The sequence below is a fragment of the Clostridium sp. genome (assembly GCF_036646415.1).
In the GTDB taxonomy this organism is placed as follows: Bacteria; Bacillota; Clostridia; order Clostridiales; family Clostridiaceae; genus Clostridium_J.
Genome location: NZ_JAVXMF010000005.1, coordinates 115,343 through 173,013 on the forward strand (window position 1 = coordinate 115,343; position 57,671 = coordinate 173,013).

Sequence of the window (57,671 nt, forward strand, 5' to 3'; positions counted from 1 at the left end):
GTATATATTTTTCAACCTTTATAGTGAATTTTTTTTATTTAGTGTATAATAATTGCTATTAAACAATAAATAGATATAGTTTTTTAATATAATTTATAATTGTATCAATGTTAGGAGGTAAATTAAATGAAGGTATCTGGAATTATCGTAGAATATAATCCTCTTCATAATGGACATCTATTTCATATAAATAAAACAAAAGAACTTACTGATAGCGATTTAGTCATAGGGGTTATGAGTGGAAACTTTAATCAACGAGGTATTCCTTCTATAATAGATAAGTGGAGTAAAACTAGAATGGCTTTGAATAATGGTGTTGATATAGTCTTAGAGCTTCCTGCAGTATATAGCTTATCCTCAGCTGAATTTTTCTCATTTGGAGCTGTAAGCCTTCTTAATAGTTTGGGTATAGTGGATTCTATCTGTTTTGGAAGTGAGATTGGAGATATTGATTTGCTTGATCAAGTGTCTACATTACTTGTAGATGAACCAAGTACATTTCAAGATATGTTAAAACTAGAGCTTAGCAAAGGTCTTCTCTTTCCTAAGGCACGTTCCACTGCATTAATTCATTACCTAACTGATAAAACTTCCTACAGTGAAGAAGACTTAGCTCATTACTTAAACTCTTCTAATAACATTCTTGGTATTGAATATATTAAAAGTTTAAAAAAGCTTAATAGCAATATAACCCCATATACGCTAAAACGAGAGGGTGGTTTATATAATAGCACAAACCTTGATAATATTTTTTCAAGTGCTACATCAATAAGAAAATCTTTAAAATCCGCCACTTCTATTGAAAGCTTAATAAATCATATTCCACAAACCGTATATGAGGAATTTATAAATTTAAAGAGAAATAATTATAATTTCCCATTTGATGACATGATATATCCCTATATAAAGTATAAAGCTTCAACCAGTTCTAAGAATTATTTCGAACTTATACCAGATGCCTCTGAAGGTCTTCATAATAAAATACTTAGGAGCCTTGAAAACTCCACAAGCTATGGAGAATGCATCTCAATGATAAAAAGCAAGCGTTATACCTACACTAGAATTAGTAGGATACTCTGCCAGTATTTCTTAGGATTTTATGAGTACGATACCTTAGCCATGCGCAATTCCCCCTGTCCTTATGCTCGCATCTTAGGATTTACTAACCATGGAGCCTCGGCTCTTAAATCAATGAAGAACAATGCTAATATACCTTTATACTCTAAACTCCCTAAAGAGCTAAATCCATGGTTAAAACTTGATTTACAGTGTACTAAAGGATATAGCATTCTTAATCCATCTATTAGACCAAATGAAGACTTCCTTACAAGCCCTATTATCCTTTAATTGCTCTTCGAGATTATTTTATGTTTTCTGCAGATAATCTCGAGGATTTTATTTAAAATAATTTTATTATCATATATTCATGAAATAAAAAATATATTTAAGTATATCACTTAAGAAGGAATGTATTAATGAGAATCTTATTATTAATTGTATTTGCACTAATTGTTATATTGATATATTTTTTATTTAAAAAAACATCAAAAAGTTTCCTATTCACTGCCATTCTTTCACTTTTAATTTTTTATATCATACTTAATCCTAAAAACTGTATTGCTTTTACTATATCTGGAACCAAACTATTTTTTTACTCTGTATTTCCTTCATTGTTCCCATTTTTAGTTATTGTTAACTTGATTTTTGCCTTTGGTGGCATAGAAATATACTCTAAATTTCTTGGAAAAATTATTTGTACCCCTTTAGGTCTTCCTAAAGAATGCAGTGTAGTTCTTCTAGCTAGCATATTTTGTGGCTATCCTTTAGGTGCTAGATATGCTTCCGAATTATACGAATTAAAAAGAATTGATAAACCAACCTTCCAACGACTTATAAATATTGCAACTAACGGAAGTCCATTATTTATAATCGGTACTGTTGGTACAGCCATGCTTCATAGTACTTTTTTAGGTTACATTCTTCTTATATCAAATTTATTATCCTGCATTATCATGGGACTAATACTTCCTGGCAGAACAAAATTCAAACCATATTCTACCTCGAAATCTTTAGTAGCTGCTACAAAACTCGAAAATAATTCTATTAACTTTGGAGTAGTTCTTAAAGATTCTCTTGAGGATGCCACTAAATCTTGTCTTTCAATTGGTAGCTTTGTAGTTATTTTTTCGCTATTAATAAATATAATAAAAAGCAGTGCTTTATATCGCACTGCTCTTGCAACCTTATGTATATCTGGACTCATACCATATGATCTTATAGATGGACTTTTCCTAGGGTTCCTAGAAATCACCAACGGATGCAACATTCTCTCTGTAAGTACACTTAGTATAAACACTAAGGTTGTTCTATGTAGCTTCTTGATAGGATTTAGCGGATTATCTATAACTTCACAGGTATACTCATTTCTATATAAATATAAAATTTCTATGAAAAAATATATATCAATTAAAATTATTCAAGGAGCTATCTGTTCTTTCATAACCTTTATATTCTTAAAGCTCCCCTTTACAATGATAGAACAAGAGACCTTTTTAAACAAGTATAGTATATTATCATCCAAAACAAGCTTTTTAGTAATACTTATATTTCTATTCGCCTTGCCAGTCCTGTTAAAAAAGTTAAAGGAAATCTTCTTAAATATCTCCTAATTCCTTAATATTATCTCTCACCTTTGCTGTAGTGGAAGAGATTTGTTTGTACATTTTTACAAGCATTTCTTCCATTTCATTTTGCATAGTTTTCAATGATTCTTCACCTATAATATCGATATCCTTTTGCAAATTACTTAAAGTGCTATCTGCATAATTCATAACGCCAAACTTTAATTCTTTTGCTTGTTTAGTAGCCTCAGCTTTAATCTTCTTAGCCTCGCTATTTGCATTATCTAATATTTCTTGTGCTTCTTTTCTAGCTTCTAATAAGATATCACAATTATCATATTCATCCTGGGCTCTTTTTCTGCTACTTTCTATAATGCTTTCTTCTTCTCTCTTTGCTTCACCCAAAATAGAATCTTTACGTTTCATTATGTTTTTAGCTTCTTCAAACTCATCTGGTAGTAACCTTCTCATTTCATTCAACATCTTTGTAACTTCTTTTTTATTTATAGATACCTTTCCAACTAAATTTTTTGGTGACATATCTATGGTTTGTTGTAAATAATCTAATAACTCTAATACCTTCACTTACTATTCCCCCTTGAACTTTTTAGCTCTTTCTCTTATTTCTTCTTCTAATTCGCTAGGTATTAAACCCTCTAAATGGCCTTTAAATAAAGCTACTTGCTTTATAGCTGTTGAACTAAGATATGAATATTTTGAGTTAGTCATCATAAACATGGTTTCTTTTGTTTTATTCAGCTTTTTGTTCATTAATGCCATTTGAAATTCATAGTCGAAGTCTGACATAGATCTTAATCCTTTTACAATAACCTCAATATTTTCCTCTTCCATAAAGTCTACTAGAAGCCCAGTAAATCTTTTAACTTTTACGTTCTGTAGAGGCTTAATTACCCTTTCTATTTGTTCAACCCTCTCTTCAGGACTAAACCATCCATTCTTATCAGGGTTAACTAATACTGCTACTATTACTTCATCAAAAACAAATGAGCACCTCTTTATTATATCTAAGTGTCCATTTGTAATTGGGTCAAAACTTCCTGGATAAACTGCCTTAATCATCTTTTACTCCTTAAACTCATAAAAACACACTGTAGTGTTTCCATATTTTCTTTGGTCTATCAATACAATATCCTCATGTCCCTGACAAATTTCTTCTCCTGAATCAATTTTTGTAACAATTAATCCATCTCTTTGAAGCAATTTATTCCTTTTTATAAGATCTAATGCTGGTGGTATCATATCTTTTGCATAAGGTGGGTCAATGAATATAAGATCAAATACCTTACCCATTCTTCCGAATTCCTCTAGATATTTATAACAATCACCTTTATAAGATTTGCAAATGTCTTGAAACTTTAAATCAATAATATTTTGCTTTAGACATTTATAAGTAACATCCCCCATGTCTATAAGATGACATTCCGTTGCTCCTCTACTAGCTGCTTCAAGTCCTAAACTTCCTGTTCCCGCAAACTGATCTAGAACTATACTTCCTCTAATCTTATTTTGTATTATACTAAAAATTGATTCTTTTACTCTATCAAGGGTAGGTCTTGTTCCCATGCCCTCTGGTGATAGTATCTTTTTACCTCTAGCTTTTCCTGAAATTATTCTCATTGTAAGTCTCCTTATTTTCTTAGTTAAAGCAAATATATTTTGTGCTTTTCTCTAAGTTCATCATTATTTCTTCAAGTATTCTTTTATTTTCTTCATCCTTCTTATTAAGGAACTTCTTAGCTTCATCATTTGCAATTTTAAATAATGGAAAATCCTCATTGAAATCGCTAAGAATCAATCCATTTTCACCTGATTGTCTTAATCCAAACATTTCTCCACTACCCCTTAACTTAAGGTCTTGTTCTGCAATATAAAAACCGTCACTGCTATTTTTCATTATTTCCATTCTCTTTTTTGTAGTTTCGCTTTTTATATTAGCTACAAGTACACAGTAAGATTTGTGTGCTCCTCTACCAACTCTTCCCCTTAACTGATGTAGTTGGGATAATCCAAACCTCTCAGCATTTTCTATAATCATCATTGTTGCATTAGGTACATTTACTCCTACCTCAATAACTGTAGTTGATATTAACACTTTAATATTATCTTGCTTAAATTCATTCATAATTAAATTTTTGTCTTTATTACTCATTTTACCATGAAGAATAGCGATTTCCACACTTTTAAAGTAAGTTTTTTTAAGTTCTTCGTATAAATTTGTCACAGAACTTAATTTCATGTCTTCATTTTCCTCTACCAGAGGGCAAACTATATAAACTTGCCTTCCCTTTGCTATCTCCTCTAGTGCAAAGCTATACACTCTTTGTTTTTCTTGAGTGGATAAATAATAGGTATCTATAGGTTTTCGTCCTGGTGGTAGTGTGTCAATTATAGATACATCTAGGTCTCCATAAAGGTATAGACATAAAGTCCTTGGAATAGGTGTAGCACTCATAACTAAAACATCAATATCTTCTCTTTTGTTTCCAAACTTAGTTCTTTGCCCAACTCCAAATCTATGCTGCTCATCAGTTACTATTAGTCCTAGATTATTAAACTGAACATTATCTTCTATTAATGCATGAGTTCCAATTATTAAATCTATTTCTCCTCTAAAAAGCTTTTCCTTTATAATACTTTTATTTTTTTCTGTAGTACTTCCTGTTAGAAGCTCTACACGTATATTAAAACTATCATAAAGCTTCTCGGCTTCATAATAGTGTTGCTTTGCTAGAATTTCTGTAGGAGCCATCATAGCACACTGGTAGCCATTCATTACCACATTAAAAAGTGCTATAAGTGCAACTATTGTCTTACCACTGCCAACATCTCCTTGAACTAATCTATTCATAGGAGTTGTCATTTTTTGATCTCTAAGTATTTCTCGCACTGTCCTTGTTTGAGCATCAGTTAACTGAAATGGCAATTTCTCTTTAAAAGAAGTTAATTCCTTAGATATCTTAAAAGAAATCCCCTTTGAACTTATATTTCTATTTTTAAGAGCCATTATTTTTAATGAATATGTAAATAGCTCTTGAAATTTTAATCTCTTTCTTGCAGCCTCTAACTCTTTCAAACTTTTAGGATTATGTATATTCCTTATAGCTTCATCTAGTGACATAAATTTATAATTATCCATTAGCCAGCTTGGTAAATTTTCTTGAATCTTAACCAAATTTAAAGCCTCTGTGATTATCTTATTTAAAAAGGTATTTGAGATATCATCCCTTAATGGGTACCTTGCCATAATATCAGTACTGTCCGTAGTTGTATTTCTCATTATAGTTGCATTTTTTATTATAAATTCCTTACCCTGCTTTTCTACAGTTCCATTTATAACATATTTGCTACCAACTTTAAATCCAATTTTAATGTAGGGTTGATTAAACCATATACCCTTTACTCGAACACCTTTATGAATGAATCTAATAGTTGTAAGGATCTTTCCCGTTTTAGTTCTAATATCCGGTAGAATCCTTTCAACATCTACTTCTAATATTATCTTTCCTTTAGAATCTATATCCTGTAAATCATCAACTATGAAAATACTTTCGTAGTCCCTTGGGAAATATAATAGTAGATCTAATATGCTATATATACCACATTTACTTAATTTATCAGCCATTTTAGGCCCAACACCTTTTATTGTCGTAACGCTACTGTAAATATTCACTTTATCACTCCACATTTTCAATATAGAAAAAAAGCCCTAAGGCTTTTATTCTACTGATGTAATGAAATAGTATAGTGGTTGTTCTCCACTAAAACATTGAACATCCATATCTGGGTATGCTTCCTCTAAATCTGCTACTAACTGATCAACCTTATCACCTTCGCAGTCTTCACCATAGAATATAGTAATAAGCTCGCTATCTTCATTTACCATATTCCCAATGAGAGTTTTGCAAACATCATATACATCGCTACCAATTTCATTAATTTTTCCTTCTAATAAGCCTAAAATATTTCCTTCTTTAATAACCCTACCATCATCTTCAGTATCCTTCACTGCATAGGTTACTGATCCAGAAGTAACATTCTCAATAACTTCATTCATTAATTCTTCATTTTCTTCTGAAGAGCCATTTTGATTAAACATAGTTATAGCAGTAATTCCTTGTGGAATTGTTTTTGTTGGGACAACTATAACCTTTTTATCTTCAACTAAATCTATAGCCTGAGTTGCTGACATTATTATGTTTTTATTATTTGGAAGTACAAAAACAACTTCTGCATTTACATTGTTAATACTCCTAACAATATCTTCAGTACTAGGATTCATGGTTTGACCACCTTCAATAACCTCATCTACTCCAAGATCCTTAAATATTGAAGATATTCCATTTCCTCTAGCTACTGTTACAAATCCATAAGGCTTTGCCTCTTCTTTAACTTTTTCAATTGAAGCATTATTCTTAGCTTCATCTATTTCTATTAAAGATCTATGTTGTTCTCTCATATTATCAATCTTAATTTTAGAAAGAGGTCCAAATGTTACTGCTTTAGATAGAACTGCACCAGGATCATTTGTATGAACATGAACCTTTGTTATATCTTCTAGACCTACAAGAACTAGAGAATCTCCATGTCCTTCTAAAAATTCTTTAAATGAAGCCGTATCTTTTACTTCGTTTAATATTATAAATTCAGTACAATACCCAAATTTAATATCTGATGGATCTATATTTACCTCTGGAGAATCATACTGATTTTCTACTTCTTCTGCTTCTCCATCTTTAAGAAGAGATATATGGCCTTCTTGCTTCAAGGCTTCCATCATTCCTTTTAATATGATTAACAGACCCATTCCTCCTGCATCCACTACCTTTGCTTGTTTTAACTGTGGTAACATATCTGGAGTTTTATCAAGCATTATTTTACTTTCTTCACAAACTTCCTTAAATAACTCAATCATATCCTCAGCCTCGCTACATATAGCCCCTTCTCCTGCTGCTCTTATGATTGTAAGTATAGTTCCCTCTGTTGGTCTCATTACTGCCTTATAAGCAAAATTTGAGCCTTCTACAAAAGAGTTCTTAACCTCATCTACATTTGCCTCTTCTCTATTCTCAAGTCCCTTTGCAATTCCTCTAAGAATTTGAGAAAGTATAACTCCAGAATTTCCTCTAGCTCCCATTAAAGCACCTTTTGCTAATCTTTTTGAAACTTCACCTATTGATTTATTCTCAAGTCCTTCAATTTCTTTAGCTGCTGCCTTAAATGTTAGCGACATATTAGTTCCTGTATCTCCATCTGGAACTGGAAAAACATTTAATGAGTTTACATATTCCTTTTGCTTTTCCAGTGCATTTGAAGCACTTCTAATCATATTAGAAAAATCACGTCCGTTTATTGTTGTATACGTCACTTTATGTTCCCCCTTAGACTCTAATGCCTTGAATATTAACTGTAACTTGTGAAATCTTAACACCTGTAAGATTTTCTAAATTGTATCTAACTGTTTGTATTATATTATTAGCTATTACAGCGATTTTAGTTCCATATTCTACAATTATATATAATTCAATAGCTACAGAGTTTTCTTTTTGAACTATTTTAACACCTTTTGCTAAGTTTTCAGCTTTTAATAATTCCCATAATCCATCCTTAGCATTTTTCAAAGCCATGCCAACAACTCCATAACATTCCATTGTTGATACTCCTGCTATATTAGCTACTACATCTTCAGAATAATACACATTTCCTATTTCAGTTGTTATATTAGCTTTCATAATCAATTCCTCCTTAATTATACCTTATAAATATTTTATATTAACTTAAGCTTTAATTCAACTAATATAATAACATATATTATTGAATTTTATCAGAATTATATGTATAATAATAGAGGTATGTGTTTATTTTTCTTAATACTTGCAACAATCATAGTAATTGTGTTAAAATAACTTATGTTTGATTCATAGCAGTATGTTGGAATTTTGAGGAGGTGTAATATATGTCAAGAAGATGTGAAATATGTGATAAAGGTGTAGTTTCAGGAGTACAATTCTCTCACTCTCACCGTCAATCTAAAAGAAAATGGGCTCCAAACTTAAAAAAAGTTAAAGCTATCGTTAACGGTTCACCTAAAACCGTACACGCTTGTACTAGATGCTTACGTTCTGGTAAGGTACAACGTGCCGTTTAGATCGTAAAAAAAATGCAACTATAATGGTTGCATTTTTTTATGTGTAAAATTAGTATTTATGTTTTTTTCTCATGAATATTTTAACTATCTTAGATAAAAACTTTGGTAACTTAATTACTCTTATTGTCACACTTCAGCCTCCTTTACCTATTCACTAACAAAATTTCTCCATTATAAACCATCCTAAAGCTATAACTGCACATCCAACGACTATCATCCATCCCCAAAATGGAATTAACATAGATAATACTATTCCCACCCCTATAGAACTAACAATAAGTCCGAGCTTCTTTGTTGTCCTATTTCTCATATTCACTATCCCCCCCATAAGCCTTTTAGTATTATTATATGTACCAATCTTAAAATTGGTACATATAGAATACCTTAATAACAAACTAGAACTAAATAAAAATAGAGGAATGCTATAATGCATTCCTCTATTTTTATTTAGTTCTTCTTATGCAATACTAAAATATTCTAATTATTAAAAGACATCCCTTTGTAAACTTTATCTCAACTATCTCATTTTGAAATTCATTTGAAACAGTTAAATTATCCACCTGACATAGTTTATAGTTCTCTACTAAATACTTCGCTCCCTTTATAGTTAAGTTCATAGTATCCTCACCATAACTAAATAAAGAAAATACTTCACCTACTTTACCTGTAATAGTTGTAGGTTTATCAATTAAAAATATTTCATTAATATCATCTACAATATAGCATGGTATAGATTTTTTTAACCCCTCATAAAGAATACAAAGATTTGCAATGAAGTGGTCAATTCGCTTACCAGTACATCCTAGAAATACTACTTCATTAGCTCCAAGTTCTACGGCTTTATTAAAAGCTATAGAACTATCTGTAAAATCTTTTTCCCTTGGAAATCTTTTAGTTTCAGTATTGTTACTTAATTTCTCATAGATTTCCTCATCAATGGAATCAAAATCTCCTAGAAGATATGTAGGAAATATTCCATATTCATATAAAATATTAGCTCCTCCATCTGCTGCGATAATTATGAAGGCATCCTTCATATATTTCTCTACAAGTTCTTTACTTGGAGAGTCACCTCCACCAACTATAATAGCCCTCATATTAAAATCCTTTTTTTAAACTTGCTATATTTTTCTCTATTTCATTATTCTTAAACACTGCAGAACCTGCTACTATAGAATTTGCTCCACACTCCACAACCTTGTGAATATTGTTTGCATCTATACCGCCATCTACTTGAATATATAAGTCTTTATTATACTTATCTTTAAGCTCTTTAACTCTTGCTATTTTCTCACCACAGTATCCTATGTATTTTTGACCACCAAAGCCTGGATTTACAGACATAATAAGCACCATATCTAAATCTGGAATTAAATTTTCAATAACTGAAACTGGAGTTCCTGGATTCAATGCTATACCCGCCTTCGCTCCCAAACTTTTGATATACTTTATAGTTCTATCAATATGTCTGTCAGCCTCATAATGAACTGTTATAATATCTGCCCCTGCATCTACAAAATCTTTAACATACCTTGATGGATCTTCAATCATTAGATGCACATCAAAAACTAAAGATGTTAAACCTCTTATAGCCTTAATTACAGGTACACCAAAGGATATGTTGGGTACAAACATTCCATCCATAACATCTATATGGACCCAGTCTGCTCCATACTTCTCTATTTCTAATACATGCTCCCCTAATCTTGAAAAATCTGCTGATAGTATTGATGGTGACAATTTAATCATTTTCTATTCCCCCTGCTTATAATTTCTTCTATGGTTTTTATGTAAAATTCATATCTACTTTTATTTATTTCCCCTGATTCAACTTTTTCTTTTATAGCACATCCTGGTTCCTTATAATGAACACAGTTATTAAATTTACATTGACCATTGTATTCTGTAAATTCTGGAAATAATTCCTGCAATTCCTCTTTCTCTATAAAATCTAGCTCTAAAGACGAGAATCCTGGTGTATCTACTAAAAATCCACCTTGAACTCTTACCAACTCACTATGTCTTGTAGTGTGTTTTCCTCTTTTAAGTCTCTCACTAATATCTCCCGTTTTCATAGCTTCTCTACCAAGTATTTTATTTAGTATAGTAGATTTACCTACTCCTGAAGGTCCACAAAACACTGTAATATTATCTGTTATTTTTTCTTTTAAACCTTCCATTCCTATTCCATGTTTTCCTTGTATATATAGTACTTCATACCCTACTACTTTAAGCATTTCTCCAACATTCATACTATTTTCACTCTCTATATCCATTTTGTTAAAGCATACTATTGGTAATACTTTGTTATACTCACAAAGAAGTAAAAATTTATAAAGCAAGTTTAAGTTTAAATCTGGATTTTTACTACTTACTACCACAAAAGCCTGAGTAACATTTGAAACTGCTGGTCTTAGTAGTTCATTTCTTCTTTCAAGTATTTCTGTTATAATACCATTTTCATTATCCTCTTCTTCAACGATAACCTCATCGCCAATCATTGGTGTAAGACCTTTATGTCTGAACTTTCCTCTCGCTTTACACTTAACAACTTTTTCATCAATATCTACATAGTATAATCCACCAATGCCTTTAACTATTACTCCCTGCATATATTCCTCCTAAATAATTTTAACTAATCCTTAAGTCATAGACTGACCCAAGGATTAGTTTACTTAATTTGTTAAGGTTGTTCTTTATCTCCATCTGGTTCTTCTGGTTTTTCAGATTGAGATGTTATATCAATAATAGTACCTTTTTCTACCTTTTGACCAGCAGGTACTCCCTGAGTTATTACTATTCCATTTTTGTCTCCATTAATTCTTATACTTAATTCAGCTGTTTTAGCATCAGCTTCAGCTTGCTTCACAGTATTTCCTATAAAATTAGGAACCTCTACTTTACCTGCATCTGGATCTTGATATTGATAATAATTAATATTTATTGCTTCATTTTCTTGAACCTTTGTACCCTCATTTATACTTTGATTAAATATCTTGCCATCCTTAGATTTATCATCTGTTATTACCGCATTAGTAGTTCCTAGTTTAAGGTTTGAAACCGCTAACACTTGCTCTGCTTCTTTCACAGTAATATTTATAAGATTTGGAACCTTAGCATACTTTATTTTAGATCCCTTGCTAATTACAATATCAACTACGTCACCTTTTTTAACTTTTGTACCACCTATTGGATTTGTTTTCATTACTGCTCCTTCTGCTATTTCTTCAGAATACTCTTCAGTAATTGCACCAACCTTAAGTCCTAAGTTAACTATATAGTCTTGAGCTACACTCTTACCAAGCTTAACTACATCCGGCACTCCTAATTCTTTAGGTCCTAAGCTTACCCTTACCCTTACTTCACTTTTCTTCTTCACCACGGTATCCTCAGCTGGGAATACATCAATTATAGTTCCTGCCGGCTTATCACTTTCCTCTTCACCTAATACCACAAAGGATAATTCTAACTTTTCTACAGCTGACTTTGCCTCTTCTACAGTAAGTCCAGTGATTTTAGGTACCTTTAATTCATCTTTAATTGAATTTTCATCGCCCCTATTATATATAAGATTTCCTGCAGATATTCCTAACAGAATTACCAATAATACTGCTCCTGCTATTATTAAAACCTTTTTCCATGTGCTAGTTTTCTCATTATCATTATCATCATCTTCTTCTTCATCATCTTCTTCATAATCTTCAGCTTCATAGTCATCTTCATCAACAAGTTTTTTTTCATTTTTAGTATTTTTTATGTTATTTTGTATTTGTGTTACATCCATTATAGTTGTAAACTCATTATCCATATTTGCTGGTGTAATGTTATATGAATTATTATTTTCTATTCTTATCAAATCTATTAACATTTCTGTAATGTTATTATATCTTTTTACAACTTCCTTTTGAGTAGCCTTTATAATCAGATTGTTTAAACTCTCTGGAATGGTTGCAACTAAAGTTTTAGGTGAAATAATAGGATCTTGAATATGTTTAAGGGCTACTGCTACAGCACTATCACCATCAAAAGGAACTGTGCCTGTTACCATTTCATATATTACTATCCCAAAAGAATATATATCTGTTCTATTATCTACAATTTTACCCTTTGCTTGTTCTGGAGAAAAGTAATGTGCAGAACCAATTACCTTGTTAGTGTGAGTAATTGTATCCGAAGAAGTTGCCTTTGCAATACCAAAATCAGTGACCTTAATAACATTCTCCTCCGTAATTAAAATATTATGAGGTTTTATATCTCTATGAATAATTCTATTCTTATGTGCACATTCTAAAGCTTTAGCTATCTGTATAGCAATTTTTAAAGTTGTATCTGTCGGAAGAGGTGTATTTTCTCTTATGTACTCTTTAAGAGTTTTCCCATTAACCAGCTCCATAACAATATAATTAATATTTTCTTCGCTTCCTACATCATAGATACCAACTATATTATTATGAGAAAAACTTGCTGTAGCTAATGCTTCACGCTTAAACTTATCCATAAAATCTGCATTATGAGAATACTCTGGCTTAAGTATTTTAACTGCTACAAATCTATTTAAAATAGCGCACTTTGCTTTATATACTACAGCCATTCCGCCTTCACCTATTTTTTCTACTAACTGATATCTATTACCTAATATCCTACCTATCATTTGCACTCCCACTCTCCCTTAAAAATGATAATAGAAATATTATCTCTTCCACCATTTTCCTTACTCATATTTATTAGCTGTAAACACGGTTCCTTATTATCCTCTTTCAATACTTTAAGAATTTCTCTTTCACTTACCTCATTAGTAAGTCCATCACTGCAAAGGAGCACCTTAGATAGTTCTCTTATATCTAAGGTATAATAATCTGCTTTTACTACCGGATTAGTTCCTACAGCCCTTGTTATCACATTTTTATTAGGATGCTCTTTTGCTTCTTCCTTAGTAATTGTTCCATTATCTAAAAGCTCTTGTACCAAAGAATGATCCTTTGTTACTTTAATAAGTTCTTTTCCTTTTAATACGTAACCTCTACTATCTCCTACATTCACCATGGTAAGCTGATTACCTCTCAAGAATGCCCCAGTTATAGTGGTTCCCATACCATTACAATCTTCATTTAAGAGACCTTCCCTATATATCTTTCTATTTGCATTTAATATAGCATCATTTAATATTTCTTCTTGTGTTTCTTCATCTTTATGGTTAATTACATATTCAATTATAATATCTTTAGCAAGTTTACTTGCAACTTCTCCTGCATTATGTCCACCCATTCCATCAGCTACTATATATATTCCAAAATCATCATCTTCATAGTAACCAACCGAATCTTCATTAAAGGTTCGCCTATTACCAACATCAGTTGCTATTCCCACTAATCTCCCCATATAAAATTACAACTCCCTTTTTTCAATATAACTTTTTCTTAACTGTCCACAAGCTGCATTTATATCTAGTCCCATTTCTTTCCTTACTGTAGTCTCAATTCCGTTTTTCATTAATATATCTTTAAATGACTTAACCTCATCTGAACTAGATTTTTTTAGATCATTTCCACTTATTTCATTAATTGGAATTAAATTCACATGACATAACATGTTCTTTATTAATTTAGCAAGTTTTTCTCCATGTTCCCTGGAGTCATTAATTCCTTTAACTAGAGCATATTCAAATGTAATTCTCCTACCTGTTTTATTTATATAGTAATTACAGCTCTTCATTAATTCATCTATAGAGTACACCTTAGCAATTGGCATAGTTTGAACACGTAATTCATCAGTTGGCGCATGTAGAGATATGGCTAAAGTTATTTGAAGATTCAAATCTGCAAGACTTATAATCTTAGGTACAATTCCGCAAGTTGAAAGAGTTATATGCCTTTGACCTATATTAAGTCCATAGTCTGAATTTACATCCTTAATAAATTTTATCACATTATCATAATTATCTAAAGGTTCCCCACTTCCCATAAGTACAATATTAGATATTCTTTCATTAAGTTCCTTTTGCGAAGCCATAACCTGACCAAGAATTTCACCACTAGTTAAACTTCTAACAGCACCACCAATTGTAGATGCACAGAACTTGCATCCCATGTTGCATCCTACCTGTGTTGAAACACAGATAGAGTTCCCATGGCTATATTGCATTACTACACCTTCAACTACATTTCCATCGGCTAAAAGAAACAAATGCTTTCTTGTGTCACTGTTTTTAGAACTATATGTTTCAACGATTCTAGGTATTCCTATATAAAAATTTTTTTCTAATTTTTCTAATGTAGACTTAGGTATATTCTTCATATCATTAAAATTCCAAACATCTTTATAAATCCATGAAAACACCTGTTTTGCTCTAAATTCTTTATCTCCATTTTCCTTCATCCATTTTTTTAATTGTTCTATGTCTAAGTCTAGTATATTATTCATTTTTTCTCCTATTTATTTCTACGAATTTTAGCGATAAAAAATCCATCCATATTTTCATTTGGCAAAACACTTACACATCCATTATCATGATAAATAATGTTATCAACCTTACCAAAATTTAAAGGTTCAACTTTAAACTCCTTAAAGTTTTTCAGAAACCACTTAATATTTCCTTCATTCTCATCTTTGTTAAGTGTACAAGTTGAGTATAGCAAAATTCCATTATCATTAACGTACTTTGCTGCATTCTTCATTATCTCTCTCTGAATTGAAATCAAAGATTTTAATTCCTTTTCTCTCTTAGTATATTTTATTTCTGGTTTCTTTCTTATTATTCCAAGGCCAGAACATGGTACGTCAATTAATACCCTATCACCAAGTTCTATAAGTCTTTCATTTTCTATAGTTGCATCTAATAGTTCTAGTTCTATATTATCTAATCCTAATCTTTCACTATTGCTCTTAATTAATTCTAGTTTATGATCATATATATCAAAACCTATTACTCTTCCTGTGTTATTCATTATTTCTGCTATATGAGTAGTTTTCCCCCCTGGTGCACTACATAGGTCAAGAACAGTCATATTCTCTTCCAAGTCCATACTTGGAGCAACCAACATAGCACTCTCATCTTGAACCGTAATAACTCCCTTTCTAAACATAGGGTTATCCTCAACACTCTTACCTCTAATAATTCTTATAGCTTCAGGACATATTACTCCCTCTTCTATATTATAACCATTATCTTCAAGTTCCTGTGAAACGCTCTCGAAGTCACCCTTGGTGGTATTAACCCTAACTGTAACTGAAGGTCGTTTATTAAGGCCTTCTAATATTTTTACGCCTTGTTCCTTACCATACTGGGCAATAAATAATTTTACCATCCATTGTGGATAAGAATATGTAAAGGCTAATTCTTCATTAACATTTTTTTCATCATAATACTTTTTATCTCTGTTTCTTAAATAATTTCTCAAAACTCCATTAACTAATTTTGAAGCTCCCACAGATACATTTTCTTTAGCTAAATTCACCCCTTCATTTACTGCTGCAAACTCAGGAATTTTATCTAAATATATAAGCTGATATATACATACTCTTAAAAGATTTAATATATATTTATCTGTATTATCAAATTTCTTCTCAAGAAATGTCTTAAGAATTTTGTCAATAGTATATTTATATTTAATAGTTCCATATACAAGTTCTGTAACTAAAGCTTTATCCTTATCTATGAGATTACATTCATTAAGATTTTTGTTTAAGGCAATGTTGGAATACGCCTTATTTTCAAATACTTGCATTATGGTATTTATTGCTACTTCTCTAGCACTTGTCATTTATATCATCCTATCTTATATATATCTCGCATAGCATAGGCTAAACGGATTGTAATTTATTTATTGCGAACTTTAATGTAGCCCATTTTTAGTTTTTAACTATTATTTCTATCTCTAATAGCTAAAAGTCTTAAAAGTTGTGCTATAGCTGTAACTGCTGCTGCTACATAAGTTAAAGCCGCAGATGTTAATACATTTTTAGCACCCTTTATTTCATCTTCATAAAGTATACTTTTAGCTTGTAATATTACTATAGCTCTACTCGATGCATTAAATTCTACAGGTAATGTAACCAATTGAAAAAGTACAGCTGCTAAGAATAGTATAATTCCAAAGTTAATTAAAGGGGTAAATGAAAATACTATTCCAAGAAAAAACAATATCCAAGATCCTTGAGATCCAATATTTGCAATGGGAACTAAAGCAGTTCTTATCTTAATTGGTACATATCCTTCTTTATGTTGAATGGCATGGCCTATTTCATGTGCAGCTACTCCAATAGAAGCTAATGATGTACTATTATATACATCACTTGATAACTTAACTACTCTTTTGGTAGGATCATAATGATCAGTTAGGTTTCCACTTATAACTAATACAGGTATATCAAAAAGTCCATAGCTATCTAATATCATTCTTGCTACTTGCCCACCAGTATATCCATTCCTACTATAAACCTTTGAATACTTAGCATAGCTACTTTTTATCTTCATCTGTGCCCAAACTGAAATTATTAATGCTGGTATAAGAATTATCATTGTTGGATCATAATACATTCCATAAAATCCCATATAAATTTCTCCTTTACTTTATAATTTAAAGCACTTACTATCATTATCTTTTAAGCAACACATTCTCTTCTATTGAATTTCCTCTTATATATTCTTCCACTCTTAGTGGTTTCTTATTTGGAAATTGCACTTTAGTTATTAGAATATTATTATCCTTTGTTGAAACTAGAATTCCCTCTTTATTTACTCTTACAATAGTACCCGGCTTCTTTGTAGATTTGTCTGATGTCAGCCTTGTTTCAATAACCTTCATTGAAGCTTCATTGTAGTAAGTGTATGCCATTGGGAATGGATTTAACCCTCTTACAAAGTTGTGAATATCCTGTGCTCCTTGATTCCATTCAATTCTTGCCATATCTTTATTTAACATACTTGCATAGCAGCTTTCACTTTCACCTTGCTTTATTGGGGTTATTTCTTCGTTACAAAGACTATCAATAGTTTCAATTAAAAGTTCTGCACCACTATCCATCAATATATCATGTAGCTCTCCAGTATTCATATTTTCTGTTATTTCAAACTTATTTTTTAAAAGCATATCTCCTGTATCAAGTCCAACATCCATTAGCATTGTTGTATTTCCACTTTCTTTTTCACCTTTCATAATTGCATAATGTATTGGTGCTGCTCCTCTATACTTAGGTAATAAAGATCCATGAAGATTAATACAACCATATTTAGGTATGTCTAGTACCTCTTTAGATAAAATCTGTCCAAAAGCCACCACAATTATAAAATCTAAATTCATAGATTTTAATTCTTCTATTAGCTGCCTTTCATTTCTTAATTTCTCTGGTTGATATACTTTTATATCATGTTTAAGTGCCACCTGCTTAACTGGTGACATAGTAACAGATTTTCCTCTTCCCTTAGGTCTATCTGGTTGTGTTAATACCGCCTTAACTCCATATTTTTCAATTATAGCTTCTAAGGATGGTACTGCAAAATCCGGTGTTCCCATAAATACTATATTCATTTTAAACCCACTCCTTACCTTACTATTTTATCCGTATATAATATTCCATCTAAGTGATCTATCTCATGACAAAGAGCTCTTGCTAATAAATCTTCTCCTTCTATTTCTATAGACTCACCTTTTCTATTTTGTGCTTTAACCTTTACATATTTAGGTCTTATAACATTTCCATCTTGACCAGGCACACTTAGGCACCCCTCTTTATCATTAACCTGTCCTCTGGTTTTAATAACCTCAGGATTTATAAGTATTATTGGTCCATCCCCAATATCTATAATTGCTATTCTTTTTAGAATACCAACTTGAGATGCAGCAAGGCCAACTCCATTTGCTTTATACATAGTATCTAACATATCATCAATTAAAGTTTGAGTTCTATCATCCAGCTTAGTAACAACCTTACTTATTTTCCTTAGTACTGAGTCTTCTTGTGTCCTTATATTTCTTATTGCCATTTTTCTTCTCCTTTATAATAAACTATTAGGATTTATATCAATCCCTATTCTTATATTCTTATAATTCAATCCCTCATAAATTATATTCTTAATTTCCATTGCAAATGCATCACTAAATTTACCTTTAATTATTATTTGCCATCTATATAGGTTTTTCATCTTAGAAACACCGCATGGACAGGGTCCTAATAATTCAATTTTATCACTTTTATCTATTTTCATCCTTATTTTATCGGCTAAAGTTTGTATACTTTTTATTAAATTTTCTTCATTTTCACTACTTAAATTAATACATAATATCTTTGTAAAGGGTGGATAATCTCTAAGTTTTCTTATAGCTATTTCCTCTTCATAAAAGCCTTTGTAATTATTTTCTGATGCATAAATAATACTATAGTTTTCCGGACTATATGTTTGCAGTATTACCTTTCCCTCTTTACTTCCTCTTCCAGCTCTTCCTGCCACCTGAGTAATAAGCTGAAAGGTTTTCTCTCCAGCTCTATAATCAGGCAAATTTAAAGATAAATCTGCTGCTATAATTCCAACTAAGGTTACATCTTTAAAATCTAACCCCTTTGCAATCATTTGGGTTCCTATTAAAACATTATATCGTTTTGAAGCAAAATCGTTATAAATTTGTTCATAGGAGTTCTTTCCACGAGTTGTATCAAAGTCCATTCTTAGTGGTTTGCTATCTAAAAAGGTTTTCCTTACACTATGCTCTAACTGCTCAGTTCCTACTCCAAAGTATTTCACATATTTGCTTTTACATTTAGGACAAGTATTCATGGCCTTTTGCTGCATGCCACAATAATGACATGTAAGATTATTATCCTTGTGATATGTCAAAGAAATATCGCAGTTACTACATTTAAAAACATAACCACATTCTCTACAAGATACAAAGGTTGAAAACCCTCTTCTATTTAAAAACATTATTGCTTGTTCTTTTCTTTGTAATGTTCCACACATTTCTTCCTGAAGTCTTCTACTAAACATAGATTTATTTCCTTGTTTAAGTTCTTCCCTCATATCTATAACTTCTATAGTTGGAAGCTTTGCTCCATCCGCTCTGCTATCTAAAGTTATAATATCATATTCTCCCTGTGTTGCCTTATAATAAGTTTCAACAGAGGGGGTAGCTGACCCAAGTACAGCTTTACAACCCTCAATATCAGCCTTTAAAACTGCTATTTCCCGGGCATTATATTTAGGGTCGCTGTCGGATTTATAACTTGTTTCATGTTCTTCATCTATGACAATAAGTCCTAAATTTGAGAATGGTAAAAATATTGCAGATCTTGCTCCTATAGCAACTTTAACATTACCCATCTTAACTCTCATCCATTCGTCAAATCTTTCTCCATTAGAAAGTCTACTATGAAATATAGCTACATTACGTCCAAATCTTCCTTTAAACCTCTCTACCATTTGAGGTGTAAGGGCTATCTCTGGTATTAATATTATAGAATCCTTATTGTTTTTCATCATATTTTTAACTAAATTCATATATATTTCAGTTTTTCCACTACCTGTTATTCCATGTATAAGAAATTTATTGTTGATGCTATGTATTAATATTTTGTCAACACACTTTTGTTGAACTGAATTTAATACCTTTTCCTCATAGTCTTTATATATAGTCTCATTATATCTGTTAACTATAGATTTTTCCACAGCTAGAAACTCATATTTAATTAGAGTATTTATCATAGACAAAGACATATTAAACTCATTTACTAGTTCTGCTTTATTGTAAGTACCACTGTACTCTTTTATAAAGTTTATAATATTTATATAATTTTCTTTATTGTATTTTTCCGTTATAGGTTTTCCTATAACTATAGTATTTTTAGTTTTAAAGGTTGCCCCCTTAGTAATTCCATTGGGAATCATAACTTTTATGCACTCTAGATATGTGCATAAATACTTCTCCCTCATCACTTTTATAAGCTTTATATTTTCCTCTGTAAGAAACTCAATTTTGTCATCTATATCTAAAATCTCTTTTAATTTAGTATTGTCATCTATGTTATAAAATATATCTACTATAAATCCATATATTTTCTTATTTCCATTACCAAAGGGTACTGTAACCATTCTGCCCTTTTTAACCTTATCATATAATTTCTCCGGCACCTTGTATGTAAATATTCTATCCACCTTTACAGCTTCATTATTTACAATAATTCCAAGATACATATCCATAAGTTTCTCACCTCACAATGATAAATGAATAATAAAAAAAGCGACTTAGTCGCTTTTTTATTATTTATATCCTAAAATCATATTAAAAAGCTCATAACCAACTAATCTTTTACTCATATTATCAAGAGATATTTCTTTTCCATCTCTTTTTATAATTGTAACCTTATTAGTATCAGCTCCAAAGCCTGCATTACTTTCAGTTATATCATTAGCCACAATATAATCAAGATTTTTACCTTCTAATTTTTTATGAGCATTTTTTATTACATTATTGCTCTCAGCTGCAAAACCCACTAAAATCTGATGTTGCTTTAAAGTTCCCAACGTTTTAAGTATATCATTATCTCTTACTAATTCTAAATTTAAATCTTCAGGACCTTTTTTTATTTTTTCATTTGAATAATCTTTAGGTTTATAATCAGCTACTGCCGCAGATTTAACTACTATATCACTAGTCTGAAATTCTGCCATTACTGCACTTAGCATCTCTTCATTAGTTTCAATGTTAACTACCTTTATACCACTTGGTGGTTTTATATTAGTTGGTCCACTAACTAGTACTACCTGAGCTCCTCTATCCCTTGCTTCTTTAGCAATAGCATATCCCATCTTACCTGTAGATTTATTTGTTATGAATCTTACAGGATCTAGATTTGCTCTAGTTGGACCTGCAGTTACAAGTACCTTTTTACCTAATAAATCCTTTGGCTCATGAAGCTGTGACATAATTACTTCTACAATTTCTTCTGTATCTGCAAGCTTTCCATCACCAACATCACCACAAGCAAGTCTACCACTACCAGGATTAATAAACTCATATCCATGATCCTTTAACTTGCTAATGTTTTCTTGAACCATAGGATTATTATACATATTAGTATTCATAGCTGGAGCAAAAATAACCTTTGCTCTCGTTGCCATAATAGTAGTAGATAACATATCATCTGCTATACCATTTGCAACCTTACCAATAATGTTTGCAGTAGCTGGAACTACCACTAATAAATCTGCCTTCTTAGCTAAGGATATATGTTGAATCTCAAAAGCCTTTGGTTCATCAAACATATCCTTCACAACCATATTTTGACTCAAAGATTGAAAACTTAAGGTAGTAACAAATTCACATGCAGACTTAGTCATAATAACATGAACATTTACATTTTCTTTTTTTAACTTACTTATTACATCTAACGCCTTATAGACTGCAATTCCACCAGTTACTCCTATTACTACATTCTTCTCATTCATCTTAGTTAGATCCTTCTTCCGCCTCTTGTGAATCTGTTATTTCAGTTTCCTCAGCGCTATTAATTATATCTGATTTTTCTCGAACTTTAATAATGCCTTCTTCAACTTCCTGGATAGCAATTGTTAAAGGTTTGCCTTCAGTACCAGGTATTAATGGCTCTGCTCCCTCAATTAGTTGTCTTGCTCTTCTTGAAGTAGCTACCACTAGTGAATATCTGTTATCCACTTTCTCTAATAACTTTATAATAGATGGGTTTATCATTGAATCATTCATATTGTTAGAACCTCCCTAATAGTTCATTTTTGATCTTAAATACTCTACATTTTTCTGCAATTATTATGCTTTCGATTTTCTTTACGGCATATTCAACTTCATCATTTACAACAGCATAGTCATATTTAGATGCAAAACTTATTTCATCATAAGCAGCTTCCATCCTAGTTTTTAATGACTCAGGAGTTTCACTTCCTCTGTTTGTAATTCTATTTCGTAATTCTTCCATAGATGGTGGCATAATAAATATAAATATACCTTCAGGATACGCTGACTTAATCTTAAGTGCTCCTTGTATGTCTATTTCAAGTATTACATCTTTACCTTCATCTAACATTCTTAAAACTTCTGATCTAGGTGTGCCATAAAAATTACCGTACACCTCAGCATACTCTAAAAAGTCATCTTTATCAATTCTTTTTAAAAAATCTTCTCTTTCAGTAAAAAAGTAATTTAAGCCTTCAACTTCTCCGTCTCTAGGCTTACGTGTTGTACATGATGTTGATATCCATATGGGATTTTTCTCAATTAACGCCTTACATACCGTTCCTTTTCCAGCTCCCGATGGGCCAGATACAACTAATAGTTGCCCTTTGCTATTCATATTATTCATCAACCTCTTCTATACTCTCATCCTCTTTTGCTGCTAGTCTATGTGCTACTGTTTCTGGTTGAACTGCAGATAATATTACATGATCACTATCAGTAATTATAACCGCTCTTGTTCGTCTTCCATAGGTAGCATCAATTAACATACCTCTATCTCTAGCTTCTTGAATTATTCTTTTTATTGGCGCTGATTCTGGACTAACAATAGCTACTAATCTATTTGCAGAAACAATATTCCCAAATCCAATATTTATAAGTTTTATACCCATGCCATACCTCCTAGTTTATTCTACGTTTTGAACCTGTTCTCTAATTTTTTCTATCTCACTTTTTATATTAAGTGCTATATTTGTTAACTCTAAATCATTAACTTTTGAAGCAATTGTGTTTGCTTCCCTATTCATTTCTTGAATAATAAAGTCTAATTTTCTTCCTATTGGTTCACTTAACTTAAATGTATTAATTACTTGCTCTAAATGGCTTTTAAGTCTAACTATTTCTTCATCAATACAACTTTTATCGGCCTGAAGAACTACTTCCATAGCAATACGATTCTCATCTATATTTCTCTCTGTGATAATTTCTTCCACCTTCTTTAGAAGTCTTCTTCTATACTCTTCCGAAACTTCTGGAACTCTGCTATTTATTATGTCAACATTACTAGAAATGCATTCACACCTTTTAGTAATATCTATTAAAAGTTTTCCTCCCTCTTGTTCTCTCATATCAAAAAGGTTGCTTACCGCACCTTCTACTGCTGGAAGCAATGTTTTCCACGCTGTATCTAAATCCTCTTCCTTTTGCTTTAATGTAAGAACCTCTGGAAATCTTGCTAGTGTAGTAGCTGAAACATCATCTCTTAGATTATACTTATTCTTAAGGTTTTGTAGTGCCTCTATATAACTATCTGCCAAACTTTCGTTTACTACTACTTCCATATCTTCCTTAGCCAATTGACTTTGGGTAACAAATATATCAACTTTACCTCTTTTAATTTTTTCATTAACATATTTTCTTATGTTATCTTCAAGGGAGATTAAAGCTCTAGGCATTCTAACATTAAGTTCAAAATATCTATGATTAACTGTTTTTATTTCAACTATAAAACTTGACACATCCCCTCCCGATGTACCTCTACCAAATCCAGTCATACTTTTTATCATATACAACTCACCCTTCTAGTCCTTGATAAATTCTTTATTCATTATACATAAAGTTTATCACTTATTTCAACCCATATACAAAAGAATTTTAAAGAAAATCGAAATATTTCTTAGAAAAACGCAGAAAAACCATGATAATTCCAAATAATAGCCAAAAATAAAAGTCTGTGAATGCTAAGCTTCACAGACTTTTGATTTTTCTGAAATTTTACAAGTTTCCATTTAATAAATATTTATTAGGGAACCTATTTATATATAATTCAAATGAGTAAATTCATTAACTAAATCATAAATTCAAAGTATCATTTATGAAAATATTATCTTTGCTAAAAATACTAATCCAAGAATATATACTACAACAGAAACAGGTTTTCTATTTTCTTTTTTTGTTGTAATATTACTTAAAAAGTTTAGTATAGCATATGATAACATACCTAACATTAATCCATCACCTATACTATAAGTCATTGGCATTAAAGCTATAGTTAAGAAGGCTGGTACACCTTCGGTGAAATCTGTGAAGTCAATTTGTCTAACTGAGTCTATCATAAAGAATCCTACTATAATTAACGCTGGTGCTGTTGCACAACCTGGTATAGCTATAAATAATGGTGACAAGAACATAGCAAGTAAGAATAGTACGCCTGTTACTACTGCTGAAAGACCAGTTCTAGCTCCTGATGCAACCCCTGCTGAACTCTCAACATAAGTTGTTACTGTAGATGTTCCTACTAGAGCCCCAAAAGTTGTTCCTATTGCATCTACCAATAGAGCTTTACCGGCATTCTTAACCTTTCCATCTTCATCAAGCATTCCAATTTTAGATGCCACTCCAACTAAAGTTCCTGCTGTATCAAAGAAATCTATGAATAAAAATACAAATACTACTGAAATGAAATCTTTTATAGACGCTGAATCTAAAAACACTGAGAAATCTAATTTTCCTGCAATTGGTGCTATAGATTCAAATTTGAATATTCCCTGTGGTAAGTATATACCTAACCCTGCTGCTACTTCTGGAGCTACAGCTGCATATATCCATGCCGCTACTGCACTAGCAAGCATTCCCCAAAGAATAGCTCCCTTAACATTCTTCTTTGATAAAATTACTATTATAATAATTCCTAATACTGTGATTAATACTGTTGGGCTTATCAAACTCCCCATGGTTACCTTTGTAGCTGCACTTCCAACTACAATTCCCGCATTTCCAAATCCGATAAATGCTATAAATAATCCGATACCCGCTGTAACTGCATATTTTAGGTTAGTTGGAATACAGTTTACAATAGCTTCTCTTACACTTGTTAATGATAATATAATAAATATGATACCTTCTACAAATACTGCTGTAAGTGCTACCTGCCATGAAATTCCCATTTCCATCACTACTGTATAAGCAAAGAATGCATTAAGTCCCATTCCTGAAGCTAGTCCAAGTGGTAGATTTGCATAAATTCCCATTAAAATAGTTGTAACACCGGCTGATAAACAAGTAGCTGTTACTACTGCTCCTGGGTTCATACCCACTCCTGGATCTCCTAGCATATTTGCATTAACTGCAATTATATATGCCATAGTTAAAAAAGTTATTAATCCTCCAACAACTTCTCTTTTAACATCTGTGCCATTCTCTTTCAACTTGAAAAACTTTTCCATAAACCTTGTCCCCCTTAAATTATGATATAAAAATATAATTTCAAAAAAAATAATAACCACTGGTTTGAGAATTCCAGTGGTTAGCTTTGTTTAACATAGGAATTCTCATAGTGGGATTTTATCGGCATCCCGTAGAAACATCTAATCCATATCATTAGATATATATGAAAATTGATATTATATTCTTTTTACAAGAATATAATATCAATTTTCCACTTCCATGTCAACAATTTTACGTATATTTTTGTTTATTTATTTTTTATTGTTCGTATTTTAATAGTGACCATTTTCAAATATGTGTCTTATTTCTTCTAGATTGTCAGTTTTTCCAAGGGCTAAAATAAGCTTTATTCTAGCCTTCTGACCTGGCATACTCTCTCCAAGTATAACTCCCATATTTCTTAATTGTTTTCCGCCACCTTCATATCCATAGCTATCAAGAACTCTCCCCTTGTAACATCTAGATACTATAACTATTGCAACTCCTTTACTAATAGCTTTCTCTACTGATTTAGCCATTAATGGAGGAATATTTCCTCTTCCCATAGCTTCAATTACGATCCCCCTTACTCCTTTATCTACACAAAAGTCTATAAGGGTTCCATCCATTCCCGCACAAGATTTAATTAAATAAACATTATTCTCTATTCTATTTGTATCAATATATTCTTTAGCTATACTTTCTCTATAAAACCTAACTTCATTGCTGTCTACAATTCCTATTGGTCCAAACTCAGGACTTTGGAAAGTGTTTAAATGCATTGAGTGAGACTTAGTAACCTCACTTGCACAATTAAGCTCATTATTAAGACATACCATTACTCCCCTACTTCTTGCAGCCATAGATGTAGCCGTACAAATAGAAGCTGCTAGGTTAGCTGGTCCATCATATCCTAATTCCGAACTATTTCTCATGGATCCTGTCACAACTACTGGCTTTTCACTTTTAATAGTTAACTGAAGAAAATAGGCTGTTTCCTCTAAAGAGTCAGTACCATGAGTAACAACTACACCATCTACATCATCTCTATCTAGAAAAGTTTTAACATAGTTTGAAAGTTCAAGCATAATGTTCGGTGTTATATGAGGGCTTGGCAGACTTGAAAATGTATACGATTCCACTTCTGCATAAGACTCAATTCCAGTTACCATAGACATTATTTCTTCTCCCGTTAAATTAGGTACTGCCGCTTTTATCTTTTCATCAACCTTCATTGATATTGTTCCACCGTTAAATATAACAACAACTTTACTCATAATTTATGTACCTCCCAAATATTTATTATCTCTAATTATAAAGCAAAAGATAATAACCTTATTTTGATTATCTCTTTATCCCGTATTTAATTATATATCTTTACTTCCTATATTGTAAGATAAAACTTTCAAAGTTCAAATTTACACTTATTTAAGCCTTTTACATAAATAAATATATTATAATGTATATGATTATACAATACACTTTTAAAAAATAAAAACAACAATATAGTTTTGAAATCATTGCAATCTCAAAACTATATTGTTGTATGCTCATGAAAAATATTCCATTTCACATTAGATAATTATACAAATAAGCCCACCATTTCCTTCATTTATTATTTTTTGAAGGGTTTTTTGAAGTTTAACTTGAACATCTTCTGGCATTTTATAAAGTTTATTTTGAAGACCTTCCTTGACTAACTCCTCTAAGGACTTACCAAACATATTACTTTGCCAAATTTGTGATGGATCATTCTCAAATTGTTCTAGGATTGATTTGTAAAATTCTTCACTTTGTTTTTCACTACCCATAATTGGCTGAATTTCAGTTTCAATATCCGCCTTAATTAAATGTAATGATGGTGCCGAAGCTTTTAATTTTACACCATACTGATTTCCTTTTTTAACAATCTCAGGTTCCTCAAGTTTCATCTCTGTAAGTTGAGGAGCCACAAGACCATATCCAGTTTCATTAACTTCTTTTAGAGCATCTGCTATTTTATCATACTCAATTTTAGCTTTGTAGAAGCTTTCCATGATACTTAACAAATCATTTTCATTTTTTATATCAGTGTTACAAATCTCTCCAAGAATTTTATAGAACAATTCATGCTTAGGATTTATATTAACCCATGAGGTGCCTTCACCCATATTCATTTCTTTAACCTTTATGTCTGATAAGAATTCTATTCCCTTAAAGGCATCTAAGCATCTTTTCACATCTCTAACCCTATAGATATCCTTACACATTGCCTTTAAAATAGTCATTATGTTGACTTTTAACCAATGTGATGAATTTAAACTTTCCATCCATTGTGGCATATCTATATTTATTTCTTTTACTGGGAATTCTCTTAGTACAGTATCAAATATTTGTGCAATTTCACCTTGACCAATATTCATTACATCCATAACCTTAACAGGGACATCATACTTTTCTTGAAGTTCCCTTTGTAGTTCCTTACTTCCCTCAGAATCTGGATTCACAGTATTAAGAATCATTATAAATGGTTTATTTATCTCTTTTAATTCATTTATAACTCGCTCTTCAGCCTCTACATAATCATCTCTATTTAGCCCAGTAATACTACCATCAGTGGTTACAACTACACCAATTGTAGAGTGATCTGTGATAACTTTTTTTGTACCTATTTCTGCTGCTTGCTCAAATGGAATTTCATAATCATGCCATGGTGTAGAAACCATTTTAGGTACTTCATCTTCCGTATACCCAAGAGCATTTTTTACTATATAACCCACGCAATCAACCATTCTAACCTTAAACTTTACTCCATCTTCGAATTGAATTTCAACAGCTTCATTAGGAACAAATTTTGGTTCTGTGGTATGAATAGACTTTCCAGATCCACTTTGTGGAAGTTCATCTTTTGCTCTTTCCTTCTTGTGAGGATTTTCTATGTTAGGTATAACCATTAGTTCCATAAACTTTTTAATAAAAGTAGACTTTCCTGTTCTCACTGGTCCTACTACCCCTACATATATATCCCCTTGAGTTCTTTCTGCTATATCTTTATATATATCAAAATTTTCCAAGGCTACCCTCCCGCAACTACTTATTAACATTATATATATATTGATACTAATTCTATATTATGCCTTATAGCTTTAAAAAAGTTTTCTTTACAGTAAAATAACTACACTAATGTTATTAGTGTAGTTATTTTACTTATAATTATTTAGTATTTTTCTTATTGATTATATTAATTATCATCATTAACATAATCAATAAGTTCTTCCAATGTTAAGTCCTTATCATTACATAGCTTACTAATTGTTCTATTTCCTATATACCTATAGTGCCATGGCTCATAACTATATCCAGTTATATTCTCCTTAGTTTTTGTATACCTTAAAATAAATCCATATTTATATGCATTTTTCAAAGCCCACGCACCTTCCTTTGTATCCTCAAAAGATTCATTAAGTTCAAACTGCATACTCTTACTAGTTATGTCTATAGCAAGTCCAAGCTGGTGTTCACTGGCTCCCGGTTTCGCCACATACTCACTATCTTCACTTCCTTTTTCTGTAGTCTCCTCTGAATGAAGATATTCTTGCTCATTAAATCCTCTAAAGCCATTACTTAAGAATAAATTTATACCTTCTTGCTGTGCATCATAAAACATTTGTTCTAAATCCTCTACAACATCTGCTCTAACTAAATTCCTTTCACTCTCTCTAGCTGTAACTAAACTAATATTAGGTGTAACCAAATTATTAGGAATATAATATTCATCTACCAAATTCTCTTTATTTGCCAATTTAAACAAACCCGTTGTATCATTATCAATAATTTGTTTTACTTCTACAATCTCAGCATCGGTTAACGTAGATATACTTATTTTTGGTACTTCATCTATTTTATTTGTATCCTTCTCTTTATCCCTATTGCTTACTTGAATTTCTTTATTTATATCTAACTTATCCTGATTATCATTAAATAATCCATAGTATTTTAAATTTCCTTTATAGCCATCTAATATAAGACCTACCATTATTCCTAATAAAAACAGCAATCCTATAATTATTGCAGCCCCTGTATTAAACCCTGACTTCTTTCTATAAAAAGCATCCTTTTTCTTGTAAAATGCATTTTTCCCACTTTTATGGCTATTATTTTTCCATTTATAATTTAACATATAATTTGTATCCTCCTATATCAACTTATATCTAAAAAATTTTTTACTCAAGATAATATTTATTCTCATTTAATCTTATTTCTTAACATTATATCAAAAATAAAGCTATTCTCAAAATAAAATATTTCAAGAATAGCTTTATTTAATAAAGTTTTACATTTCATGGTTTTCTTCTTTATGTCGTCTACCCATAAGTTCAGTTACAGCACTATTAGGATTCTTACCTTCAAACAATACTTGGTATAAAGCTGTAGTTATTGGCATATCAACATCTGTTCTTGATTTCAATTCATAGAAGGCTTTAACTGCTTCAATTCCCTCTACTACCATACCTATCTCTTCTACAGCTTGCTCTGCGGTTTTACCATTTCCAATTAAAATACCTGCTCTTCTATTTCTACTATGCATACTAGTACATGTAACTATTAAATCTCCCATACCAGTAAGCCCATAGAAGGTTTCTGCCTTTCCTGAAAGCTTAGTACCAACTCTTATTATCTCGCTCATACCACGAGTCATAAGCGCAGCCTTAGTATTGTCTCCATATCCTATTCCATCGGATATTCCTGCTGCTAGTGCAATTATATTTTTAAAAGCACCACCAATTTCTACACCAATCAGGTCATTATTTGTATATACCCTAAATGTAGTATTACTAAATATATCTTGTATCTTTTTAGATGCTATCCTATCATTAGATGCAGCAGTTACTGTTGTAGGTATATCTCTTGCTACCTCTTCCGCATGACTGGGTCCTGATAAAATTACTATAGGATGATTTTTGATCTCATCTTCTATAATTTCTGACATTCTTTTCAATGTGTGCTTTTCTATTCCTTTAGCTACAGTTACAATTATTTCATTCCCCTTAAGAAGTGGAGCTATTTTTTTTGATAGCTCTCTAATAGCCTTTGATGGCACTGCAAGAACCACTACTTCACTATCTACAAGAGCTTCCTTTAAATCGCTATAGGCAGTAACATTATCAGGTATAGTTATTCCTTCAAGATATTTTGAGTTCTCTCTTTCATTATTAATCTCACTAACAGCACTTTCTCTATGACACCAAATAGAACATTCTAATCCGTTTTTAGAAAGAAGTACAGCTAATGCTGTCCCAAAACTTCCTCCTCCAATAAATGAAACCTTACTCATATTACCCCTTCTTCCCTATTTTTTTAATTTAATCTTATTAATAAGAATGAGAATAAATATATTATTTATTCTCATTCTTTAAATTTAATTATTAATCTTCTTTTCTTTTTCTAAATATTGTTCTTATTCCCGTTCCCTTAAACTCAAAACTTTCTCTTAATCTATTTTCAAGATACCTTTTATAAGAGAAATGTAGGAGATTTTCATCATTTACGAAGAAAATAAATGTAGGTGGTTTTATATCAACCTGAGTTACATAGTATATCTTCATTCTTTTTAAAGCAACTATTGGTGGCTCATTCATAAGTACAGCTTTACTCACTACATCATTCAATATTCCTGTAGAAATTCTCTTAGTGTAGTTATTATAACATTCCTTAGCCATTGAAAGAACCTTGTTTACTCTTTGACCCGTTAGTGCAGATATAAATATGTAAGAAGCATATGGCATAAATGATAATCCTCTACCTATTCTATCTTTATATTCCTTCATGGTTTTATCATCTTTTTCAATAAGATCCCACTTATTAACAACAATTATTATAGCTTTGTTAAGTTCATGTGCATATCCAATTATCTTTTCATCTTGATCACTTAATTCTTCTGTAGCATCAAGAACTAGTATAGTTACATCAGATCTTTCAATTGCAGTTAAAGTTCTGATAACACTATATCTTTCTATCTCTTCTTTAATTTTACTTTTTCTTCTTAGACCTGCTGTATCTATTAAAATGAATTTTCCTTCATCAGTTTCAAGCTTACTATCTATTGCATCTCTTGTTGTACCTGGAATGTCACTAACTATGTTTCTAGTCTCTCCTAGAAGCTTATTGATTAGAGATGATTTTCCTACGTTTGGTTTTCCAACCATAGCAATTTTTATGTATTCTTCATCTTCTTCATTACCTACAATCTCATCAAAATGAGATACTACTTCATCAAGCATATCTCCAAGACCTAATCCTTGAGTTGCAGAAATAGTAACCGGATTTCCTATCCCTAAATTATAGAACTCATAAGAATTATCTTCAAGTTCTCTTCTGTCTATTTTATTTACAACTAATACTACCTGTTTCCCAGATTTTCTTAGCATTTGAGCTACTTCATGATCTGCTGGATGTAATCCTGCTTTTCCATCAACTATAAATACAATAACATCAGCTGTTTCAATAGCAATGTTTGCTTGTCTTCTCATCTGAACCATAATTATATCTTCATTAGCAGGTTCTATCCCACCTGTATCTATGATTGTGAAGTTATGTCTAAGCCACTCTGCCTCTGCATAAATTCTGTCTCTAGTAACTCCTGGTGTATCTTCTACTATAGCAATTCTCTTTCCTGCTAGCTTATTAAAAAGTGTAGATTTACCTACATTTGGTCTTCCAACAATTGCAACTACTGGTTTTCCCATATTAATCCTCCCTTAAGTGTTCGTTGATTATAGAGATTAAATCATCTCCTGTAAAATCACAAACAATAACTTTTCTATTTAATTCTTTGGCTAAGTTCTCTACAGTGTAATCATCTAACAATATTAACTCATCAGAATCTGAAAGCTCATATCCTTTTCTAATAATATTATTAGGAACTATTACGTACTCTCCAACTTCTCTATCCTTTAATGTATTTATTATATCAGCACCAGTTAAAAGCCCTGTTACTGTAATAGTTTCTCCAAAAAATCTATTTAATATCTTTTCAACTGAAATATTTATATCTTTATTTACCTTTTGTATTTTTCTTTTTATCTCTTCTATTTGAGGATAAACTAAAGCACCTGTTATCATTGTAAAGGATCCACTTCCACTTGTTTTTAGGTCCTTAATTGTTGCATCAATGGTTTGGTGTAATAATGTTACCATTCCAATTCCATCTTCAATTTGACCAAACCCTTCATAATGATCGCCACTTGGTAATGGCTCTTCAGATACTATATAAAATTCATCAGATAATTTTACAAAAGATGTACCTACCTCAGCATAATATTTTTCTTGAAGCTTTTGAATTAACTTAACTTGTTCTAAAGATGTTTCCTTTGTAAATAGCTTAAGCTCCCTTAGTCCCTGTCTATGTTTTGTAATTCCTAAAGGCACTACTGCAACATTATTAACATTTGGATACAACTTATATAAATCTTCCACTGTTCTAATTAATTCTTTATCATCATTAATTCCTGGACAACAAACTATTTGAGTGTTGATTTTTATTCCTGCATAAGCCAACCTCTTTAGTATATCATATATTCCACCTGCAAACCTATTATTAAGCATTCTAACTCTTAATTCTGGATTTGTTGTATGAACAGACACATTAATTGGACTTATTTTATACTTTATTATTCTTTCAATATCTTCTTCCTTCATATTTGTTAATGTTAAGAAGTTTCCTTGAAGAAATGATAATCGTGAATCATCATCTTTAAAGTAAAGAGTTTCTCTCATTCCCTTTGGAAGTTGGTCTATAAAGCAAAAAATACAATCATTATGACAACTCATAGGTTTATCTAATATTCCTTCTCTAAATACTATACCTAAGTCCTCATCATAATCTTTTTCTATTTCAATTTCCCAGATTTCGCCATCAGCCTTTTCTATTTCTAAAACTAACTCTTCATCTGTTATTAAATATTTATAATCAATTATATCTTTAACTTCATTTTCATTTATACTAAGCAGCCTATCCCCAACTTCAATTTCTACTTCTTCAGCTATAGAATCGGGAATAATCTTACTTATTTCATTTTTCATATTCTATCTCCTTTATTATATAAGTATTTATTCCTATATTAAAACTATTTGTAATACTTATTCTATCCTAAGCAATAGTACTTATATTCAGTATGATTATACCTGCTTATGTTATATTATATCAATTAACATTACTAGTCAATGTTACTCTTTTAAAATTATACTAAAGATACCTATTTTCCCACCAAAAACTATTAAGACATGTTAAAATAAAAACTTGCACAGTAAAAAAGTTGACTACTAAATATTGCAGTCAACTAATGTCTTAATAGATGGAACCTATTCCTAATTTAAATTTAATTTTTCTCCAGTTTCTAAATACACTGTCCATTCACAAATATTAGTAGTGTGGTCAGCCATTCTCTCTAAGAATTTACATACAAATAAGAATTGACTAGCTTGATGGATAGTACTAGAATCACTTCTCATTATAAGTAATAGCTCATTAAATATATCTTTGAATAATATATCTACTTGATCATCCATTTTACATACTTCATAAGCTCTAGTTACATCTCCAACTACATACACTTCTAGGGCATCTTTAATCATCCGCTGAACCATTTTAGCCATTTTAGGTATGTCTATAAGTTCTTTAATATATTGTTCCTTTGTAAGCCTCATTGCAACCTTCGCTATATCTACCGCATGGTCTCCCATTCTCTCTAAATCTGTTATTATTTTAGTGGTTATAAATATTCTCCTTAAATCAGTTGCTAAAGGCTGTTCTGTAGCTAGAAGTTTTATACACGTATTTTCTATTTCTTCTTCATATTTATTTATTATATCATCTTTTTCAATCACACTCTTAGCTAACTTTTCATCTTGATTTTTTAACGCTTCTATACTATCTTCTATTTGTTTTTCTACTTCATCACCCATTTTAAGCAGTTCTTGATGTAATTGTTCAAGTTTAGAGTCAAAGCTATTTCTTGTCATAAATTATCACCTCTCAATTTTAATAGTATCTGAAACCTTATCTATATTTTATTATTAAATCCAATAAATAACTTCTGATTTATAAATATAAACCTTTGAGTATTGCTTAGCCGAATCTTCCTGTTATATAATCTTCTGTTCTTTTATCTTGAGGTTTATGAAACATATCTTCTGTCTTACCATATTCAATAATCTCTCCATTTAAGAAGAAAGCTGTTTTATCTGAAATACGCCCTGCTTGTTGCATATTGTGAGTTACTATAACTATTGTGTACTTTTCTTTAAGTACATCCATTAACTCTTCTACCTTTAAAGTTGAAATAGGATCTAGTGCTGAAGTCGGCTCGTCCATTAAAATAACCTCTGGCTCTATCGCTATAGTTCTAGCAATACAGAGTCTTTGCTGTTGTCCACCGGAAAGCCCCATAGCACTTTTCTTTAGTCTATCCTTTACTTCTTTCCAAAGAGCTGCCCCTTCAAGTGATCTTTCAACTATTTCATCTAATTTTTTCTTATCCTTTATTCCATGTATTCTTGGTCCGTATGCAATATTATCATAGATTGACATGGGAAATGGGTTTGGTTTTTGAAACACCATTCCTACTCTTTTTCTTAGTTCTATCTCATTTAAATCCTTATAAACATTTTTACCTTCGAAGAATACATCACCTTCTATTGTAACGCCGTCAATTAAATCATTCATCCTATTTAAAGTTCTAAGAAATGTAGATTTACCGCACCCCGATGGCCCTATTAATGCTGTTACACTATTTTTTTCTATATCTATATCTATCTTCTTTAATGCATGATTGGTTCCATAATATAAATTAAGGTCTTTTGTAGATATTATTGACATTTATTTTCCTCCTATTTACCATCTAAATATTTAGATATATATGATATTCCATTCTATAAGCTTTTCCACTGTATATACCATTAAATTTTTTCTTTATTTATAGTCTTTGTAATTCCCTTTGCAATAAAACCTAGTATTAAAATTATAAAAATCAATACAACTCCAATTGCCGCTGCCAGTTGTATATTTCCAGTTTCTTTAGTTACTAAGTATGCATGAACAGTAAGTGTTCTACCACTAGCCATAATACCTTTTGGCATTGAAGCTACTGTACCCGCTGTCAAAAGTATTGCCGCAGACTCTCCTATAATTCTTCCAATAGATAAAATAACTCCTGATAATATTCCTGGCATAGAACTTGGAACTATAATTTTATATAATACTTCAAATCTAGTAGAGCCTAAAGCTATTGCACCTTCTCTATAACTTGACGGTACTGTTTTTAACGCTTCCTCTGTCGTTCTAATAATTACTGGTAAAACAATAATTGCAAGAGTTAATGATCCTGAAAGTATTGAGAATTGTAATTTCAATGCAGATACAAAGAATACAGTTCCAAATAATCCATATATAATTGATGGTATTCCTGCAAGACTTTCTGTAGCAAACCTGATCAATTTTACTATTCTACCTTGTTTTGCATATTCTTGTAGATAAATTGCTCCTCCAATTCCTATTGGTATTGATATTGCAAGTGAAACTACCACAGTTAATATTGTTGTAACTATCATTGGAAATATTCCTCCACCACTTGTAGGTGAATAATCTCCAAATATAAATTCAAAGTCTACAAGGCTAAATCCTTGCTTAAATATATACCCAATAATAACTAAAATCACTGCTATTGTTAAGGATGCAGATAACCACAGAATTGTTTTTAAGATATTATCTTTTACTTTTCTCATTCTAATTACCTGCTCTTTCTGAGATTTTTGCTAGTACAAAATTTAGTAGTAATATAAATGAGAATAACACTACGCCTGATGCAAATAACATTTCTTGATGTGTTCCAAAGGCATATCCCATCTCTAATGCTATATTGGTAGTTAATGGTCTAACCCCATCTGTTATGCTTGTTGGTATAATGGGACTATTTCCTGCTACTAGTATAACTGCCATGGTTTCTCCTATTGCTCTACCCATGCCAAGGACAACTGCTGTTAATATTCCAGACTTACTAGCTGGTAAAACTACTTTAAATATAGTTTCTATCTGTGATGCCCCTAAAGCAAGAGATGCTTCTTTATAATACTTTGGTACTGACTTAATTGCAGTTTCAGCCACTGAAATTATTGTAGGTAACATCATTATAGAAAGCACTGTTATAACTGCAAGTAAACTCTGACCTTTAGGTAAATTAAGTCTTTGTTGAACTGCTGGAACAATTACTCCAAGAGCAAATACCCCAAATAGCACTGAAGGAATTCCAGCTAAAAGCTCTACTCCCTGAGACATTATTTTAGATACTGACTTTGGTGCTATTTCTGCAATAAACACAGCCGTTAATATTCCTATTGGCACACCTATAACAAGGGATCCTAGAGTTCCATAAATTGAAGCTAGTATCATAGGTAAAATACCAAACTTATCCTCGGTAGGTACCCATTCTGTTCCAAATATGAAATTAGTAAAGGAATATCCCTTAGATACAAATGGGGTTAATCCTTTATAAAATACAAATCCTATTATTATTAACAAACTTATAACAGCTACTAAAGCACAAACCTTGAATATATTTTCAGAAAAAGCATCTAAAACATACTTTGTTCCCTTCATTCTCTTTTGATTACTTTCCTTACCTGTCTCCCTTGACTTAATTGCCATATAATTAACCTCCGATTCAAGTTCAATAGGCATTTGAGAAATATGTCTCTTCCCAAATGCCCATTTCATTGCAAGGTATCTAAGCTACCTATTTAACTTTTATTCCACCTGATTTTCCAACAATTTCTTGTCCAGCATCGCTTAGTATATAATCTATAAATTTCTGTCCTTCTTCTGTTAAACCCTTTTCTGTATAAACTACTAAGAATGGTCTTGATAATTTATATGTTTTACTTACAACATTTTCTGGTGTTGCTTCCACTTCTTCAACTTTTAAAGCTTTTACAGAATCATCAAACTGTTCAAAAGAGATATATCCTATTGCATTTTCATTGTTTGCAACTGTAGTTTTAACATTTCCATTTCCATCTGCTATTGTTGCTGATGGTTCTAATTCTCCTGATTTGAATCCAACTATTTCTTGGAATGCATCTCTAGTTCCTGAACTCTCATCTCTAGATACAACTACTATAGGAGCATCCTTTCCCCCAACTTCTTTCCAGTTTTTTATTGCTCCTTTGTATATTCCTTTTATTTGTTCTATAGTTAAGTTAGTTACTTCATTTGATGGATGAGTTACAATTCCTATTCCATCATATGCTATTGCTGTTTCACTTAATGAAGACTTTTCTTCATCCTTAAGCTCACGAGATGCCATTCCTATTTCACTAACACCTTCTATTGCATTTTTAATTCCTGCAGAAGAACCAATTTGTTGTACTTCTATAGTAACATTTGAATTTTCTGTTTTATATGCTTCAGCTTGTTTTTCCATTAATGGTCCAACTGATGTTGATCCAGAAATTTTAATTGTAACCGTTTTTGCCGTATCATTTGGAGCTACATTTGTTCCTTCATTTTTACCACCACATCCTACAAGTAATCCCGTAGTCATTGTTGCAACTAATGTCATAATTATCATTTTCATTGATTTATTTTTCATTTTAAATCCTCCTCCAAATTGTTTTTTAATTTCCCTTACAAAACTTATTTTATACTAAGTTAGTTAAGTGATTATTATACGTATATTAAGAATAGTTTACTTATATTAAGAAAACTTAACATAGAGTAGATCTTATAATATATAGATTTCAACATAAATTTAATGTAGAAACTAAATTGTAACTTATCTAGTTTTCACTCCTACACCACGTCCTTTTGTAATTAAAAAAAGACTATAAACCACTTATAGTTTATAGTCTTTTCTCAAAATATATTTTTATACCTGTTGTGCTAATTAAATCAACTCAAAATATATTTATTGTAATTAAACAAAATAACTCCACCAATGATAACCGTAGTTTGCACATTTATGGTTTTATGGTTTTATACTCAAATGTCAATTTTTTTAATTCTAATTATCAAAACTATAAGGTATTGTTATTATAAATTTAGTTCCAACGCCTAAAGTGCTTTCCACCTTTATACTACCATTAAACCCGATAAGTATATGTTTTACTATTGCAAGACCTAATCCAGTTCCTCCTTTAGCTCTAGATCTAGCCTTATCAACTCTGTAAAACCTCTCAAAGAGTCTAGGAATAACTGCTGTATCTATTCCCATTCCGGTATCTTGAACAATTATTGTGAAATCCCTATCCTTTGCAATCTTTGTGATTGTTACCTTATCAAAGTTCTCACTATACTTTATGCCGTTATCCACTAGATTAATAAGCATTTGCTTAAACTTGTCTCTATCACCTAGTATATTAGGTATATGGTCACCTACTACATTCATGTGAATTTGTTTTTTGTCTCCTGTATTTTTCATAAGATAAAATACGTCATCTATAACCTGATTTATATCAAATACTTCTTTCTTAAACTCTTGTTTATGTTCAATGTGAGATAAAAGTAAAATATCAGATATAAGTCTTGTAAGTCTTTCAGCTTCTTCATTTATTATATTCAAAAATTTATTTTTAGTTTCATCATCATCTACATCCTTTAATGTTTCTGCAAATCCTCTAATAGATGTAAGTGGTGTTTTAAGTTCATGAGATACATTTGCAACAAACTCTGTTCTCATATTTTCCAACTTCTTTAAATCGGTAATGTCCTGTATAACTGCAACTGCACCAATATGTTGATGGTTGTTAATTATTATATCTGCAGTTTTAACTCTCAGTACTTTACTTATAGGATCAATCAATCTAAACTCCTGTGTCTCTCTGTCTCTCATTGAAAATATGTCTTTAAAGTCTATATCATTGCATACCTGTTGAACCGGCCTTCCAACCACGTCATCTTTAATATTAAATATATTTTTTGCATAGTTATTAATGGTTATAATATTATGATTATTATCAATAGCAATTACTCCATTTTCCATGCTCTGAAGTATAGCTGAAAGTCTATTTTGCTTTTCACTAAGTTCATGTAAGCTAAGTTCAAGTTCATCCGCCATATGATTAAAGTTCAAAGCTAGTTGACCAAGCTCATCATTAGTAGTAACCTTAACTCTTCTACTTAACTCTCCGTTTGTAATCATAGATGTTATAGAATCCAAATCACGAATAGGTTTAACTATTATATATGATAACTTATTTGAAATCCAAAGAGATATAAAAATTATCATTATAATTGCAATTCCATACCATACCATATATGTACTTTGTAATCTATTTATAGTTTTTACTCCTTTTGAAATTCTAATGACTGATCCATCCTCCATAGCTATAGCATAATAAATAACAGATTTTTTCTCCGTTGAACTGTACCTTGTAATGGATCCCTCACCATTTTTCCTTGCCATAATTATTTCTTCTCTATTGTTATGATTAGTTAATACCTCTTCATCCGTAACAGAGTCAAATATAACCTCTCCCTCACCACTTATAACAGATACTCTAATTCCTAGATTACTAAATCTAGCTATTATATTAGCAGCATTATTATAATTTTCACCGTCCATATACTGACTCAATAAATAACTATATCTACTTAATTCTTTTTTTGCATTATATTCTCTCTCATGGGTGTATATGGCATAAAACAACACTATTGTGAATACTAACATAAAAACTAATGCTCCGAATACACTTAGCATTAGTCTTCTTTTCATAGTTCCATTTAATTTATCTTTCATAGCTTTCTCCATAATTAAATTTATATCCAATACCTCTAATAGTTTGTATATACATTGGATTCTTATCATTTTCTTCTATCTTTTGTCTTAAATGTCTAACATGAACATCAACTGTTCTTGTTTCTCCAATATATTCATATCCCCATATTTTATCAAGTAAAAAATCCCTAGTCATTACTCTCCCCTTATTTTTCATAAGTATTTCCAGAAGTTCAAATTCCTTCAAAGTGAGATCTACTTTTTCACCATTTTTACAAACCTCATGTTTTTGAAAATCTATACTTATATCCCCAAATTTAAAACTATTGTCCGTTTGCTTAAATCCTGCTCTTCTTAAAATAGCCTTGGCTCTTGCAACTAATTCTCTTACTGAAAATGGTTTAGTTATATAATCATCAGCACCAAGTTCTAATCCTAATATTTTATCTAGTTCCTCACCTTTAGCAGTAATCATAATTATTGGTATAGTCTCTGTAAATGGGTTTTTACGAATTTCTTTGCATACTTCTAGTCCATCTTTTCCAGGTAACATAAGGTCTAGAAATATTAAATCTGGCTTGTCATTCTCAGCCATTTTCAATGCATCATTCCCATTATCAGCTGTTAAAACCTTAAATCCACTTTTCATCAAATTGAACTTAATAAGTTCTTGAATATGTACCTCATCATCAACTACTAATACTGTTTTTTCCATAATTATTTTACCTCCAACCCATGGGTAAATACAAATGAAAATAATCTCCCATGAGACTCTTCTTGCTTTCTATATGAATATAGTTTTATATTATCACTGCAGTATGTGCATAAATTTAAGCATATTATATTATCAGTTTTTATTCCTTGCTTAATTAATTGTACTTCTACACATTTCTGTAAATCTAAGTTTCTACCATAGTTAATGATTTCATTTTTGAATACATCACAACTCTTAAATGTATTAATTAGCTCTTCACTAACCTGATAACAACAACTTTTATTGTGTGGACCTATAAACGCCTTAATATTGTTTTCAGTACAACCATAACTATTTTTCATGGTTCTAATTCCCTCTGTAACTATATTATTCAGTGTTCCTTTCCAACCACTGTGGAGAGCTACTATAACTTTTTGTTCTTCATCCACTAAAATTATAGGTACGCAATCAGCAGTGAAAACACCTATTATAGTATCTTCTTCAGAGGTCACTAAACCATCACCATCTAAATTTATTATATTTCTATTCCTTTTATATTCATGAACAATAGTTCCATGAACTTGATTTAAATAAATCACTTCTTTAACATTAAACCATTCTTTAAGATTTTCTAAGCTTTCCTTACCTACTTCAATATTTTTATTAAAATTTAGATTCTTCTTACCTGTAGAAAATCCCACAGTTATGTTATTTTTTAAAGAATAGATTATAAATTCATAACCATCAACATTATACAGTTTCATATTGTTTATCACCACTTAACCTTTTTATCTCTTCAATAAAACTATTAATATCATCAAATTTTCTATATACTGATGCAAATCTTATATAAGCAACCTCATCCATATCTTTGAGATTATTTAGTATTAATTCCCCAATAGCCTCAGAACTTATCTCACTAGTCATTGTATTATTAAGTTTCTTTTCAATAGAATTCACTAAGTTCTCTACCTCTATTCTTGATATAGGACGCTTTTCACAAGCTCTAATTACACCATTTATAATCTTATCTCGATTAAAAACCTCTCTAGTTAAATTTCTTTTAATAACAAATACTTGAATATCTTCTATTTTTTCATAAGTAGTATACCTTTTATTGCACCCAAGACATTCACGTCTTCGTCTTATTGCAACCTCATCTTCTGTTGATCTGGAGTCCACAACCTTACTTTCTTCTCCACTACAATAAGGACACTTCATAATACTCACATCCTTTTAGTTTTTTATTGATCACTGTATTTGCCTTATTCTATTCATGTAATGGTTAATACTTTTAAATAATATTTTCATATTTAATTTTAATTATATCTATATATGAAGTTTAGTAACCTATCTTATATTATAATTATACACAAAGTATTTACTATTTGTATATAATTAATTATTTTCCTAACTATTTTCAATTATTCCTTCTCCATCTACAAGTATTACATCTATTCCTACCTTTTTAATTCTATCCCATGGCAATTCTATATCCTCATTTTTAGAAAACCATCCTACTTTTTGAGTTGGAATAATTATCGATTCTAGTTTATATTCCTCACAATTTACCTTAAAATCCTTTATATAGCCTAACTTTGTTCCTGTATTAATATCTATAATTTCCATTGTCTTCAAACTATTTACAGCAAACATTGAAGTCTCCATAAAAACGCCTCCTCTTTTTAATATCAATTAATTTATATTCAATTTAATTGATTATAGAACAAAAAAGAGCCTAGGCTCTTTTTTGCACACATTATGAAATTATATTCATATAAAATTTAGATTAAACTAGCTCTTTATGATATCAACTACACAATAAATTTTTATAGTAAAATTATTGTAAATTGTATCTTTAAAACTATTAAGAATTTTCTACCTGTACTTATTCATCTTATACGTGTTTTCTCATATGTTTTAATGCTGTCTTTTCTAATCTTGAAACCTGAGCCTGAGATATTCCAATCTCATCAGCTACTTCCATTTGGGTTCTTCCCTGAAAGAATCTTAAATTCAAAATTAATTTTTCTCTATCCGTAAGTTTTTTCATTCCCTCTTTTATAGAGATGTTTTCAAGCCATCCATCATCTAAATTTTTACTATCACTAATTTGATCCATTACAAATATGGCATCTCCACCATCATGGTATATAGGTTCAAACAGTGAAATAGGATCTTGAATTGCATCAAGGGCAAATACCACTTCTTCCTTAGGTATCTCTAATTCTTTTGCAATTTGAGATATGGTTGGTTCCTTATTATCTTTATTAACAAGTTTATCTCTCACCTGCAAAGCTTTATATGCAATATCTCTTAATGATCTGCTTACTCTAATAGAGTTATTATCCCGAAGGTACCGTCTAATTTCTCCAATTATCATCGGTACTGCATAAGTGGAAAATCTCACATTCTGACTCAAATCAAAATTATCTATAGCCTTCATAAGTCCTATGCAGCCTACTTGAAATAAGTCATCTACATTTTCCCCTCTGTTATTAAATCTTTGAATTACACTTAATACTAATCTCAGGTTTCCTCTTATAAAGTCCTCTCTGCAGGTTTTATCACCCTGCTTTATTTTGATTAGTAGCTCTCTCATTTGTTTTTCTTTTAATACAGGTAGTTTCGAAGTATTAACTCCACAAATTTCCACTTTATTAATCATCATAAGGTCTCATTCCCTTCAGAATAATTACATTAAAATTATCTCCTGAAGTAGTTTTTTTTATACTACAGACAACCTTATAACATTTTATTAATTTCTTTTTGTAGCCTTTTAATTATTCTTTTTTCTAATCTAGAGATATATGATTGAGATATACCAAGCATGTCAGCCACTTCTTTCTGAGTCTTTTCCTGAATTCCATTTAATCCAAATCTAAGTTCAATAATTTCTTTTTCTCTACTATTTAATTTATTCATAGCTATTCCAAGAAGTTGTCTATCTACCTCTTCTTCTATATAGTTATACACCACGTTACTATCTGTTCCTAATATGTCTGATAATAAAAGTTCATTGCCGTCCCAATCTATATTTAATGGTTCATAAAATGATATTTCAGTTTTAATTTTATTATTCCTTCTCAAATACATAAGAATTTCATTTTCTATACACCTAGAAGAATAAGTTGCTAGTTTTATTTTTCGCTCTGGTGCAAAAGTATTTACGGCTTTAATTAGGCCTATAGTTCCTACTGAAATTAAATCCTCAACATTTACTCCTGTATTTTCAAACTTTCTTGCAATATATACTACAAGCCTTAAATTTCTTTCAATTAGAATAGATCTTATACTTTCATCACCCATCTCCAAGTTTTCAACTAAAACTTCTTCTTCCTCCTTTGTCAATGGCGGTGGTAGGGCATCATTTCCCCCTATGTAATAAATAGATTTTGAAAACATACCAAATCTACTTAATATCCTGCTTAACATACTTTGAACCTTATTCTTTATATTTGCAAATGTTTTTAATACTTTATTCATTTAAAACTCCCCCTATTCTATAATCCCCCTTGGTAAAAGTCCGTTATAATCACTATGCTTACTAAGCTTTTTGTCACAGAATGCTAATATTAAATTTTCATCTTTCATCTTTCCATCAATATTTATCTTTATACTATCTGGCTTTATACCAATAAGCTTGTCAGTATATCCACTAACCACAGAATAAGGAATATTGTATATACTATGCTCACTTAAGTTTAAATTTTTAAAAAACTCTTTTTCCACAATCATCACTGGCAAGTTTGTTGCAGGTTCTCTAAGTTCATTACCAGTATCTAGAAATGCTTTAACAGAAAATTTCAGATTATCTATGCATATTTCTGTGGTATACACATAACTGATAAGTGCTTTTCTTTCCTTTACATAAATCACTAATCTATTAAATAATATGTAAATAACCATTAGTGATAAAATAAGACCTTTGTAGGAAAAATTATATATCATTGCACTTGGAGATAATGTTGGGTTATCTTTAATAGCTAAATAAAAAGCCATTCCTGCAAGAACTACAGAATATAAAATAAAAATCCCTGTTCCCTTTAATATTGTCATAAGGTCTTTTTCATTAATACTAATAGCTACTATAATTAATGCCACTAGTATTTTGAAAGGAGTTGTCGTAAAAACATGTAAACGAGGCACTATGATTGATATAACATACATACTTCCAATTACTGAACATAATACTAGTCTCTTCGTTGTAACTCTTTTTTTTATTGTTTTCATGGTTATTGTAAGTAAAAATAAATTCACAAAAAAGTTCTCTATTAAAAGTACATCTAAGTATACTACCATTGGTATTCCCCCCTATCCTCATTATATAGATTATGTACAGTAAAATTTGTAAAATCCTATTGTCACTTTACATATTATTCCAATAAATTTATGCCATTTTACGATTTTTTTTTTATATGATGTTTTTATAATATTTGTATTCATCTTACAACCGCAACGGTTAACCTACTATAGTAATTATTTATTCAAATTCTAACCTACTAGTTTTTGAGAACATTTTTGACGAAACTTAATATTATTGTCATAATCATAAAGAAATTAAGCAAAAAAAAGAGTACACCTCTTGATGTACTCTTTTAAATCTTATTTAATTCAAAAATCTAATTATCTCATATTCTTTCTAAGCCAAGTAGGCACTGTGAAATCTTCACTATCCTCATTACTATTTGATGTATCTACAGTTTGAGTTGCTGCTACTTCTGATTTTGCACTTTGTTTCTTAACAGGATCAAATCCTATATTGCTATCTAACTGATTTTTTTCACTTTCAAAACCAGTTGCAATAACAGTTATTCTTATTTCATCCTTTAAGCTTTCATCAATTACTGCTCCAAATATAATATTTGCATCTGGATCAGCTTCTTCTTGAACTATTTGTGCAGCTTCATTAATTTCCAATAATGATAAATCTGATCCACCTGTAACATTTAGAAGTACTCCTGTTGCACCTATAATTGAAGTTTCAAGAAGTGGACTTGCTATTGCTTCTCTAGCTGCTTCTTGAGCTCTATTATCTCCAGTACCTATTCCTACTCCCATATGAGCAAGACCTTTATTTACCATAATGGTGCTAATATCTGCGAAGTCAAGGTTTATTAATCCTGGTATAGTTATAAGGTCAGATATACCTTGTACACCTTGTCTTAAAACATCATCAGCTTTTCTAAAAGACTCAATTAATGTGGTCTTTTTATCCACTACAGATAATAATCTTTCATTTGGAATAGTAACTAAAGTATCAACAGATTCCTTTAAAGCCTTAATTCCCGCTTCAGCATGAATCATTCTTTTTCTTCCTTCAAATGGGAAAGGCTTTGTTACTACACCTACAGTTAAAATTCCCATAGATTTTGCTATTTCAGCTACAACTGGTGCTGCTCCAGTACCAGTTCCGCCACCCATTCCACAAGTAATAAACACCATATCTGAACCTTTTAAAGCTTCAACTATTTCTTCTTTGCTTTCTTCTGCTGCTTTTCTTCCAATTTCAGGATTAGCGCCTGCACCTAGACCTCTAGTAAGCTTGTCTCCTAATTGAATTTTAAATTCAGCCTTTGATAAAGCTAATGCTTGTTTATCTGTATTAATACCTATAAACTCAACATTTTTTAATCCTTCTTCAATCATTCTATTTACAGCGTTGTTTCCACCGCCACCGCATCCTACAACCTTAATTTTACATAAATCTTCATTTTGTACATCGAAATCAATCACTTTATTACCTCCTCATTAGAAAAATTCTTAAGAATTCCCTTTAGCTTTGCTATAATCTTACTTTCGCTTTTACCATTGCTATCATCATTTACTTCTACATTATCATTTAATCTTGAATCTTTAATAAAATCCTGTTGTTTTTTTAAGACGTCTCTTATAATCCCTGTAGCTGTCGAATATATTGGATTGGCTGCTCCAACATAACTTGGAACACCTATTCTAACTGGCTTTCCTAGTAAGTCAGAAGCTATTACAGTAATATCTCTAAATAAGGATATTCCTCCTCCAACAATTACAAAACTGCCAATTTGATTATTAAGTTGTTTTTTTTCTATGTGCTTATTGATTATCTCAAGTAGCTCCTTTACTCTCTCACATATTATATCCACTAACATTGTATAATTAACTTCTATAACTTTATTTTCATTAATGTTAACTTTAATTCTATAATTTTCCATGGAGTTTTCTTTCAATAAAGTATTGCACTTAAATTTTAATCTTTCACTATCCTCTCGTGACAATTTAAGGCAGATTGAAATATCATTAGTAATACTATTACCACCTAATGGCACTGAAAAAAAGTCTAAAAATTTATTTTTATTAAATACTGTAACTTCCATATTAGAATTTCCTATATCTATAATAGCTACACCCTTATCAAGTTCATCATTCTCTACAACATCTTTAGCTATTCCTATAGAATTAACTACCCATCCCTTTATGTTAATTCCAGCATCATATAAACATTTTTTGTATTCATTAACATATTTGCTATCTAATATAAATGCATTTCCTTCTGCCTCAAAAACTTTAGTCTTCATCCCAAGCGGATTACTTATGTTCTTCATTCCACCCACTATGTACTCTTCTATGTCAACTTGGACAATTTCTTGGTTTTTACTAACACCAAAACTTGCAACCTCACCTACATTTATTATATCTTCCTCAGTTATTTCTTTAATTGTAGGAAATGATACAACTCCCTTAGTTTTTACAACTTCACATAATGAAATTGGTACAGATAAGTATACATCTTCTAATTGTGAGTCAACTATGTCTTCCAGTCGATTTACTACACTGCGTATTATATCGGAAATGTCTTTTTTATTCTCTATTACATTATCGTTACCTTCTCCATATTCTGAAGTAGTAATACCTGTAATTTGTATCTTATTTTCTTTATCTAGCTTACCAACTACCCCACATATCTTTGAAGAACTAATATCTATTCCAACAATATAATCTTTCATTTCTCTTTTCCCCCCACATCTTACTTCCTGGGAAGTTTACCGTGTACAAAGGTATATTCAACATAAAATCTTAAATTCCTTCAAAAATTAGAATAATTCCACAATAAGTATAGAGTAAATTATGAAATATTTACCAACAACTTATAGATATACCATTAAATCATTTAATTTTCTAATTATAGTATAAAACTTAATAGTTAAAAACACAATAGTTAGATTCTCCTATTTACTATATACACTACATTTCAATAAAATAATTTAATAAATTTACAACTTTTTACAACTGCTTACACATTATCATTTTCTATAAGCCTACTAATTTTATTGATAGCCATATCCATAGTTTGCATTCCATGCTTTGCTGAAGTCTCCATTGTTGATGGTATCTGGTGTATCTTTCCTTCTCTAATTAGATTTTGTACCGCTGGAGTGTTTACCATTACTTCAAGAGCAGCCATTCTTCCATTTCCATCAACTGTCTTAAACAACCTTTGACATACAATTCCTTGCAAAACTGTAGATAATTGATTTCTCACCCTTAGCTGTTGCTCTGCTGGAAAGTAATTAATAATTCTATCAATTGTTTTATATGCACTTATAGTATGCAATGTAGAAACTACTAAATGTCCTGTTTCTGCAGCCAAGAGAACTGCTGACATGGTTTCAAGATCTCTTATCTCGCCTACTAATATAACATCAGGATCTTCTCTTAATATGGATCTTAATCCACTATAATAACTATGAGTATCTCTTCCTATTTCTCTTTGATTTATGAGAGATTTTTTATGACTATGTAGATATTCAATTGGATCCTCTAAAGTTACAATATGAGTCTTTTTATTTGTATTTATTTCATTTATCATTGCAGCCATGGTAGTGCTTTTACCACTACCTGTAGGACCTGTTATAAGAATTAATCCATCTTTCTTATTGGTGAACTCCTTTATTATAGGTGGCAATTTTAGTTCCTTTAAAGTAGGTATGCTAAAAGGAACAACTCTAATTGCAATAGTATCAAAACCTCTATCTTTATAAATATTAACTCTATATCTTCCTACACCATTTAAACTATATAATTTATCTAACTCACCTATTTCTAAATATGTTGAATATTCTTCTTGGAGAATCTCCTTACTATATTCACTCATAACCTCATCTGTTAGAACTTCTTCATTTATATTTACTAATTCTCCATTTATTCTTTGAATAGCTGGTGCACCTACAGATAGATGTAAATCTGATCCGCCTTTTTCTACTACGTGCTTCAAAAGTTCCTCTAGCTTCATTTCCTATTCTCCTTTTAAAACTTATTTTCCATGGTTATAGTTTACTATATTATCTATCCACTTATCAATCTTAGAACCTATATTTTTTATATATTCTGACTAATTTCGTCATCTTAACTTACTTTCTTCTAAAATTCTAAAAATAATAATATGATTTAAATGCTATAACAATTTCTATACCCCTTAATAGTTTATAATTTAAGATTAAATTTAAATTAAAATGTGATATGGATTAATTTATGAATATACTCATGAATTAATCCATATCACATTTTATAGTATAAATTTTTTACCCTCATAATCTTACCATATATTAGTAAATATATAATTATGTTATCTTAAGGACTCTCACCGTTATTTAACTCCTTAAGTAATTTCTTAAGAGCTCGTTTTTCTATCCTAGATACATAAGATCTTGAAATCCCAAGTATTACCGCTATTTCTCTCTGAGTCTTTGGGTTGCCCTCAATCAATCCATATCTCATCTCTATTATCTTTTTTTCTCGTTCCTCTAGTGCTGTTCCTAAAATAATATAAAGCCTTTTAACCTGAATCTTATTTTCTACTACTTCTAATATAGAATCCTTATCGCTACTTAATATGTCCATAAGAGATATTTCATTGCCTTCTTTATCTAAACCTATAGGGTCTTGTAAGTAAACTTCACTCTTTGTTTTCTTATTATTCCTAATAAGCATAAGAATTTCATTTTCTATACATCTTGCTGCGTAGGTTGCAAGTCTGGTTCCCTTATTCATGTCAAATGAATCTATAGCTTTAATTAATCCCACTGTACCTATAGATATTAAATCATCAACTTCCTTGCCAGAAAATGAATATTTTTTTACTATATGAGCTACCAATCTTAAATTGTGCTCTACAAGGACTCCCTTAGCCTCTGGATGACCATCTTTTAGCTTTTGTAAATACTCTTTTTCCTCAACTTCTGCCAATGGTTGTAAAAAAGAGTTATTACCCGAAACATACCCTGTTAGTAAGGTGTATTCACTAATTATATTTAATAACCAACTCAAGCAAAACATTTATGTTCCCCCTAATAATGCTTATTAATATAATATGTTTGTTAATAGTGAAAAGTGCATATATTAAAATATTTATTTGCGTTTAAATTTTTATGCATATTGTTGTAATTGAATATTTAGATCTATAAATCTTCTTTAATTAAGATAATCGTCTTTAATTAAAGTTTCTACAATATCTTTAAATACTAAACATGCTGTTTTACTATCTCCACTTTTATCTTCAATTTGTGGAAGGTAAATAACCATAGAGTAATATTTATTATTATATCTAAAAAATCCTGTAAACCATCCATCCGAGGATTTTTTTTCACCCTGGAAATATTCTGTAGTACCTGTTTTCCCTCCCACTTCTAAGTTATCTATTCTAGCATTGCTACCAGTTCCAAGATCATCATTAACCACTCCAATCATTCCAGCTTTAATTACTCCAGCCGTATATTCACTAAATACCCTAGTTGATTCTGATTCGTATTTTTTTACAACTTCATTTACATCGCTTACAATTTCCTTTATAATTCTAGGTTTTATATATATGCCATTATTAATAACAGTATTGGGAATAGTCAGAGCAGCCACTGGTGTAGATCTAACAGTCTGCCCTATGGATGTATTAGTTATAACATCTAAATTACTTTCCTCCTTATATCCCTCAATAGTTCCATTTCTCTCATCTTGTAGACCTAAAATCTTATCAAATAATCCCTGTTTACTTGCTAATTCATAAATATTATCCATACCAACCTTCCAACCTACTTGTGCGAAAGTATGATTAGATGATGCTATATAGGCCTCTTGTAAATTATATGAAACAAGCTTCTCAATACTTTTAGGTAAAATATTCTTAAGAAGATAAAATTTTTCATCTTGACCTATTAATTCCTTTTCTAATGCAGTCTCATAGAGTATAGTTTTGAAGGTTGACCCCATTAAAAAACCACTACCACTAGGCACACCTATGTTAACATTGGATAAATTATCATTCTTCTGTGCCATAGCTAGGATATCTCCTGTATCACTTTCCATTATAATAGCACCAACTTGCTTATATTCCTCATAATTCTTACTTCTTAAAACTTCCTCCACCTTATCTTGAATTCTAGAGTCCAAGGTAGTAACAACATTCTTATTTTCTTTATTCTCTATAAATGTCTCTGCAATTATATTGCCACTAACATCCTTCTCAAATCTCACTTTATCCTGTTCATTATTCTTAACATATTCATATATTTCTCGCTCTAATGTTCCTTCATCTTTGAGTTTGGAATTATCCGAATACTTTACCCCCGTAGATAATAAATTTCTTATATTCCAATCACTATTCTTATTATAATCCTCATATTCATATACATAAATCCCTCTTACATCCTTTATTTTCTTTAGCTTTTCATAGCTATCCTTATCAATTTCATAACTATGATTTCCTTGTTCCATCTCATACTGAAGCAGTGACACATCATAATCCTTATCACAACCTCTGAGTATATATGAAACGTTCTTCATTAAAAGAAAGGCATTATCTTCATTTAGAGTAAAAAAAGTCATGGGATCTATAACTGCATAATATTTTACTGTATGCTTAAATAAGCTTTCATTATTTCTATCTAATAATTTAAAATTTAAATTATCTGTATATTCTTCATAATAATATTGTTGATTCGCTGATACTTCTAAAGTAGGTCCCTCTGTTAATTGTATGTACGCTAATCTTACTATCAAAAATCCAAAAGTTATGGTCATCATGGTTGATAATATACAAGTTCTTACTTTAACCTGCTTTTTATTGTTTTTAAGTAACAATAAAAACACCTCCCTTAGTATAATCTTTGACTAAAGAAAGGTGTTTCATACCATATTATGTTATTGTTATCTTGCTAAAATTTGTTGTATATTACCTTTAATTACCTCAATAGCTACCTTATTATGTCCGCCCTCTGGAATAATAATATCTGCATACTTCTTGGTATTTTCAGTAAATTGTTCATGCATTTGTTTAACCACAGTTAGATATTGATTTATAACTGAATCCACAGTTCTTCCTCTTTCCTTTATATCCCTAACCATTCTTCTGATAAATCTTACATCTGCATCTGTATCTACATATATTTTAATATCTAACATATCTCTAAGAGATTCATCTTCTAGTACAAGAATTCCCTCTACGATTATTATTTCTCTTGGCTCTACAGTTATAGTTTCCACTTTTCTATTATGAACCTCAAAATCATACTGAGGCTTTTCAATAGTTTCCCCATTAATTAAACTCTTTAAATGACTAACTAATAATTTTGTATCAAAAGCATGTGGATGGTCATAGTTTGTCTTTACTCTGTTTTCTATAGTTAAGTGGCTTTGATCTTTATAATAACAGTCTTGCTCTATCATGGTTATACAGTTTTTATCAAAACTTGAACATATCTCCTTTGCAATAGTACTCTTTCCTGAACCAGTACCACCTGTTATACCTATTATAACTGGACGTTTCATTAAAGTTCCTCCTTAGCCTTGATTATAATATCATTTTCTTCTAAATCTATATCTACCTTAGCAGTGTAAATCATCTTAGAACTAGGTGCACAGTCAATCTTATTTCCTTTTTCATCATGTAAGTCATTAAGTATAACCTCTACATTCTTACCAACGGGTCTTAAAACTTCTACACATGCTCCCTCTATTACTTTGTTTCTATGTTCAATAGTAACTGTCTTAGTTGACTTATCATAGTATTTAACCACACCTATAATATCATAATTTCTGATATATGCAGAAGATTTTTGTACTTGCTTATTTTCTTCATTTAAATAAAATCCTGTATAATATTCTCTATGGCTTGGTTTATTTAAGTCTTCTAACCATTTTGGGTTAAATTTATAATTTTCTGGTGACTTCATATACTCATCTATAGCTTCTCTATAAGCTTTAACTACGCTTGCTACATAGTAAGTACTCTTCATTCTACCTTCAATTTTAAATGATAATGCTCCAGTTTCCATAAGTTCTGGAATATGCTCTATCATACATAAATCCTTAGAGTTCATTATATATGTTCCATTTTCATCCTCTGTTATAGGATAATACTCACCTTCACGCTTTTCTTCTACAAGATGATACTTATACCTACATGGTTGAGCGCAAGAACCTCTATTAGAATCTCTTCCTACCATATAATTTGAAATTAGACATCTTCCTGAATAAGCCATACACATAGAACCATGAACAAATATCTCTAAGTCCATGGTTTTAGGAATTTTTTCTTGGACCTTTGTTACTTCTTCTAAAGATAATTCTCTAGCTAAAACAACTCTCTTAACGCCCATTTTATGCCAGAATTCACAAGTCTTCCAGTTTACAGTGTTAGCCTGAGTACTAAGGTGTATCTCTAAATTTGGCACAGTTTCTTTAGCTATCATTATTATTCCTGGATCTGAAACTATGACTGCATCAACCCCAGATTCATAAAGTTCTATAAAATAGTCTTCAATACCCTCTAAATCCTCATTATGTGGAAATACATTTAAGGTTACATAGACCTTTTTTCCTCTTGAGTGTGCAAACTCTATTCCTTCCATTAACTGTTCATTACTAAAATTATCAGCAAAAGCTCTAAGATTTAGTTTACTTCCCCCTAAATATACTGCATCTGCCCCAAAATTTATTGCAGCTTTAAGCTTCTCCAAGTTCCCCGCTGGTGCTAGTAACTCCGGTCTTTTCATTTTTGTTCCTCCTAACTGTTAAAGCTATTCCATCTCCCATAGGTATTACTGTTGTAAGTAAGTTCTCGTCCTGTGAGACAGTTTCCATATAGTTCTTCATTCTTTTAACTATTGTTATCTTTCTCTTAATCATTAAATCTTTACAAGCAACCATTCCTCTAAATAAAACATTATCTGCTATAATCATACCGTCTTTTGCTAGCATTCTTATACAATGAGGTAAAAAGTGGCTATAATGCCCTTTTCCTGCATCCATAAAAATCATGTCATATTCATCATTTAAAATTTCAAGAACTTCTAAGCAATCGCCTTTTATTATAGATATGCTATCACTTAAGCCTGCTTCCTCTATATTTTTAGTTGCAACTTCTACCATTTTTTCATCTCTTTCAATGGTAGTTATCCTAACATTATTTTCTGATGCTAATGCCATTAATATGGAGGAATATCCTATTGCTGTACCAAGTTCTAATATTTTTTTAGGTTTTTTAACATTAACCATAAATTCAATTAATCTAGCAGTTTCCTTTTGAACTATTGGTACTGCATTTTCTTCTGCATAATCTTCTAATTCTTTTAATATACCTTTTGACTCCCCTATGAGATCTCTTAGATATTTTTCCATATAATCATATGTAATGCCGCTCATATTTCCCTCCATTTAATTCTTAAATAATTTTATTACATAAAATTATAAGCCCAAAACTATTGAGCTTATAACTTTCTTATTCAAAACCCTTGAGTTTCTTCTTTTATTTTTAAAAAATATATTGTAGTCTTCTCTAAAAACAGTTCTAGGTTAAAACCTTTTTTGGTTCATATAAATTTAATATCCTAATTCCTTTTGTTTGTTTAAGAAGTCAACATCATTATCTGTAAAATAATGATTATCCGTACCTTTTATTAAAACATAAAATAAATAATTAGTATTCTCTGGATTAATTGCTGCTGAAATTGATGCTAATCCTGAGCTACATATAGGACCTACTGGTAACCCATAATTTTTATAGGTATTATAGGGTGAATCTATCTCTAAGTGTTTGTATAAGACAGTATCAACATGCTTTCCCAACGCATAAATAACTGTTGCATCAATTTGCAACTTCATTTCCTTTTCAAGTCGATTATATATTACAGATGAAACAGTACTTCTCTCACTATCAACCCTTGTTTCACCCTCTATAATAGAAGCTATCGTTGCTACTTTATAGATATCTGAATCATTTTTAACAATGCTACTAATTTCTTTATAAAAAGCATTATTCATAGTTGATATAACTTCCGCAGGTTTAACTCCCTTTACAAATGAATATGTATCCGGAAATAAAAAACCTTCTAAATCATATCTTCTATCCTCAGATTTTGGAATATAATCTGGAACAGGATAATCATTTATAGCACCAATAAATTCATCTTTAGTAAATAACCCTTTTTCATCAAATAACGCTGCTATTGATTCTATATTAAACCCCTCTGGTATAGTCACTACTACAGCATCTTCATTACTACCATTCTCTAAAATAGAGACTATTTCTTCCATAGTTGCCCCCCCAGGCACTTTGAATGTTCCCGGAACCAACTTTGCAGAAATATTATTAAGTTTTATAAATACTTTTGATAATGTCTTGTTTTTTACTACTCCCTGGCTGTCAAGTGTATTAAATACGTTGTAAAGAGAATCCCCCTCATTTACAGCTACAGTTACTTCCTCTCCTTTTAGCGGAGATTTTGTTGCATATCTATAATACCCCCCCCCTGATACTAATATCAGTGCTAGAGCTATTACAATTATACCTATAACCTTTTTCATATTACACCCCCATGATACTTTCAACTATTTATTTTTTTAATGATGCTCTTTTTCTTAGAGTTGGGTCTAAAATTTTCTTTCTAATTCTTATAGTTTTAGGCGTAACCTCTACAAGTTCATCAGACGCTATAAATTCTATACATTGCTCTAATGACATTGGAGATACTGGTATTAATTTCAGTGCATCATCTGCTCCTGAAGATCTTGTGTTTGAAAGATGTTTTTTCTTACATACGTTAACTTCAATATCACCACTTCTAGCACATTCTCCACAAACCATTCCTGGGTACACTGGAACTCCAGCTCCTATGAATAATTTACCTCTTTCTTGTGCATTAAATAATCCGTAACCTATAGATTCTCCAGCTTCAAATACAATTAGAGAACCTCTACTTCTTTCAACTATATCTCCTCTATATTTCTCATAACCATCTAAAACATGGTTCATTATCCCATTTCCTCTAGTTTCAGTCATGAATTCATTTCTTAGTCCAATTAATCCTCTTGATGGAACTCTAAATTCAAGTCTTGTGTATCCATTAACTGCACTAGTCATGTTAACCATCTCTGCTTTTCTAGGTCCCATTTTCTCCATAACAACTCCCATGTACTCTTCTGGTACGTCCATTGTTAAGTTTTCGATTGGCTCTAAAAGCTCACCATTTTCATGTTTGTATATAACAGATGGCTTAGAAACTTGGAACTCATATCCTTCTCTTCTCATAGTTTCTATAAGAATTGAAAGGTGAAGTTCTCCTCTTCCACTAACCTTGAATGAATCTGCTGAATCTGTTTCTTCAACTCTTAAACTTACGTTAGTCTCAAGTTCTTTCATAAGTCTATCTCTTAAATGTCTAGATGTAACAAACTCTCCATCTAATCCTGCAAAAGGTGAGTTATTAACTATAAAGTTCATGTTAAGAGTTGGCTCATCAATTTCTACGAATGGTAGAGCTTCTGGATTTACAGAATCTGCTATAGTTTCTCCTATGTTTATAGCTGCAATTCCTGATATAGCTATAATATCACCAAGTTTTGCTTCTTCTACTTCAACTCTTTTTAATCCATCATAAGTATATACATTAGATACTTTTACAGTTTTCGTACTTCCATCTTTTGCGATTTGAGCTACTGTTTGATTTTTCTTAATAACTCCTCTTTCGATCTTACCTATTCCTATTTTACCTACATATTCATTGTAATCTATTGATGTTACAAGCATTTGTAATGGCTCGTCTATGTACCCTTTTGGTGGATGTACAGTGTCAATTATAGCTTCAAATAATGGTACCATGTCTACTGCTTCATCTTCTAATTCTGCAGTGGCAACACCATTTCTAGCTGATGCATAGATAACTTTAAAGTCTAGTTGCTCATCATTAGCACCCAACTCTACAAATAAGTCAAATATTTCATCTATAACTGCTTCTGGTCTTGCATCTTTTCTATCAATCTTATTGATAACAACCATTGGCTCTAATCCAA

56 protein-coding genes and 1 riboswitch (1 of these 57 cut by a window edge) are annotated in these 57,671 nt (G+C 30.8%); of the genes, 3 read left to right on the plus strand and 53 right to left on the minus strand.

The window, feature by feature from the left end:
* Positions 1–126 precede the first annotated feature (126 nt).
* Positions 127–1,347 carry a nucleotidyltransferase gene (locus RSD37_RS05470; protein WP_346945698.1) on the plus strand — a complete coding sequence of 407 codons (1,221 nt, stop codon included), beginning with the start codon at positions 127–129 and terminating at the stop codon, positions 1,345–1,347.
* Positions 1,348–1,475: 128 nt separating this feature from the next.
* Positions 1,476–2,669: a sporulation integral membrane protein YlbJ gene (gene ylbJ / locus RSD37_RS05475; protein WP_346945699.1), complete on the plus strand. Its 1,194-nt coding sequence runs from the start codon at positions 1,476–1,478 to the stop codon at positions 2,667–2,669.
* Here the strand turns inward: ylbJ and RSD37_RS05480 are convergent.
* Genes RSD37_RS05480 through RSD37_RS05505 form a run of 6 tightly spaced genes read right to left on the minus strand, consistent with a single transcriptional unit; the run spans position 2,655 to position 8,371 of the window.
* Entirely contained in the window at positions 2,655–3,206 is a 552-nt protein-coding gene (locus tag RSD37_RS05480) for an HrpE/YscL family type III secretion apparatus protein (protein WP_346945700.1), read from the minus strand. The genes ylbJ and RSD37_RS05480 overlap by 15 nt on opposite strands.
* A gap of 3 nt (positions 3,207–3,209) precedes the next feature.
* Positions 3,210–3,701, minus strand: a complete 492-nt coding sequence (gene coaD, locus RSD37_RS05485) for a pantetheine-phosphate adenylyltransferase (protein ID WP_346945701.1) — start codon at positions 3,699–3,701, stop codon at positions 3,210–3,212.
* 3 nt (positions 3,702–3,704) lie between these two features.
* Positions 3,705–4,259, minus strand: coding sequence for a 16S rRNA (guanine(966)-N(2))-methyltransferase RsmD (gene rsmD, locus RSD37_RS05490; protein ID WP_346945702.1), 555 nt, complete (start codon positions 4,257–4,259; stop codon positions 3,705–3,707).
* A gap of 19 nt (positions 4,260–4,278) precedes the next feature.
* Positions 4,279–6,312 carry an ATP-dependent DNA helicase RecG gene (gene recG / locus RSD37_RS05495; RefSeq protein WP_346945703.1) on the minus strand — a complete coding sequence of 678 codons (2,034 nt, stop codon included), beginning with the start codon at positions 6,310–6,312 and terminating at the stop codon, positions 4,279–4,281.
* Positions 6,313–6,357: 45 nt separating this feature from the next.
* The gene (locus RSD37_RS05500) at positions 6,358–7,968 is read right to left on the minus strand and encodes a DAK2 domain-containing protein (protein ID WP_346945805.1); all 1,611 of its coding nucleotides are present in this window, start codon (positions 7,966–7,968) and stop codon (positions 6,358–6,360) included.
* A gap of 52 nt (positions 7,969–8,020) precedes the next feature.
* Positions 8,021–8,371, minus strand: a complete 351-nt coding sequence (locus tag RSD37_RS05505) for an Asp23/Gls24 family envelope stress response protein (RefSeq protein WP_346945704.1) — start codon at positions 8,369–8,371, stop codon at positions 8,021–8,023.
* Positions 8,372–8,595: 224 nt separating this feature from the next.
* On the opposite strand from RSD37_RS05505, the gene rpmB reads away from it, so the two are divergent.
* Positions 8,596–8,787 (plus strand): 50S ribosomal protein L28, encoded by a 192-nt coding sequence (gene rpmB / locus RSD37_RS05510; RefSeq protein WP_346931796.1) that lies wholly within the window; start codon positions 8,596–8,598, stop codon positions 8,785–8,787.
* Between the two features lie 154 nt (positions 8,788–8,941).
* Here the strand turns inward: rpmB and RSD37_RS05515 are convergent, their stop codons facing one another.
* The 47 genes from RSD37_RS05515 to typA form a co-directional block, all read right to left on the minus strand.
* The gene (locus tag RSD37_RS05515) at positions 8,942–9,097 is read right to left on the minus strand and encodes a hypothetical protein (RefSeq protein WP_346945705.1); all 156 of its coding nucleotides are present in this window, start codon (positions 9,095–9,097) and stop codon (positions 8,942–8,944) included.
* Between the two features lie 157 nt (positions 9,098–9,254).
* Positions 9,255–9,884, minus strand: coding sequence for a thiamine diphosphokinase (locus tag RSD37_RS05520; protein ID WP_346945706.1), 630 nt, complete (start codon positions 9,882–9,884; stop codon positions 9,255–9,257).
* Position 9,885: 1 nt separating this feature from the next.
* On the minus strand, positions 9,886–10,536 hold the full coding sequence (gene rpe, locus RSD37_RS05525) for a ribulose-phosphate 3-epimerase (protein ID WP_346945707.1): 651 nt from the start codon (positions 10,534–10,536) through the stop codon (positions 9,886–9,888).
* Positions 10,533–11,399, minus strand: a complete 867-nt coding sequence (gene rsgA / locus RSD37_RS05530) for a ribosome small subunit-dependent GTPase A (RefSeq protein ID WP_346945708.1) — start codon at positions 11,397–11,399, stop codon at positions 10,533–10,535. Before rsgA ends, rpe begins: the two co-directional genes overlap by 4 nt.
* Positions 11,400–11,470: 71 nt before the next feature.
* Entirely contained in the window at positions 11,471–13,438 is a 1,968-nt protein-coding gene (gene pknB / locus RSD37_RS05535; protein ID WP_346945709.1) for a Stk1 family PASTA domain-containing Ser/Thr kinase, read from the minus strand.
* Entirely contained in the window at positions 13,435–14,166 is a 732-nt protein-coding gene (locus RSD37_RS05540; protein ID WP_346945710.1) for a Stp1/IreP family PP2C-type Ser/Thr phosphatase, read from the minus strand. Before RSD37_RS05540 ends, pknB begins: the two co-directional genes overlap by 4 nt.
* A gap of 6 nt (positions 14,167–14,172) precedes the next feature.
* Positions 14,173–15,207: a 23S rRNA (adenine(2503)-C(2))-methyltransferase RlmN gene (rlmN, locus tag RSD37_RS05545; RefSeq protein ID WP_346945711.1), complete on the minus strand. Its 1,035-nt coding sequence runs from the start codon at positions 15,205–15,207 to the stop codon at positions 14,173–14,175.
* Positions 15,208–15,215: 8 nt separating this feature from the next.
* Complete coding sequence (rsmB, locus tag RSD37_RS05550; protein WP_346945712.1) at positions 15,216–16,547, minus strand: 16S rRNA (cytosine(967)-C(5))-methyltransferase RsmB; 1,332 nt, start codon at positions 16,545–16,547, stop codon at positions 15,216–15,218.
* Positions 16,548–16,642: 95 nt separating this feature from the next.
* The gene (locus tag RSD37_RS05555; RefSeq protein ID WP_346945713.1) at positions 16,643–17,338 is read right to left on the minus strand and encodes a zinc metallopeptidase; all 696 of its coding nucleotides are present in this window, start codon (positions 17,336–17,338) and stop codon (positions 16,643–16,645) included.
* 43 nt (positions 17,339–17,381) lie between these two features.
* On the minus strand, positions 17,382–18,314 hold the full coding sequence (gene fmt, locus RSD37_RS05560) for a methionyl-tRNA formyltransferase (protein WP_346945714.1): 933 nt from the start codon (positions 18,312–18,314) through the stop codon (positions 17,382–17,384).
* A 14-nt stretch (positions 18,315–18,328) separates the two neighbouring features.
* Complete coding sequence (gene def / locus RSD37_RS05565) at positions 18,329–18,769, minus strand: peptide deformylase (RefSeq protein ID WP_346945715.1); 441 nt, start codon at positions 18,767–18,769, stop codon at positions 18,329–18,331.
* Positions 18,770–18,781: 12 nt separating this feature from the next.
* The gene (gene priA, locus RSD37_RS05570) at positions 18,782–20,977 is read right to left on the minus strand and encodes a primosomal protein N' (RefSeq protein ID WP_346945716.1); all 2,196 of its coding nucleotides are present in this window, start codon (positions 20,975–20,977) and stop codon (positions 18,782–18,784) included.
* Positions 20,978–21,037: 60 nt separating this feature from the next.
* On the minus strand, positions 21,038–22,225 hold the full coding sequence (coaBC, locus tag RSD37_RS05575) for a bifunctional phosphopantothenoylcysteine decarboxylase/phosphopantothenate--cysteine ligase CoaBC (RefSeq protein WP_346945717.1): 1,188 nt from the start codon (positions 22,223–22,225) through the stop codon (positions 21,038–21,040).
* A 1-nt stretch (position 22,226) separates the two neighbouring features.
* Positions 22,227–22,499 (minus strand): DNA-directed RNA polymerase subunit omega, encoded by a 273-nt coding sequence (gene rpoZ, locus RSD37_RS05580; RefSeq protein ID WP_346945718.1) that lies wholly within the window; start codon positions 22,497–22,499, stop codon positions 22,227–22,229.
* A gap of 4 nt (positions 22,500–22,503) precedes the next feature.
* The gene (gene gmk, locus RSD37_RS05585) at positions 22,504–23,112 is read right to left on the minus strand and encodes a guanylate kinase (protein ID WP_346945719.1); all 609 of its coding nucleotides are present in this window, start codon (positions 23,110–23,112) and stop codon (positions 22,504–22,506) included.
* The gene (locus RSD37_RS05590; protein WP_346945720.1) at positions 23,105–23,377 is read right to left on the minus strand and encodes a DUF370 domain-containing protein; all 273 of its coding nucleotides are present in this window, start codon (positions 23,375–23,377) and stop codon (positions 23,105–23,107) included. Before RSD37_RS05590 ends, gmk begins: the two co-directional genes overlap by 8 nt.
* A gap of 15 nt (positions 23,378–23,392) precedes the next feature.
* Positions 23,393–24,271, minus strand: a complete 879-nt coding sequence (locus RSD37_RS05595) for a YicC/YloC family endoribonuclease (RefSeq protein WP_346945721.1) — start codon at positions 24,269–24,271, stop codon at positions 23,393–23,395.
* Between the two features lie 306 nt (positions 24,272–24,577).
* The gene (locus RSD37_RS05600; RefSeq protein ID WP_346945722.1) at positions 24,578–25,930 is read right to left on the minus strand and encodes an NCS2 family permease; all 1,353 of its coding nucleotides are present in this window, start codon (positions 25,928–25,930) and stop codon (positions 24,578–24,580) included.
* Positions 25,931–26,018: 88 nt separating this feature from the next.
* A riboswitch (purine riboswitch) is annotated at positions 26,019–26,118 on the minus strand.
* Between the two features lie 85 nt (positions 26,119–26,203).
* Positions 26,204–27,187 (minus strand): asparaginase, encoded by a 984-nt coding sequence (locus RSD37_RS05605; RefSeq protein ID WP_346945723.1) that lies wholly within the window; start codon positions 27,185–27,187, stop codon positions 26,204–26,206.
* Between the two features lie 297 nt (positions 27,188–27,484).
* Positions 27,485–28,963 carry a stage IV sporulation protein A gene (gene spoIVA, locus RSD37_RS05610; RefSeq protein ID WP_346945724.1) on the minus strand — a complete coding sequence of 493 codons (1,479 nt, stop codon included), beginning with the start codon at positions 28,961–28,963 and terminating at the stop codon, positions 27,485–27,487.
* Between the two features lie 167 nt (positions 28,964–29,130).
* Entirely contained in the window at positions 29,131–30,069 is a 939-nt protein-coding gene (locus tag RSD37_RS05615) for a M15 family metallopeptidase (protein ID WP_346945725.1), read from the minus strand.
* Between the two features lie 153 nt (positions 30,070–30,222).
* Complete coding sequence (locus RSD37_RS05620; RefSeq protein ID WP_346945726.1) at positions 30,223–31,224, minus strand: NAD(P)H-dependent glycerol-3-phosphate dehydrogenase; 1,002 nt, start codon at positions 31,222–31,224, stop codon at positions 30,223–30,225.
* Positions 31,225–31,315: 91 nt separating this feature from the next.
* Positions 31,316–32,635, minus strand: coding sequence for a ribosome biogenesis GTPase Der (gene der / locus RSD37_RS05625; protein WP_346945727.1), 1,320 nt, complete (start codon positions 32,633–32,635; stop codon positions 31,316–31,318).
* A 1-nt stretch (position 32,636) separates the two neighbouring features.
* Positions 32,637–33,971, minus strand: coding sequence for a DUF512 domain-containing protein (locus RSD37_RS05630; protein WP_346945728.1), 1,335 nt, complete (start codon positions 33,969–33,971; stop codon positions 32,637–32,639).
* A 285-nt stretch (positions 33,972–34,256) separates the two neighbouring features.
* Complete coding sequence (gene phoU, locus RSD37_RS05635) at positions 34,257–34,910, minus strand: phosphate signaling complex protein PhoU (protein WP_346945729.1); 654 nt, start codon at positions 34,908–34,910, stop codon at positions 34,257–34,259.
* Positions 34,911–35,016: 106 nt separating this feature from the next.
* The gene (gene pstB, locus RSD37_RS05640; protein ID WP_346945730.1) at positions 35,017–35,766 is read right to left on the minus strand and encodes a phosphate ABC transporter ATP-binding protein PstB; all 750 of its coding nucleotides are present in this window, start codon (positions 35,764–35,766) and stop codon (positions 35,017–35,019) included.
* Positions 35,767–35,846: 80 nt separating this feature from the next.
* A complete protein-coding gene (gene pstA / locus RSD37_RS05645) occupies positions 35,847–36,671 on the minus strand; it encodes a phosphate ABC transporter permease PstA (protein WP_346945731.1) in 825 nt (274 codons plus the stop codon).
* 1 nt (position 36,672) lies between these two features.
* Positions 36,673–37,542, minus strand: a complete 870-nt coding sequence (pstC, locus tag RSD37_RS05650) for a phosphate ABC transporter permease subunit PstC (RefSeq protein ID WP_346945806.1) — start codon at positions 37,540–37,542, stop codon at positions 36,673–36,675.
* Positions 37,543–37,678: 136 nt separating this feature from the next.
* Positions 37,679–38,533: a phosphate ABC transporter substrate-binding protein gene (locus RSD37_RS05655; protein WP_346945732.1), complete on the minus strand. Its 855-nt coding sequence runs from the start codon at positions 38,531–38,533 to the stop codon at positions 37,679–37,681.
* A 411-nt stretch (positions 38,534–38,944) separates the two neighbouring features.
* Entirely contained in the window at positions 38,945–40,678 is a 1,734-nt protein-coding gene (locus RSD37_RS05660; RefSeq protein ID WP_346945733.1) for an ATP-binding protein, read from the minus strand.
* On the minus strand, positions 40,668–41,375 hold the full coding sequence (locus tag RSD37_RS05665; protein WP_346945807.1) for a response regulator transcription factor: 708 nt from the start codon (positions 41,373–41,375) through the stop codon (positions 40,668–40,670). The genes RSD37_RS05660 and RSD37_RS05665 overlap by 11 nt, the downstream gene beginning before the upstream one ends.
* Complete coding sequence (gene pgeF / locus RSD37_RS05670; protein ID WP_346945734.1) at positions 41,375–42,115, minus strand: peptidoglycan editing factor PgeF; 741 nt, start codon at positions 42,113–42,115, stop codon at positions 41,375–41,377. Before pgeF ends, RSD37_RS05665 begins: the two co-directional genes overlap by 1 nt.
* Positions 42,102–42,572 (minus strand): transcriptional regulator NrdR, encoded by a 471-nt coding sequence (nrdR, locus tag RSD37_RS05675; protein ID WP_346945735.1) that lies wholly within the window; start codon positions 42,570–42,572, stop codon positions 42,102–42,104. Before nrdR ends, pgeF begins: the two co-directional genes overlap by 14 nt.
* Before the next feature lie 189 nt (positions 42,573–42,761).
* Positions 42,762–43,019, minus strand: a complete 258-nt coding sequence (locus RSD37_RS05680; RefSeq protein WP_346945736.1) for a YlmC/YmxH family sporulation protein — start codon at positions 43,017–43,019, stop codon at positions 42,762–42,764.
* Positions 43,020–43,248: 229 nt separating this feature from the next.
* Positions 43,249–44,022 carry an RNA polymerase sporulation sigma factor SigG gene (sigG, locus tag RSD37_RS05685; protein ID WP_346945737.1) on the minus strand — a complete coding sequence of 258 codons (774 nt, stop codon included), beginning with the start codon at positions 44,020–44,022 and terminating at the stop codon, positions 43,249–43,251.
* Positions 44,023–44,096: 74 nt separating this feature from the next.
* The gene (sigE, locus tag RSD37_RS05690) at positions 44,097–44,837 is read right to left on the minus strand and encodes an RNA polymerase sporulation sigma factor SigE (RefSeq protein ID WP_346945738.1); all 741 of its coding nucleotides are present in this window, start codon (positions 44,835–44,837) and stop codon (positions 44,097–44,099) included.
* A gap of 12 nt (positions 44,838–44,849) precedes the next feature.
* On the minus strand, positions 44,850–45,653 hold the full coding sequence (spoIIGA, locus tag RSD37_RS05695) for a sigma-E processing peptidase SpoIIGA (protein ID WP_346945739.1): 804 nt from the start codon (positions 45,651–45,653) through the stop codon (positions 44,850–44,852).
* Between the two features lie 324 nt (positions 45,654–45,977).
* Entirely contained in the window at positions 45,978–47,087 is a 1,110-nt protein-coding gene (gene ftsZ / locus RSD37_RS05700) for a cell division protein FtsZ (protein WP_346945740.1), read from the minus strand.
* Positions 47,084–48,337, minus strand: a complete 1,254-nt coding sequence (gene ftsA / locus RSD37_RS05705; protein ID WP_346945741.1) for a cell division protein FtsA — start codon at positions 48,335–48,337, stop codon at positions 47,084–47,086. Before ftsA ends, ftsZ begins: the two co-directional genes overlap by 4 nt.
* 287 nt (positions 48,338–48,624) lie before the next feature.
* Entirely contained in the window at positions 48,625–49,623 is a 999-nt protein-coding gene (locus RSD37_RS05710) for a type IV pilus twitching motility protein PilT (protein WP_346945742.1), read from the minus strand.
* 338 nt (positions 49,624–49,961) lie between these two features.
* A complete protein-coding gene (gene sigK, locus RSD37_RS05715; protein WP_346945743.1) occupies positions 49,962–50,666 on the minus strand; it encodes an RNA polymerase sporulation sigma factor SigK in 705 nt (234 codons plus the stop codon).
* 135 nt (positions 50,667–50,801) lie between these two features.
* Positions 50,802–52,463 carry a penicillin-binding transpeptidase domain-containing protein gene (locus RSD37_RS05720; RefSeq protein ID WP_346945744.1) on the minus strand — a complete coding sequence of 554 codons (1,662 nt, stop codon included), beginning with the start codon at positions 52,461–52,463 and terminating at the stop codon, positions 50,802–50,804.
* Positions 52,464–52,529: 66 nt separating this feature from the next.
* The gene (gene udk / locus RSD37_RS05725) at positions 52,530–53,150 is read right to left on the minus strand and encodes a uridine kinase (protein WP_346945745.1); all 621 of its coding nucleotides are present in this window, start codon (positions 53,148–53,150) and stop codon (positions 52,530–52,532) included.
* Positions 53,150–54,376 carry a U32 family peptidase gene (locus RSD37_RS05730; RefSeq protein ID WP_346945746.1) on the minus strand — a complete coding sequence of 409 codons (1,227 nt, stop codon included), beginning with the start codon at positions 54,374–54,376 and terminating at the stop codon, positions 53,150–53,152. The genes udk and RSD37_RS05730 overlap by 1 nt, the downstream gene beginning before the upstream one ends.
* Positions 54,327–55,025 carry an O-methyltransferase gene (locus tag RSD37_RS05735; RefSeq protein WP_346945747.1) on the minus strand — a complete coding sequence of 233 codons (699 nt, stop codon included), beginning with the start codon at positions 55,023–55,025 and terminating at the stop codon, positions 54,327–54,329. The genes RSD37_RS05730 and RSD37_RS05735 overlap by 50 nt, the downstream gene beginning before the upstream one ends.
* A 177-nt stretch (positions 55,026–55,202) precedes the next feature.
* Positions 55,203–56,186, minus strand: coding sequence for an endolytic transglycosylase MltG (gene mltG / locus RSD37_RS05740; protein WP_346945748.1), 984 nt, complete (start codon positions 56,184–56,186; stop codon positions 55,203–55,205).
* 28 nt (positions 56,187–56,214) lie between these two features.
* A protein-coding gene (typA, locus tag RSD37_RS05745; RefSeq protein WP_346945749.1) for a translational GTPase TypA crosses the window boundary here: on the minus strand, positions 56,215–57,671 show its 3' portion. It continues 367 nt past the right edge of the window; the window shows 1,457 of its 1,824 coding nt (coding positions 368–1,824); its start codon lies beyond the right edge, outside the window — the gene reads right to left on this strand; it ends in the stop codon at positions 56,215–56,217.

Excerpts from the sequence above, each read along its gene's own strand:
- RSD37_RS05470 (WP_346945698.1), top strand. The coding sequence starts at position 127 with ATGAAGGTATCTGGAATTATCGTAGAATATAATCCTCTTCATAATGGA.
- rpe (WP_346945707.1), bottom strand. The coding sequence starts at position 10,536 with ATGATTAAATTGTCACCATCAATACTATCAGCAGATTTTTCAAGATTA.
- coaD (WP_346945701.1), bottom strand. The coding sequence starts at position 3,701 with ATGATTAAGGCAGTTTATCCAGGAAGTTTTGACCCAATTACAAATGGA.
- rsgA (WP_346945708.1), bottom strand. The coding sequence starts at position 11,399 with ATGCAGGGAGTAATAGTTAAAGGCATTGGTGGATTATACTATGTAGAT.
- pstB (WP_346945730.1), bottom strand. The coding sequence starts at position 35,766 with ATGTCAATAATATCTACAAAAGACCTTAATTTATATTATGGAACCAAT.
- ftsA (WP_346945741.1), bottom strand. The coding sequence starts at position 48,337 with ATGAAAGATTATATTGTTGGAATAGATATTAGTTCTTCAAAGATATGT.
- RSD37_RS05600 (WP_346945722.1), bottom strand. The coding sequence starts at position 25,930 with ATGGAAAAGTTTTTCAAGTTGAAAGAGAATGGCACAGATGTTAAAAGA.
- def (WP_346945715.1), bottom strand. The coding sequence starts at position 18,769 with ATGGCAATAAGAAATATAAGGACACAAGAAGACTCAGTACTAAGGAAA.
- RSD37_RS05500 (WP_346945805.1), bottom strand. The coding sequence starts at position 7,968 with ATGATTAGAAGTGCTTCAAATGCACTGGAAAAGCAAAAGGAATATGTA.
- RSD37_RS05630 (WP_346945728.1), bottom strand. The coding sequence starts at position 33,971 with ATGAAAAATGAAATAAGTAAGATTATTCCCGATTCTATAGCTGAAGAA.
- pknB (WP_346945709.1), bottom strand. The coding sequence starts at position 13,438 with ATGATAGGTAGGATATTAGGTAATAGATATCAGTTAGTAGAAAAAATA.
- RSD37_RS05680 (WP_346945736.1), bottom strand. The coding sequence starts at position 43,019 with ATGGAGACTTCAATGTTTGCTGTAAATAGTTTGAAGACAATGGAAATT.
- RSD37_RS05660 (WP_346945733.1), bottom strand. The coding sequence starts at position 40,678 with ATGAAAGATAAATTAAATGGAACTATGAAAAGAAGACTAATGCTAAGT.
- rsmB (WP_346945712.1), bottom strand. The coding sequence starts at position 16,547 with ATGACAAGTGCTAGAGAAGTAGCAATAAATACCATAATGCAAGTATTT.
- RSD37_RS05735 (WP_346945747.1), bottom strand. The coding sequence starts at position 55,025 with ATGAGCGGCATTACATATGATTATATGGAAAAATATCTAAGAGATCTC.
- RSD37_RS05590 (WP_346945720.1), bottom strand. The coding sequence starts at position 23,377 with ATGGGTATAAAACTTATAAATATTGGATTTGGGAATATTGTTTCTGCA.
- rpmB (WP_346931796.1), top strand. The coding sequence starts at position 8,596 with ATGTCAAGAAGATGTGAAATATGTGATAAAGGTGTAGTTTCAGGAGTA.
- sigK (WP_346945743.1), bottom strand. The coding sequence starts at position 50,666 with ATGTTTTGCTTGAGTTGGTTATTAAATATAATTAGTGAATACACCTTA.
- sigE (WP_346945738.1), bottom strand. The coding sequence starts at position 44,837 with ATGAATAAAGTATTAAAAACATTTGCAAATATAAAGAATAAGGTTCAA.
- rsmD (WP_346945702.1), bottom strand. The coding sequence starts at position 4,259 with ATGAGAATAATTTCAGGAAAAGCTAGAGGTAAAAAGATACTATCACCA.
- spoIIGA (WP_346945739.1), bottom strand. The coding sequence starts at position 45,653 with ATGGTAGTATACTTAGATGTACTTTTAATAGAGAACTTTTTTGTGAAT.
- RSD37_RS05505 (WP_346945704.1), bottom strand. The coding sequence starts at position 8,371 with ATGAAAGCTAATATAACAACTGAAATAGGAAATGTGTATTATTCTGAA.
- RSD37_RS05515 (WP_346945705.1), bottom strand. The coding sequence starts at position 9,097 with ATGAGAAATAGGACAACAAAGAAGCTCGGACTTATTGTTAGTTCTATA.
- phoU (WP_346945729.1), bottom strand. The coding sequence starts at position 34,910 with ATGACAAGAAATAGCTTTGACTCTAAACTTGAACAATTACATCAAGAA.
- nrdR (WP_346945735.1), bottom strand. The coding sequence starts at position 42,572 with ATGAAGTGTCCTTATTGTAGTGGAGAAGAAAGTAAGGTTGTGGACTCC.
- gmk (WP_346945719.1), bottom strand. The coding sequence starts at position 23,112 with ATGAATAATATGAATAGCAAAGGGCAACTATTAGTTGTATCTGGCCCA.
- mltG (WP_346945748.1), bottom strand. The coding sequence starts at position 56,186 with ATGAAAAAGGTTATAGGTATAATTGTAATAGCTCTAGCACTGATATTA.
- priA (WP_346945716.1), bottom strand. The coding sequence starts at position 20,977 with ATGGATATGTATCTTGGAATTATTGTAAATAATGAAGCTGTAAAGGTG.
- pstA (WP_346945731.1), bottom strand. The coding sequence starts at position 36,671 with ATGAGAAAAGTAAAAGATAATATCTTAAAAACAATTCTGTGGTTATCT.
- der (WP_346945727.1), bottom strand. The coding sequence starts at position 32,635 with ATGGGAAAACCAGTAGTTGCAATTGTTGGAAGACCAAATGTAGGTAAA.
- RSD37_RS05615 (WP_346945725.1), bottom strand. The coding sequence starts at position 30,069 with ATGTTAAATTATAAATGGAAAAATAATAGCCATAAAAGTGGGAAAAAT.
- udk (WP_346945745.1), bottom strand. The coding sequence starts at position 53,150 with ATGAAACGTCCAGTTATAATAGGTATAACAGGTGGTACTGGTTCAGGA.
- RSD37_RS05595 (WP_346945721.1), bottom strand. The coding sequence starts at position 24,271 with ATGATAAAAAGTATGACTGGATTTGGTAGAGGTACATCGGGAGGGGAT.
- ylbJ (WP_346945699.1), top strand. The coding sequence starts at position 1,476 with ATGAGAATCTTATTATTAATTGTATTTGCACTAATTGTTATATTGATA.
- RSD37_RS05730 (WP_346945746.1), bottom strand. The coding sequence starts at position 54,376 with ATGAAAAGACCGGAGTTACTAGCACCAGCGGGGAACTTGGAGAAGCTT.
- RSD37_RS05655 (WP_346945732.1), bottom strand. The coding sequence starts at position 38,533 with ATGAAAAATAAATCAATGAAAATGATAATTATGACATTAGTTGCAACA.
- RSD37_RS05620 (WP_346945726.1), bottom strand. The coding sequence starts at position 31,224 with ATGAGTAAGGTTTCATTTATTGGAGGAGGAAGTTTTGGGACAGCATTA.
- RSD37_RS05520 (WP_346945706.1), bottom strand. The coding sequence starts at position 9,884 with ATGAGGGCTATTATAGTTGGTGGAGGTGACTCTCCAAGTAAAGAACTT.
- pgeF (WP_346945734.1), bottom strand. The coding sequence starts at position 42,115 with ATGAAACTGTATAATGTTGATGGTTATGAATTTATAATCTATTCTTTA.
- RSD37_RS05555 (WP_346945713.1), bottom strand. The coding sequence starts at position 17,338 with ATGGGATTTTATGGAATGTATTATGATCCAACAATGATAATTCTTATA.
- RSD37_RS05605 (WP_346945723.1), bottom strand. The coding sequence starts at position 27,187 with ATGAGTAAAGTTGTTGTTATATTTAACGGTGGAACAATATCAATGAAG.
- pstC (WP_346945806.1), bottom strand. The coding sequence starts at position 37,542 with ATGAAGGGAACAAAGTATGTTTTAGATGCTTTTTCTGAAAATATATTC.
- RSD37_RS05710 (WP_346945742.1), bottom strand. The coding sequence starts at position 49,623 with ATGAAGCTAGAGGAACTTTTGAAGCACGTAGTAGAAAAAGGCGGATCA.
- rlmN (WP_346945711.1), bottom strand. The coding sequence starts at position 15,207 with ATGAATAATATACTAGACTTAGACATAGAACAATTAAAAAAATGGATG.
- rpoZ (WP_346945718.1), bottom strand. The coding sequence starts at position 22,499 with ATGAATGATTCAATGATAAACCCATCTATTATAAAGTTATTAGAGAAA.
- coaBC (WP_346945717.1), bottom strand. The coding sequence starts at position 22,225 with ATGAATGAGAAGAATGTAGTAATAGGAGTAACTGGTGGAATTGCAGTC.
- sigG (WP_346945737.1), bottom strand. The coding sequence starts at position 44,022 with ATGATGATTAATAAAGTGGAAATTTGTGGAGTTAATACTTCGAAACTA.
- RSD37_RS05540 (WP_346945710.1), bottom strand. The coding sequence starts at position 14,166 with ATGGGGAGATTAGTGGGAATAGCAACTGATGTTGGTAATAGGCGAACC.
- fmt (WP_346945714.1), bottom strand. The coding sequence starts at position 18,314 with ATGAATATAGTATTTATGGGAACACCGGATTTTGCAGTACCATCCTTA.